General features: G+C 50.1%; 57 protein-coding genes and 1 pseudogene (1 of these 58 running past the window's edge). 9 read left to right on the plus strand and 49 right to left on the minus strand.

What is annotated here, in order from left to right; translation table 11 throughout:
• Positions 1-341 precede the first annotated feature (341 nt).
• Genes tyrS through infC form a run of 10 tightly spaced genes read right to left on the minus strand, consistent with a single transcriptional unit; the run spans position 342 to position 10832 of the window.
• Positions 342-1628 carry a tyrosine--tRNA ligase gene (tyrS, locus tag AC9UFE_RS03095; RefSeq protein ID WP_509545523.1) on the minus strand — a complete coding sequence of 429 codons (1287 nt, stop codon included), beginning with the start codon at positions 1626-1628 and terminating at the stop codon, positions 342-344.
• Complete coding sequence (gene argH, locus AC9UFE_RS03100) at positions 1625-3028, minus strand: argininosuccinate lyase (RefSeq protein ID WP_509545525.1); 1404 nt, start codon at positions 3026-3028, stop codon at positions 1625-1627. Before argH ends, tyrS begins: the two co-directional genes overlap by 4 nt.
• Complete coding sequence (locus AC9UFE_RS03105) at positions 3018-4214, minus strand: argininosuccinate synthase (RefSeq protein ID WP_509545527.1); 1197 nt, start codon at positions 4212-4214, stop codon at positions 3018-3020. The genes argH and AC9UFE_RS03105 overlap by 11 nt, the downstream gene beginning before the upstream one ends.
• Before the next feature lie 54 nt (positions 4215-4268).
• The gene (gene argF, locus AC9UFE_RS03110) at positions 4269-5198 is read right to left on the minus strand and encodes an ornithine carbamoyltransferase (protein ID WP_509545529.1); all 930 of its coding nucleotides are present in this window, start codon (positions 5196-5198) and stop codon (positions 4269-4271) included.
• 44 nt (positions 5199-5242) lie between these two features.
• Positions 5243-7741, minus strand: a complete 2499-nt coding sequence (pheT, locus tag AC9UFE_RS03115; protein WP_509545531.1) for a phenylalanine--tRNA ligase subunit beta — start codon at positions 7739-7741, stop codon at positions 5243-5245.
• The gene (gene pheS, locus AC9UFE_RS03120; protein ID WP_509545533.1) at positions 7741-8781 is read right to left on the minus strand and encodes a phenylalanine--tRNA ligase subunit alpha; all 1041 of its coding nucleotides are present in this window, start codon (positions 8779-8781) and stop codon (positions 7741-7743) included. The genes pheT and pheS overlap by 1 nt, the downstream gene beginning before the upstream one ends.
• Positions 8782-8799: 18 nt before the next feature.
• A complete protein-coding gene (locus AC9UFE_RS03125) occupies positions 8800-9594 on the minus strand; it encodes a TrmH family RNA methyltransferase (protein WP_509545535.1) in 795 nt (264 codons plus the stop codon).
• Positions 9595-9600: 6 nt separating this feature from the next.
• Positions 9601-9984, minus strand: a complete 384-nt coding sequence (gene rplT, locus AC9UFE_RS03130) for a 50S ribosomal protein L20 (protein WP_509526971.1) — start codon at positions 9982-9984, stop codon at positions 9601-9603.
• Between the two features lie 26 nt (positions 9985-10010).
• Positions 10011-10205 carry a 50S ribosomal protein L35 gene (gene rpmI, locus AC9UFE_RS03135; protein ID WP_506558340.1) on the minus strand — a complete coding sequence of 65 codons (195 nt, stop codon included), beginning with the start codon at positions 10203-10205 and terminating at the stop codon, positions 10011-10013.
• The gene (gene infC / locus AC9UFE_RS03140) at positions 10206-10832 is read right to left on the minus strand and encodes a translation initiation factor IF-3 (RefSeq protein WP_509523663.1); all 627 of its coding nucleotides are present in this window, start codon (positions 10830-10832) and stop codon (positions 10206-10208) included.
• A gap of 191 nt (positions 10833-11023) precedes the next feature.
• On the opposite strand from infC, the gene AC9UFE_RS03145 reads away from it, so the two are divergent.
• Positions 11024-11362, plus strand: coding sequence for a DUF1844 domain-containing protein (locus AC9UFE_RS03145; protein ID WP_509526969.1), 339 nt, complete (start codon positions 11024-11026; stop codon positions 11360-11362).
• Here the strand turns inward: AC9UFE_RS03145 and AC9UFE_RS03150 are convergent.
• From AC9UFE_RS03150 to AC9UFE_RS03160, 3 genes are read right to left on the minus strand one after another with little or no spacing between them, the layout of a single operon-like run.
• Positions 11355-12128, minus strand: a complete 774-nt coding sequence (locus AC9UFE_RS03150) for an SseB family protein (protein WP_509545537.1) — start codon at positions 12126-12128, stop codon at positions 11355-11357. The two genes, AC9UFE_RS03145 and AC9UFE_RS03150, sit on opposite strands and share 8 nt — an antisense overlap.
• Positions 12125-12907 carry a HisA/HisF-related TIM barrel protein gene (locus tag AC9UFE_RS03155; protein WP_509545539.1) on the minus strand — a complete coding sequence of 261 codons (783 nt, stop codon included), beginning with the start codon at positions 12905-12907 and terminating at the stop codon, positions 12125-12127. Before AC9UFE_RS03155 ends, AC9UFE_RS03150 begins: the two co-directional genes overlap by 4 nt.
• A 46-nt stretch (positions 12908-12953) precedes the next feature.
• Entirely contained in the window at positions 12954-13274 is a 321-nt protein-coding gene (locus AC9UFE_RS03160; RefSeq protein ID WP_509545541.1) for a LysM peptidoglycan-binding domain-containing protein, read from the minus strand.
• 174 nt (positions 13275-13448) lie between these two features.
• Between AC9UFE_RS03160 and lexA the strand changes: the two genes are divergently transcribed.
• Positions 13449-14120 (plus strand): transcriptional repressor LexA, encoded by a 672-nt coding sequence (lexA, locus tag AC9UFE_RS03165; protein WP_509545543.1) that lies wholly within the window; start codon positions 13449-13451, stop codon positions 14118-14120.
• On the opposite strand, the gene hflX is transcribed toward lexA, so the two are convergent.
• Entirely contained in the window at positions 14106-15572 is a 1467-nt protein-coding gene (gene hflX / locus AC9UFE_RS03170; RefSeq protein WP_509545545.1) for a GTPase HflX, read from the minus strand. The two genes, lexA and hflX, sit on opposite strands and share 15 nt — an antisense overlap.
• 41 nt (positions 15573-15613) lie before the next feature.
• On the opposite strand from hflX, the gene AC9UFE_RS03175 reads away from it, so the two are divergent.
• Positions 15614-16225, plus strand: coding sequence for a class I SAM-dependent methyltransferase (locus AC9UFE_RS03175; protein ID WP_509545547.1), 612 nt, complete (start codon positions 15614-15616; stop codon positions 16223-16225).
• Here the strand turns inward: AC9UFE_RS03175 and dapF are convergent.
• The 13 genes from dapF to thyX all read right to left on the minus strand — a co-directional run bounded on the left by dapF (position 16222) and on the right by thyX (position 28890).
• A complete protein-coding gene (gene dapF / locus AC9UFE_RS03180; protein WP_509545549.1) occupies positions 16222-17103 on the minus strand; it encodes a diaminopimelate epimerase in 882 nt (293 codons plus the stop codon). The genes AC9UFE_RS03175 and dapF overlap by 4 nt on opposite strands.
• A 9-nt stretch (positions 17104-17112) precedes the next feature.
• Positions 17113-18057 (minus strand): tRNA (adenosine(37)-N6)-dimethylallyltransferase MiaA, encoded by a 945-nt coding sequence (miaA, locus tag AC9UFE_RS03185; protein ID WP_509545551.1) that lies wholly within the window; start codon positions 18055-18057, stop codon positions 17113-17115.
• On the minus strand, positions 18057-19526 hold the full coding sequence (miaB, locus tag AC9UFE_RS03190) for a tRNA (N6-isopentenyl adenosine(37)-C2)-methylthiotransferase MiaB (RefSeq protein WP_509545553.1): 1470 nt from the start codon (positions 19524-19526) through the stop codon (positions 18057-18059). Before miaB ends, miaA begins: the two co-directional genes overlap by 1 nt.
• Before the next feature lie 5 nt (positions 19527-19531).
• Positions 19532-20020, minus strand: a complete 489-nt coding sequence (locus AC9UFE_RS03195) for a regulatory protein RecX (RefSeq protein ID WP_509545555.1) — start codon at positions 20018-20020, stop codon at positions 19532-19534.
• A 2-nt stretch (positions 20021-20022) separates the two neighbouring features.
• On the minus strand, positions 20023-21093 hold the full coding sequence (recA, locus tag AC9UFE_RS03200) for a recombinase RecA (protein ID WP_509545557.1): 1071 nt from the start codon (positions 21091-21093) through the stop codon (positions 20023-20025).
• Positions 21094-21241: 148 nt separating this feature from the next.
• The gene (locus AC9UFE_RS03205) at positions 21242-21475 is read right to left on the minus strand and encodes a DUF3046 domain-containing protein (protein WP_509545559.1); all 234 of its coding nucleotides are present in this window, start codon (positions 21473-21475) and stop codon (positions 21242-21244) included.
• Between the two features lie 4 nt (positions 21476-21479).
• The gene (locus AC9UFE_RS03210; protein ID WP_509545561.1) at positions 21480-21845 is read right to left on the minus strand and encodes a helix-turn-helix domain-containing protein; all 366 of its coding nucleotides are present in this window, start codon (positions 21843-21845) and stop codon (positions 21480-21482) included.
• 61 nt (positions 21846-21906) lie between these two features.
• The gene (locus tag AC9UFE_RS03215) at positions 21907-22398 is read right to left on the minus strand and encodes a CinA family protein (protein WP_509545563.1); all 492 of its coding nucleotides are present in this window, start codon (positions 22396-22398) and stop codon (positions 21907-21909) included.
• Positions 22395-22928, minus strand: coding sequence for a CDP-diacylglycerol--glycerol-3-phosphate 3-phosphatidyltransferase (gene pgsA, locus AC9UFE_RS03220; protein ID WP_509545565.1), 534 nt, complete (start codon positions 22926-22928; stop codon positions 22395-22397). Before pgsA ends, AC9UFE_RS03215 begins: the two co-directional genes overlap by 4 nt.
• Positions 22925-25408: an FtsK/SpoIIIE family DNA translocase gene (locus AC9UFE_RS03225; protein ID WP_509545567.1), complete on the minus strand. Its 2484-nt coding sequence runs from the start codon at positions 25406-25408 to the stop codon at positions 22925-22927. Before AC9UFE_RS03225 ends, pgsA begins: the two co-directional genes overlap by 4 nt.
• Positions 25409-25457: 49 nt before the next feature.
• Positions 25458-27089 carry a ribonuclease J gene (locus AC9UFE_RS03230; protein ID WP_509545627.1) on the minus strand — a complete coding sequence of 544 codons (1632 nt, stop codon included), beginning with the start codon at positions 27087-27089 and terminating at the stop codon, positions 25458-25460.
• A gap of 63 nt (positions 27090-27152) precedes the next feature.
• Complete coding sequence (dapA, locus tag AC9UFE_RS03235) at positions 27153-28133, minus strand: 4-hydroxy-tetrahydrodipicolinate synthase (RefSeq protein ID WP_509545569.1); 981 nt, start codon at positions 28131-28133, stop codon at positions 27153-27155.
• A gap of 25 nt (positions 28134-28158) precedes the next feature.
• On the minus strand, positions 28159-28890 hold the full coding sequence (thyX, locus tag AC9UFE_RS03240) for an FAD-dependent thymidylate synthase (RefSeq protein ID WP_509545571.1): 732 nt from the start codon (positions 28888-28890) through the stop codon (positions 28159-28161).
• A 99-nt stretch (positions 28891-28989) separates the two neighbouring features.
• On the opposite strand from thyX, the gene AC9UFE_RS03245 reads away from it, so the two are divergent.
• The gene (locus AC9UFE_RS03245) at positions 28990-29472 is read left to right on the plus strand and encodes a TlpA family protein disulfide reductase (protein WP_509545573.1); all 483 of its coding nucleotides are present in this window, start codon (positions 28990-28992) and stop codon (positions 29470-29472) included.
• Positions 29469-29948 carry a DUF4395 domain-containing protein gene (locus AC9UFE_RS03250; protein ID WP_509545575.1) on the plus strand — a complete coding sequence of 160 codons (480 nt, stop codon included), beginning with the start codon at positions 29469-29471 and terminating at the stop codon, positions 29946-29948. The genes AC9UFE_RS03245 and AC9UFE_RS03250 overlap by 4 nt, the downstream gene beginning before the upstream one ends.
• Here AC9UFE_RS03250 and AC9UFE_RS03255 read toward each other — a convergent pair.
• From AC9UFE_RS03255 to rpsO, 5 genes are all read right to left on the minus strand, one after another.
• Positions 29941-30384: a tetratricopeptide repeat protein gene (locus AC9UFE_RS03255; protein ID WP_509545577.1), complete on the minus strand. Its 444-nt coding sequence runs from the start codon at positions 30382-30384 to the stop codon at positions 29941-29943. The two genes, AC9UFE_RS03250 and AC9UFE_RS03255, sit on opposite strands and share 8 nt — an antisense overlap.
• A gap of 1 nt (position 30385) precedes the next feature.
• The gene (dapB, locus tag AC9UFE_RS03260) at positions 30386-31105 is read right to left on the minus strand and encodes a 4-hydroxy-tetrahydrodipicolinate reductase (protein WP_509545579.1); all 720 of its coding nucleotides are present in this window, start codon (positions 31103-31105) and stop codon (positions 30386-30388) included.
• A gap of 20 nt (positions 31106-31125) precedes the next feature.
• Positions 31126-32463: a M16 family metallopeptidase gene (locus AC9UFE_RS03265; RefSeq protein ID WP_509545581.1), complete on the minus strand. Its 1338-nt coding sequence runs from the start codon at positions 32461-32463 to the stop codon at positions 31126-31128.
• A gap of 12 nt (positions 32464-32475) precedes the next feature.
• A complete protein-coding gene (locus tag AC9UFE_RS03270) occupies positions 32476-34680 on the minus strand; it encodes a polyribonucleotide nucleotidyltransferase (protein WP_509545583.1) in 2205 nt (734 codons plus the stop codon).
• 254 nt (positions 34681-34934) lie between these two features.
• On the minus strand, positions 34935-35204 hold the full coding sequence (rpsO, locus tag AC9UFE_RS03275) for a 30S ribosomal protein S15 (protein ID WP_509545585.1): 270 nt from the start codon (positions 35202-35204) through the stop codon (positions 34935-34937).
• Between the two features lie 179 nt (positions 35205-35383).
• On the opposite strand from rpsO, the gene AC9UFE_RS03280 reads away from it, so the two are divergent.
• Complete coding sequence (locus tag AC9UFE_RS03280; RefSeq protein ID WP_509545587.1) at positions 35384-35767, plus strand: DUF2752 domain-containing protein; 384 nt, start codon at positions 35384-35386, stop codon at positions 35765-35767.
• Between the two features lie 4 nt (positions 35768-35771).
• Here the strand turns inward: AC9UFE_RS03280 and AC9UFE_RS03285 are convergent, their stop codons facing one another.
• From AC9UFE_RS03285 to dxr, 12 genes are all read right to left on the minus strand, one after another.
• Positions 35772-36137, minus strand: a complete 366-nt coding sequence (locus AC9UFE_RS03285; protein ID WP_509545589.1) for a TM2 domain-containing protein — start codon at positions 36135-36137, stop codon at positions 35772-35774.
• 263 nt (positions 36138-36400) lie between these two features.
• Positions 36401-37333, minus strand: coding sequence for a bifunctional riboflavin kinase/FAD synthetase (locus AC9UFE_RS03290; protein ID WP_509545591.1), 933 nt, complete (start codon positions 37331-37333; stop codon positions 36401-36403).
• Position 37334: 1 nt separating this feature from the next.
• Positions 37335-37733, minus strand: coding sequence for a hypothetical protein (locus tag AC9UFE_RS03295; RefSeq protein ID WP_509545593.1), 399 nt, complete (start codon positions 37731-37733; stop codon positions 37335-37337).
• A gap of 24 nt (positions 37734-37757) precedes the next feature.
• Positions 37758-38123 carry a hypothetical protein gene (locus AC9UFE_RS03300; RefSeq protein ID WP_509545595.1) on the minus strand — a complete coding sequence of 122 codons (366 nt, stop codon included), beginning with the start codon at positions 38121-38123 and terminating at the stop codon, positions 37758-37760.
• Positions 38116-39006, minus strand: a complete 891-nt coding sequence (truB, locus tag AC9UFE_RS03305; RefSeq protein WP_509545597.1) for a tRNA pseudouridine(55) synthase TruB — start codon at positions 39004-39006, stop codon at positions 38116-38118. The genes AC9UFE_RS03300 and truB overlap by 8 nt, the downstream gene beginning before the upstream one ends.
• A 2-nt stretch (positions 39007-39008) precedes the next feature.
• Complete coding sequence (rbfA, locus tag AC9UFE_RS03310; protein WP_509545599.1) at positions 39009-39446, minus strand: 30S ribosome-binding factor RbfA; 438 nt, start codon at positions 39444-39446, stop codon at positions 39009-39011.
• Positions 39447-39448: 2 nt separating this feature from the next.
• Positions 39449-42067, minus strand: a complete 2619-nt coding sequence (gene infB, locus AC9UFE_RS03315) for a translation initiation factor IF-2 (protein ID WP_509545601.1) — start codon at positions 42065-42067, stop codon at positions 39449-39451.
• 190 nt (positions 42068-42257) lie between these two features.
• Positions 42258-43235 carry a transcription termination factor NusA gene (nusA, locus tag AC9UFE_RS03320; protein ID WP_509545603.1) on the minus strand — a complete coding sequence of 326 codons (978 nt, stop codon included), beginning with the start codon at positions 43233-43235 and terminating at the stop codon, positions 42258-42260.
• A 21-nt stretch (positions 43236-43256) separates the two neighbouring features.
• Complete coding sequence (locus AC9UFE_RS03325) at positions 43257-45020, minus strand: proline--tRNA ligase (RefSeq protein WP_509545605.1); 1764 nt, start codon at positions 45018-45020, stop codon at positions 43257-43259.
• 24 nt (positions 45021-45044) lie between these two features.
• Complete coding sequence (gene ispG / locus AC9UFE_RS03330) at positions 45045-46202, minus strand: flavodoxin-dependent (E)-4-hydroxy-3-methylbut-2-enyl-diphosphate synthase (RefSeq protein WP_509545607.1); 1158 nt, start codon at positions 46200-46202, stop codon at positions 45045-45047.
• Positions 46203-46271: 69 nt separating this feature from the next.
• Complete coding sequence (locus AC9UFE_RS03335) at positions 46272-47573, minus strand: M50 family metallopeptidase (RefSeq protein ID WP_509545609.1); 1302 nt, start codon at positions 47571-47573, stop codon at positions 46272-46274.
• A 60-nt stretch (positions 47574-47633) separates the two neighbouring features.
• A complete protein-coding gene (dxr, locus tag AC9UFE_RS03340; RefSeq protein ID WP_509545611.1) occupies positions 47634-48725 on the minus strand; it encodes a 1-deoxy-D-xylulose-5-phosphate reductoisomerase in 1092 nt (363 codons plus the stop codon).
• A 56-nt stretch (positions 48726-48781) separates the two neighbouring features.
• On the opposite strand from dxr, the gene gabT reads away from it, so the two are divergent.
• A complete protein-coding gene (gene gabT / locus AC9UFE_RS03345) occupies positions 48782-50107 on the plus strand; it encodes a 4-aminobutyrate--2-oxoglutarate transaminase (protein ID WP_509545613.1) in 1326 nt (441 codons plus the stop codon).
• Between the two features lie 13 nt (positions 50108-50120).
• The gene (locus AC9UFE_RS03350; RefSeq protein WP_509545615.1) at positions 50121-51479 is read left to right on the plus strand and encodes a transaminase; all 1359 of its coding nucleotides are present in this window, start codon (positions 50121-50123) and stop codon (positions 51477-51479) included.
• Here AC9UFE_RS03350 and AC9UFE_RS03355 read toward each other — a convergent pair.
• Genes AC9UFE_RS03355 through AC9UFE_RS03370 form a run of 4 tightly spaced genes read right to left on the minus strand, consistent with a single transcriptional unit; the run spans position 51468 to position 55523 of the window.
• Positions 51468-52274, minus strand: coding sequence for an ABC transporter permease (locus AC9UFE_RS03355; RefSeq protein ID WP_509545617.1), 807 nt, complete (start codon positions 52272-52274; stop codon positions 51468-51470). The two genes, AC9UFE_RS03350 and AC9UFE_RS03355, sit on opposite strands and share 12 nt — an antisense overlap.
• The gene (locus AC9UFE_RS03360) at positions 52271-53179 is read right to left on the minus strand and encodes an ABC transporter permease (RefSeq protein WP_509545619.1); all 909 of its coding nucleotides are present in this window, start codon (positions 53177-53179) and stop codon (positions 52271-52273) included. Before AC9UFE_RS03360 ends, AC9UFE_RS03355 begins: the two co-directional genes overlap by 4 nt.
• 4 nt (positions 53180-53183) lie before the next feature.
• Positions 53184-54314, minus strand: coding sequence for an ABC transporter ATP-binding protein (locus tag AC9UFE_RS03365; RefSeq protein ID WP_509545621.1), 1131 nt, complete (start codon positions 54312-54314; stop codon positions 53184-53186).
• A complete protein-coding gene (locus AC9UFE_RS03370; protein ID WP_509545623.1) occupies positions 54315-55523 on the minus strand; it encodes an ABC transporter substrate-binding protein in 1209 nt (402 codons plus the stop codon). It lies immediately after the preceding gene.
• A 241-nt stretch (positions 55524-55764) separates the two neighbouring features.
• On the opposite strand from AC9UFE_RS03370, the gene ald reads away from it, so the two are divergent.
• A complete protein-coding gene (ald, locus tag AC9UFE_RS03375) occupies positions 55765-56880 on the plus strand; it encodes an alanine dehydrogenase (RefSeq protein ID WP_509545625.1) in 1116 nt (371 codons plus the stop codon).
• 358 nt (positions 56881-57238) lie between these two features.
• Here ald and AC9UFE_RS03380 read toward each other — a convergent pair.
• Positions 57239-57671: pseudogene (locus AC9UFE_RS03380) on the minus strand (FtsK/SpoIIIE domain-containing protein); its annotated part runs 242 nt beyond the window's last position; the annotation flags it as partial.

Raw genomic sequence — 57671 nt, forward strand, 5'->3', positions numbered from 1 at the left:
GAGGTTCTTGGCATCGACATTGTGCACGCTGTTGAGTTCTCAAGGATCGGATGCGCTTGGGAATTTCTAACTAAAGAAATCTCCAGGGCGATATCCAGATTCATCATTTTCCAAAGACGCAAAAACCCAAAAGATTTTTTACTTCTTTTTTAGATGATGGACCTTCAATCTTAGACCCGAAAAAAGGGGACAAAAATCCCCTACTTCGGCTTAGATTGGCTGTACTTGAGCCGGTTTTCTATGCAGAAATCCAAGCTTTGGGCAACCTCACAAGATTACGCTGTTGACGGGCTTTAAGTCAAATCAAATCCGCGAAAATAAAGGGTTTTTGGAATGAATTTCTAGCCCAAAAACACTGCCGCGAGAGTCTTCTTGCCGCGTCTCAAAACAGCGATATTGCCATGCAGCATCTGATCTAATCCCTGGGTTTCGTCGAGCACCTTTTCGTTGTTTAGGTAGACCCCGCCCTCACGGATGGCCCTTCTGGCAGCTGAAACACTGGCTTCTAGCCCACAATCCACCAGCAACTGGGCTATTGAAGACCCCAAAGGAGCGCTAACACTCGGTAATTCTGCAAGAGCCGAGCGAAGGTCGGCCTCTGAGAGGTCAGTAAGAGCGGCCTGGCCAAACAGGGCCTTGGATGCCTCGATGGCTGCCTCGGCAGCCTGTCTGGAATGAACGATCGAGGTGACCTCTAGGGCCAGGGTGCGCTGAGCCTCTCGAAGGTGAGGTTCGCTCTGCACCTTCTGGGACAGCTCATCAATTTCTTGCTTAGTCAAGAAAGTAAACACTTTTAGGCGGTCGATGACGTCAGCATCTTCCACGTTTAGCCAGAACTGGTAAAAAGCGTAGGGGCTCGTCATGGAATCATCCAGCCAAACAGCATTGCCCTCGGACTTTCCAAACTTCTTGCCGTCAGAATTTGTAATCAACGGAGTAGAAAGCAAGTGAACGCTCTCGCCGGTTACTTTGTGAATCAAATCAGATCCTGAGGTTAGATTTCCCCACTGGTCAGAGCCACCTATTTGCATGGTGCAGTTGTTCCGCTGGAAAAGCTGCAAAAAGTCGTAGCCCTGCAGAATCTGATAGCTGAACTCGGTGTAGCTAATGCCGTGTTCGGAATTCAATCGGGCGCTAACTGCTTCCTTGGAAAGCATCTTGCCAACCCTAAAGTGCTTTCCAATCTCACGTAGGAAATCAATTGCGCTAAGAGACTGCGTCCAGTCCATATTGTTTACCAAGGTAGCCGCGGTTGATCCTTCAAAGTCCACAAACCTTGACGCTTGCTTAGAAAGTTTCTCAACCCAGGCGTTCACTGTTTCAACATCGTTTAGAACGCGCTCTGCGGTTGGACGTGGGTCCCCCACCAAACCAGTTGAACCACCAATTAGAACTATTGGTTTGTGACCTGCAAGTTGCAGCCTTCTCATCACAAGAAGCTGGACCAGGTTTCCTAGGTGCAAGCTTGCCGCGGTTGGGTCAAAGCCAATATAGAAAGTCAAGGAACCGGAGTTCAGCTTCTTGGATAGTTCTGCTTCGTCAGTGGACTGCGAGATTAGTCCGCGCCACTTTAGCTCTTCCCAAACACCGGCGAAGGATTTGTCGTTAGCTTGATTTGAAAGAGTCATGAGTTCTTCGCCCAGCTTCTTTTGAGTTCTGTAATTTGCTCTAGAACTCTCGGAAGAGATGTCCCGCCAATACCGGAGCGAGACTTAATCGAACCGGACACCGACAACACTTCTCTCAAGTCCCCTGTTAGATGCCTAGAAATTTTCATTAGATCGCCATCTGGCACCTGGTGTAGCTCAAGATCGTTGGCCTCGCAGTAAGCAACAAGCCTGCCGGTTATATCGTGCGCTTCACGGAAAGGAACCTGCTTTTTGACCAGCCACTCGGCAACATCGGTAGCTAGCGAGAATCCAGATGATGACAAAAACTCCATGCGGTCAAGATCGAACTTCATGGTCGAAACCATTCCAGTAAAAGCAGGAAGCAGCAAAGCTAACGTGTCGATGGAATCAAAAACCGGCTCTTTGTCTTCTTGCAGATCGCGGTTATATGCCAGAGGGAGTGCCTTGAAGGTTGCTAGTAAACCTGTCAGGTTACCTATTAGCCTTCCGGACTTGCCTCGGGTAAGTTCGGCAACATCCGGATTTTTCTTTTGCGGCATGATCGATGAACCTGTGGAGTAAGCATCGTCTATCTTGATGTAACCAAACTCTTCGGTGGCCCAAATAACTATTTCTTCTGCAAAGCGCGACAGGTTAATTGCAATCATCGACAAGATAAATGCAAACTCTGCAACTACATCTCTAGATGCTGTTCCATCAATTGAGTTCTGAGTGGTCCCGGCAAAGCCAAGCTCGGTTGCCACAAGTTGGGGATCTAACCCAAGGCTTGACCCGGCCAAAGCGCCAGCTCCATATGGCGAAAGGTTAGCTCGCGAGCGCCACTGGCGTAGCCTTTCAAGGTCTCTAGTCAGAGGCCAGACGTGAGCCAGTAGGTGATGCGAAAGCAAAACTGGTTGTGCGTGTTGCATGTGAGTTCTTCCAGGTATCGAAGACCCCAGGTGCTCTTCGGCCCTGGCGATTAGCACTGCAATAAGCTCCAGAACCAGCTGCTCGATGACATGTGATTCCGACATTAAATACATCCGGATCAAGGTGGCGATCTGGTCATTTCTTGAGCGTCCAGCGCGCAGCTTTCCGCCAAGTTCTGCTCCAGCGATTTCGATTAGGCCGCGCTCTAGTGCCGAGTGCACATCTTCATCTTGTGCCTTTGGGGTAAAGCTTCCAGACTCAACTCTTTCAAGCAGCTGGTTTAGAACCTTTGCCAAACGCTCTGCCTCATCGTTGTTTAGATACCCTGCCGAAAACAAAGCCTTGGCGTGAGCCTTGGACCCGGCAATGTCGAATCTGGCTAGACGCCAGTCAAAGTGGGTAGATCGTCCAAGGGCCACAGCAGACTCTGCTTGAGAGCCTTGGAACCTTCCGCCCCAAAGCGAACCCGGGGTATTCTCATTTGCCATTTGCTCGCCTCGCTGAAATCTTGCTCGGCAGTGACCACAGGTCAATAAAACCCTTAGCTAGTGACTGATCGAAGCTATCTCCGGTGTCGTAGGTAGCTAAGTTGAAATCATAAAGACTCTGCTCAGAGCGGCGCCCGGTCACTACAGCCCTACCGCCAGCAAGTTTGAGACGAACCTCGCCAGAAACGTAGCGCTGAGTGTGGTCAATAAAGACATCGAGCGAGCGCTTCAGGTCTGAAAACCAGAGACCTTCGTAAACCATGGTGGCCCACTTGTCCTCGATACCCTTCTTGAAGCGATTAACGTCTCGCTCCAGAGTTAGGTTCTCAAGCTCCTCGTGCGCCTGAATCAAAGCAATCGCTGCGGGTGCCTCATAAATTTCTCTCGATTTGATTCCCACCAGGCGATCTTCAACAATGTCGATTCTGCCAATCCCGTGGTGGCCAGCCAATTCATTCATCTTCTTGATCATGTCAATTGGGCTGTATCGAACACCATCAATTTCAACGGGGATTCCCTGATCAAACTTGATGATTACCTCGGTTGGATCTCTTTGGACATCCGGATCCTGGGTGTATGTATAGATATCTGCAATTGGTGCATTCCAAGGGTCTTCCAATAGCCCCGTCTCAACAGCTCGCCCCCAAACGTTCTGATCCACTGAGTAGGGGCTCTTTTTGGATTGCTCGATTGGTAAATTGTGTTTGGCCGCATACTCAATTGCCTTGTCCCTAGTTAGCGCCAAGTCACGGTTTGGGGCAATTGACACAAGATCTGGAGCTAGCGCGGCAACGGATGCCTCAAAGCGAACCTGGTCGTTACCTTTACCAGTGCAACCGTGAGCCACAGTGTCTGCACCAAGCTCGTGAGCTGTTTTGGCAAGATACTTTGCAATTAGAGGGCGGGAGATTGCAGAAACTAGCGGGTAGCGCTTTTGGTAAAGAGCGTTTGCCTTCAATGACGGCATTATGTAATCGCTAGCAAACTCTTCTTGGGCGTTTATAACTACCGACTCGACCGCACCGCAATCAAGAGCCCGCTGGCGGATAACTTCCATGTCTTCGCCGCCTTGACCGACATCGACGGCCATGGCTACTACTTCTTTACCGGTGGCATCTTTGAGCCAACCGATGCCAACCGAGGTGTCCAGGCCGCCGGAATACGCAAGAACTACACGTTCGGCCATTTTGCTCCTACAAAGTCAACGAATTCCCCAAAGGTGAGGAAAGCTAGTTCAATCTTAGGCTTTAGCTCGTTGAGCCAGCCAAACCATGAGCGCCTTTTGGGCGTGCAACCTGTTTTCGGCTTGATCCCAAACAACTGACTGGCTGCCCTCAAGCACCTCGTCGGTAATCTCCAAGCCCCGATAAGCAGGCAGACAATGAAGAACGATGGCTGAAGGTTTTGCTATCGCAAGCAATTCAGCATCTAGCCTGAAACCTTTAAAAGCTTCGATCTTCTCGGCCTTTTGATCTTCTTGGCCCATCGATACCCAAGAGTCTGTTGCCACGACGTCGCTATCAACCAAAGCAAGCCTTGGATCGGTATAGCAATCAACAGATCCACCGGTTTCTTGTGCAATCTCTCGAGCTTTCTCGACTACTTTTGCATTTGGTTGATGCAGCGCAGGACCTGCAATACGCACCTTCATTCCAGCAGTTGCACCGGCGAGTGAATAAGAATGCGCCATGTTGTTCGAGGCATCTCCGATGTAGCAAAGAACTTTTCCTTGTAGAGTTCCGAGTTTTTCTTTGATTGTCATGAGATCTGCAAGTAGCTGACAAGGGTGGAAATTATCACTCAAGCTGTTGATTACTGGCACCTTTGAGCATTGAGCCATCTGCTCTAATCCGCTTTGAGCAAAAGTGCGCCAGACAATCATCGAAACTTGCCGATCAAGAACCCTGGCGGTGTCAGCTACTGACTCTTGCGAAGCCAGTTGACTAACTGCCGAATCAATAATCAGTGGCGCTCCCCCAAGCTCTGTTACGCCAACGGAGAATGAAACACGTGTTCTTGTTGAAGGCTTATCAAAAATTAAGGCAACAGTTTTAGGTCCCGCAAATACTTTTGAACTGAAACGATCTGCCTTTAGTGAGACTGCAAGGTCTAAAATCTCTGCTTGTTCAGAATGAGTTAGGTCATCATCGCGCAGAAAGTGTCTGGTCATAAATTCAATCCTTTACTTTTGCGCAGTGCAATTTGTGGAGCTGGTTAGGCCCTAATTTCAGCCTTGAATCTCTTGCTCGCTAGAGCAACCGCTTTGTCCCTAGCCTCAGACGCCTCCGCCTGCGTGAGAGTTCTATCCATAGCCCTGAATCTAAGTGCAAAGGTGAGGGATTTCAATCCGTCCTGGATGTTGCTTCCGCGATAGTCATCGGTTAGCGAGATCTCTTCAAGCAGCTCTCCGCAACCCTCTCGAACCGTATTCAAAACATCTTGGGCTGGAACATCGACGCTTACTACCAAGGAAAGATCTTGAGTTGCAGCCGGAAATGTACCAATTGGCCTTGCAACAACCGACTCTGGCGCAGCTTCCAAAAGTGCATCTAGGTCAATTTCAAAAACTCCAACAGTTCTTGGAAGATCAGCCATCTTCGTAATCGCAGGAGCAATTTCACCAAAAAGTCCAACAACCTTATTGCCAACCAGCAACTGCGCTGACCTTCCGGGGTGGTATCCAGTTGGCTCGGCTTGCTTTAGATCAAACGTGACGCCGATTGCCTGACCGACTAGTTTCGCAGCGTAAAGCGCATCCTGCACTCCAAAGCGAACTGGCTTTGCACCCGGTTGAGCATCACCTCGGTTTCCCAGGAAAATTCCAGCCAGGTGCCTTGGCTGATTGGGGATGCTAGCGTTTAGCGCGTTGATTTCAGCTTCACTTGGCCTAGAAGAAGTGTCAGGGAAAGAAACTTTTGCCTGCTTTACAGAACTGAAGACCGATCCTTGCTCTACCAGTGCCAGGTCAGTAAATCCTCGAGAGAGGTTTCTTCTTGCGGTTTCCATGAGCCCCGGAATCAAAGAGAGTCTCAGCTGACCTGCTTCTTCTTGAATTGGGTTCGCAAGCGATACCGCCTTCTTGGAGTCAGCGAACCAGCCGTTTTGCTCACCGGATACAAACGGGTAGCTAAGAACTTCGACAAAACCTGCTGTTGCTAGTGCATCTAGCGCCCCGGATCTAAACTGCTGAGCCCTTGATAGCCCTCGTCCTGGAGGGGCAATTGGCAAGCGGCTTGGAATTCTGTCGTAGCCCAAGATACGTGCAATTTCTTCGACTAGATCGGTCTTGTCTAAAAGATCTGGTCGCCAGCTGGGAGGTGTGACTTTCAAGCCCGCGGTGTCCTTAGTGGTTACCGCACCAATTTCTGAAAGCACCTTGTTGATTTCATCTTCGCTGTAGTCCACGCCAACCAATGCAGCCGCAAAACCTCTTGGAAGCAAAATCTCTGGCTGCTTGGTCAAATCAGTAAATGTGGCTCCAAGTTTTCCTGCACTTGCTCCAGCCAGTTGCTCGAGAAGTTGAACTACCCTCGCGGCCGCATACTCTCCCACCTTTGGGTCCACTCCCCGCTCGTAGCGCTTTGATGCTTCAGAGAAAAGCTTGTGCCTTCTAGCAGCGCGGGCAACTGAAACGGCATCAAAGTGCGCCGCTTCAATCAAAATGTTCTTCGTGGAATCTGAAACCTCAGTTGAGAATCCACCCATAACTCCTGCTAAACCAATTGGTCCAGAGTCATCGGTAATCAGGAGATCTTCTTCGTGAAGCTTTCTATTTTGACCATCCAGGGTCTTTAGCGTTTCACCCTTAGTTGCGCGACGAACTAGCAAACCGCCTTTGATCTTGTCTAGGTCATATGCGTGCACCGGTTGACCAAGTTCGAGCATTACATAGTTTGTGATGTCAACCGCAAGTGAGATTGAGCGTATGCCGGCAAGTTTCAGTCTTGAGCGCATCCAAGTCGGGGTTGGCTTGGTGGCGTCCACGCTTGTTGCGGTGCGAAGCACAAAACTCTGCGAGGTCTTTCTGCCTCTAATGGGTGCGGAATCAGTAATCTTCAAGCCAAAGCCGTCGCCCTTGACAAGCGGTGCAAGAGAAATTGGATCTTTGTAAGAACTTCCGGTTGCGTGAGAGTACTCTCTGGCGATTCCACGAATCGAGAGGCAGTAACCGCGATCTGGCAACACGTTTACCTCGGCTGCAGTGTCAGCCAGCTCAAGTAATTCAATTGCATCAGTCCCAACTTCTGGATCAAGGCCAATAGTTGAAAGCCTGAGAATTCCATCATGATCATCGCTAAGACCTAGCTCCCTACCCGAAGCGATCATTCCATCGCTTATGTGCCCATAGGTGCTCCGAGCCGAAATCGCGAAATTGCCTGGCAGCACCGCTCCTGGCAAGCTAACAACCACTTTGTCTCCGGTTTCGAAATTCGAAGCGCCGCAAACAATTCCCCGAACATCCTCGCCGCCATCAGCTGCCTTTTTGCCCTTTGGTGCAACTCGCACCTGACACCAGCGAATTGTTTTGCCGTTTGATTGTGGCTCGTCGACAAACTCAAGAACTTCGCCAACAACGATTGGTCCAGAAAGATCAAAGCTGTGGACGCCTTCTTCTTCTAGTCCAACTTTTACCAAAGCCTCCATGACAGATTCTGCTGTAGCGTCTTTGGGTAAAGAAACGTATTCGGCAATCCAGCTAAGAGGGGCTCTCATCAGAGCACCATGCCAAACTGCTTAGAAAAACGAATGTCGCCTTCAACCATGTCGTGCATGTCGGTAACTTCGTTTCTAAACATTAGGGTCCGTTCGATTCCCATTCCAAAAGCAAAACCTGAATAAACATCTGGATCTATTCCGCTAGCGCGCAATACGTTGGGGTTCACCATTCCACAGCCACCCCACTCAACCCAGCGAGCGCCACCTTTGGCGCCGGGGTGCCAAACATCTAACTCTGCTGAGGGTTCAGTGAATGGAAAAAACGAAGGGCGCAATCTGATTTTTGCTTCGTCACCAAACATGATGCGAGCAAAATGCTCCAGTGTTCCACGAAGATCTGCCATGCTCAAACCCCTGTCGATGGCTAAACCTTCTACCTGGTGAAAAACTGGGGTGTGTGTGGCATCAAGTTCGTCAGTTCTAAATACTCTTCCAGGACACAGCACAAAAATCGGAGGCTCACGATCTAGCATCGAGCGCACCTGAACCGGCGAGGTGTGGGTGCGAAGCACAAGCTTTTGCTCCAGCGGCTCAACAAAGAAGGTGTCCTGCATCGCACGCGCTGGGTGGTCTTCGTCGAAGTTCAAGGCATCGAAGTTGAACCACTCGCTTTCAAGCTCTGGGCCCTCGGCGATCTCCCATCCCATTCCAACGAACACGCTTGAAATCTTCTCTTGCAGCAGGCTGAGAGGGTGTCTGGCTCCAAGGCGAGCTGGGCTTGGCAATGCGGTGACATCTAGGAATTCCCCGGCTAGCTGGAGCTTCTCTTCTTCTACTTCTAGGGTGCTTTCGCGCTTTTCGAAAGCTTCAGCTATTTGCGCCCTGGCAGAGCCAACAAGTTTTCCGGCCTCGGCTTTTTGTTCTGCTGGAAGCTTGCCTAACTTGGCGCTAAGTGAGGAAAGAGTTGAGCTATCGCCCAAAACCGCAGTACGAATCTTCTTGAGATCAGCTATTGAACCAGCAGAAGCTATCTGATCGAGGGCGCTTTTAGTGGCAGATTGAACCTCTGCCGCGGAAATTGCCTCTGAGCTTGCCATAAATAATAAGTGTAGCGATTAGCCATTCTGGGCAAAGGCTGACGCGTATAGGCAAACGCTGGCAGCTGTTGCAAGATTTAGTGACTCAGCGGCTCCATAAATTGGAACCTGGACCAGGGTATCGGCAAGGCTCGCTACCTCTGGTTCTAAGCCCCAAGCTTCATTGCCAAATAGCCAAACAGTTGGCTTGGCCAAGGAAGCTGAATCAATACCCGCAAGTGATGAGCCACTAACGTCAGCCGCTAACACCTGAAGACCAGAGTGCTTTAGTAAAGCAATAGATTGCTCGATGTCTGCTTCAACCACAAACGGGAGATGGAACATGGAACCGGTAGTTGATCTGACAACCTTTGGGTTATAGATATCTACGCTTCCCTTGCTAAACACAACTGCATCTGCTCCAGCGGCATCGGCGGCGCGCAAAACTGTGCCGGCGTTTCCTGGATCGCGAATCTGGGCAAGAAAAGCAATTAGCTTTGGCTTGGCTTCTAAGACATCATCCAATGAAACGTGGAACTGCTGACAAACAGCAACTACTCCTTGCGGGGTGGTGGTGTCACTGAGGGCCTTCAGTGCAGATTCCGAAACAATAGTCAGCGTGACTCTGGACTGCTCTGCGCGCGAAATAAGGTCCGGGTATTTTTCTTTGAATGCCTCAGTCGCAAAAATCTTTTCAATCAACTTAGGTCGTTGAAGAGCTTCTTTTAGGCCCTGCGGCCCCTCAAGAAGAAAGAGCCCGGTTTCTAACCGGGACTCCTTCTTGGTAAGTTTTGCGACCCCTTTTACTTCTGCTGCCGAAGGGTCCTGAATCACTTTGGGCTAGCTAGCCTTTGGTGCTGAGGTGTCTTTTGGAAGTGCTGCTTTTGCAGTTGCTACCAGTGACTTGAAAGTCGCTGGCTCGTTGACCGCAAGGTCAGCCAAAATTCTCCGGTCAACAAGCACACCAGCAAGACCAAGACCTTGGATAAAGCGGTTGTAGGTCATTCCGTTTGCACGAGATGCGGCGTTGATGCGCTGGATCCACAGTCTGCGGAAATCACCCTTGCGTGCTCTGCGGTCGTTGAATGCATAGACCAGCGAGTGCAGCATCTGCTGCTTCGCCATACGGTAAAGCCTGGATCGCTGTCCGCGGTAACCCTTTGCGCGCTCTAGTACAACGCGACGCTTCTTCAGCGAGTTGACTGCGCCTTTTACTCTTGCCATTTTCTAACTCCTAAAAATAAAGTCGGTTACTTGCCGAGCTGCTTCTTGATGGTCTTGAAGTCGGCAGCCGAAACTACCTGGTCAGCGTTCAAGCGACGCTTGCGTCTAGATGACATGTGCTCAAGGTTGTGGCGCATGTTGATCTGCTGCTTCATGAGCTTGCCACTACCGGTAAAGCGAAAACGCTTCTTGGCACCCGAATGGGTCTTCTGCTTTGGCATTTACTTCTCTCCTGTTTCTTTAGCAGCCTCTAGGACTACTTCCTCGGTTGTTACCGCTTTGGCTTCAGCTTTTGCAGCCTTATCCGCAGCTTTCTTGGCGTCTGCCTTAGCTTCCGCTTTGTTTCTAAGTGGACCAATAACCATCACCATGTTTCGGCCGTCAATCGATGGTGTCGATTCAACTGCGCCAAACTCGGTAACTTCTTCAGCCAACTTCTGTAGCAACTTGATGCCCATCTCTGGTCGAGATTGCTCTCTTCCTCGGAAGACCACCATCACCTTCACCTTGTCGCCGGCCTTTAGAAACTTCTCAATCTGAGCTTTCTTAGTGCCGTAATCATGACCGTCAATCTTCAAACCAAATCGAACTGTCTTCAGAACAGTGTTGACCTGGTTCTTGCGAGCTTCGCGAATTTTCTGTGCGGCTTCGTACTTGAACTTGCCAAAATCCATGAGCTTTGCAACCGGAGGGCTGGATTGTGGTGACACCTCAACGAGGTCTAAGTCTGCTTGCTGCGCCATGCGCAGTGCATCCTCAATCTTTACAACGCCAACCTGCTCTCCCAAAGCTCCGACGAGGCGAACCTCAGGAACTCTGATGCGGTCATTGATGCGGGGATCGCTGATATTTACTCCTATACAGATATGACTTAGGCCACACTAAGGAGCATCTTGCCCAAAGGAGCAGAAACAAAAAAGCTTTACCCGGCAACCTGTTTAGCGGAAGACGCGGGTGGGAAACTAATCCACTTCTGACCGAGATCAAAGACCTCGGAGCCATGGGATAGCCTAGCATGAGACGCCCCAAAGGAGAATAGTTGTCTGAATACGACGAAATCGACCAGCAGATCACCGAGATTTCTGACCTGCCGGCTGTCGAGGTCATCGGCCGTTACGCCGTAGATCTTCTCAGCGTGGCTGCGGTCCAATGTGGACTAGCTGCCGATGGTCGAAAAGGCGACCTCGATGAGGCTAGAAAGCTAATAACTGCGGTCGCCGGCTTGATAACCGCAGCCGCTCCTGACCTAGGTGATCACCATGCCAGGCCCCTAAGAGACGCCCTACGCCAAGTCCAACTTGCCTTCAGAGAGGCCTCCGTGATCAAGGACGCACCGGGCCAAGGCCCAGGCGAGAAATTCACTGGACCCGTTAACTAGCCAAAAGTTTTATCGAAACCGAGTCCACAGCCAAGGCAAACGCTTCACTTTCTGCCCAGTACTTACTTACCCTCTCCAATAATTCTCGAACCTCAGCAGGACTTGATCCATTTACTAACTTGAGGGCAACCTGTAGCTCTGCGCCAGCAAGCTTGGCTTCTGGATCAGCAGAGCTGAGCTCAAAATCAATTACCTGAGTTTCGTTAGCAACTGACTCTCCCACGACTGTTCTCACTTCTGGATTTAGCTCAGCCGGTTGCCAATCCAGCGACTGAGCTATTCGAGCAATAGCTGGGCGGCGAATCACAAATTCTGTCTCACTTCCAGGATCAACTACCACTCTGGTGCTTAGCTGCGAAGCAGCCGCAAGGCACACTCTGATGGCGTCAGTTGGAACTGGTCTAGCACTCGGGTTCCAGAGCTGCATTGCTGCAACCGATGTAAAAACCACCAAGGTGTCTTGGTCATCGGGCGACTTCACAGTGACAATCGAGAGCTCTGCAGATTTATCAACTTTGAGCCCATTGGCTCCAATTTCTGATTCACCGAGCTGTGCAAGAAGCGGCACAAGCATTCTCGAAACTCGAAGGGCATCTACCACTGCCGCCTGGCCAAACTCACCAGCACGGAAACCCAGAATAGCTTCTAGAAATTCTCCTGGCGCCGAGCCATCATCGCCGGCAAATCGATTCTCTTCGAGCTCTCTTCCTTCCCATGGCACACCCGCCGAATCCGCAAATCGGTTTGGGTTCATGTCGTGACTCACGAGCTAACAACCTTCAGTGCCTTCTCGAGGCTGAAGAGTCCAACATAAAGCGCCTTGCCTAGGATTGCACCGGCTAAACCCTTGGATCTCAAGGCTATAAGGGCCTCCAGGTCTGCCAACTCGGCAATGCCGCCACTGGCAATTACTGGCTTGCCAGTTTGAAAAAGAACTCTCTCAAGAAGTTCAAGATTGGGGCCATTCAAAGAGCCATCACGTGTGACATCAGTCACCACGTATCTTGCGCAGCCAAAATTCTCTAGCTGCTTCAAGGTTTCTTCGAGTTCGCCAACGTCTTCGCCGCTTCCACGCGCAACCAATCTTGACCCAGCGACATCTATCGAAACAGATATTTTCTTGCCGTAGTTTGAGATGACAGATCCAACCCAAGGCATGTCTAGTAGCGCGGAAGTTGCCAGATTGATTCTGGTTGCGCCAGTTGCGAGCGCAGCGGTAAGCGATTCCCGATCTCGGATTCCGCCAGAGACTTGAACATTGATGTTAGAGCATCGAGAAACCACCTCAGAGATTAGCTTTCTGTTTTCACCCTTGCCATAAGCGGCGTCTAGGTCAACCAGGTGAATCCAGTTTGTTCCTGATGCAATCCAGCCTGAGGCAATTTCTAAAGGAGAACCAAATGACTGGCTGGCACCTTCATCGCCAGGGCGCACGGAGAGGCCATCGGAGATATCTATTGCAGGTAGTAGCTCAAATGAGGAAAGTTCGGGTGCTCCAGTTACACCAATGTCTTGGGGGTTTGAATCGTTTGACTGGCTACTCACCGTTTAACAGTAGCGCGGGGTTAAACTGTCGCGCCAGGCAAAACAATTAAGGAAGCGCGAGCCTGTCCCCTGCAACAAGGTCGGCACTTTGCAAATTGTTTAGCAAGATAATCTCAGTAACCCAGTCCTGCTGGTTTTTACCGTTAGCGTGAGTCTCAGCTAGTTGCCAAAGACTATCCCCTGGCATTACGGAGATGTAGTTGAAGGCGGTGGTTTGGCTCGAGCCTTGATCAACCGCCGCGGCGCTTTGATTGAAGATCAGACCGGCGATCATGATCACTAGAGCGCTAAGTACAAACAGGGTCCTTGCTAGGCGGGCTCTACGCTTTGGGCTCATTGGGTGAATCTGGGCAGTTACTGTACTCATTTGGGTCCCTTTCCTCAGTTCTTCGAACAAGTGTTCGACTTAGAACAAGATTACAAGGAACTACCGACATTTTGTCAAGAATATTGGCAAATTTTCGAAAATATGTTTGATTTTGGGCAAATTTTAGAATACAGTTTCGATAAAGCCCAATGGGGCACCTCCGAAAGGGGCATAATGGACGCCAGCAAGCCTAGCCGCCGCGCCACAACTCTTAGCGCCATGCAGGAACGCATCCTTCAGGCCATCCAAAGATCCAAGACCGAGCGGGGCTATGTCCCGAGCATGCGGGAAATTGGCGATGAAGTCGGATTGTCCTCCCCTTCATCGGTTACCCACCAGCTGAACCAACTAGAACTCGCCGGATACATTAGCCGCGACCCAAAGCGACCAAGGACTATCGATGTACTGATCGAGGTTCCGGGCTACGAAGGCGATGCTGGTTCAGAGCCTGACAACGTCACTCCAATTGGCGATGCCGCAATGGTTCCGATGGTTGGAAGAATTGCCGCTGGTGGCCCAATCACCGCCGAACAAAACATCGAAGAGATCTTCCCGCTTCCACGTCAACTAGTTGGAAAAGGCGACCTCTTTTTACTCAAGGTCGTTGGTGAATCCATGATTGATGCAGCTATCTGCGATGGAGACTGGGTGGTAGTTCGTCAGCAGCAAACTGCTGAGAACGGTGACATAGTCGCAGCCTTGCTAGAGGATGAGGCTACTGTGAAGACCTTCAAGCAGCGCGACGGTCACACCTGGTTGCTACCAAGAAATTCAAGCTTTGAGCCAATCCTTGGTGACCGTGCGGTCATTCTTGGAAAAGTAGTTGCCGTTCTAAGAAGCATCTAGCAAAAAAACATTTAGCTCACTGGCTAGTTGTGGCTTCACGCGAGCCTCAACAAGAGTTCCTGCATCTTGGTGATCTACACTAACAATTCGTGCTTCTGAATGAATTCTAGAAACCAAATCACCTCTTGAATAGGGAATAAGAGCCCTAACCAATATCTCTGGCCGCGGCAACAGTTCCTCAATTTTCTCCAACAGCTGAGCAATGCCTTCACCGGATGCTGCAGACACGAGAATCGCGCCGGGCTCCATTCCGCGAAGAGCTACCTGCTGATCTAAATCCACTAGGTCACACTTGTTGAAAACCAGCAGCTCTTTCACGTTGTCGGCATCGACTTCGGCCAAGACGTTGCGCACAGTCTGAATCTGTCCAGCAGGATCAGGATGAGAGGCGTCTACGACGTGCACTACTAGGTCGCTGTGTGCGATCTCTTCGATAGTTGAGCGAAATGCCTCAACTAGTTGATGCGGCAGGTCCTTTACGAAACCCACAGTATCGGCGAGCGTGTACTCACGGCCGTCAGAAGTTTGGGTCTTTCGAACGGTTGGGTCCAAGGTTGCAAACAAGGCATTCTCAACCAAGACACCCGCCCTGGTTATTCGGTTCAGCAGTGAGGACTTACCGGCATTGGTGTATCCAGCGATAGCCACAGAGGGAATCTCGTTTTTTGACCTGGAAGAGCGCTTAGTCTCCCGGGCCGGGGCCATTTCTTTGATTTGCTTTCTAAGCTTTGCCATGCGCGTGTTGATTCTTCGACGATCTAGCTCAATCTTGGTCTCACCGGGACCACGAGAACCGATACCAACTCCACCACCAACTTGACCACCTGCTTGTCTCGACATCGACTCACCCCAACCGCGAAGCCGAGGAAGCAGGTATTCAAGTTGAGCTAGCTCAACTTGTGCTTTACCTTCTCGAGACTTTGCGTGCTGAGCAAAAATGTCCAAAATGATTGCTGTTCGATCAACGACCTTGACTTTGACAATGTCTTCTAGGGTTCGTCTTTGGCTGGGTGCCAGTTCGGTATCGGCAATAACCGTGTCTGCTTCACAGGCCGCAACAATTGCCTTGAGCTCTTGTGCTTTACCTTTACCGAGATAACTTGCTGGGTCCGGAAATGCCCTTCTTTGAAGAAGCCCGTCTAGAACTTGAGCACCGGCAGTTTCAGCTAAAGCCGCCAGTTCCCGAAGTGAATTTTCGGCTTCTAAAACAGTTCCCCTCCCCCACACTCCAATCAAGACAACTTTCTCAAGGCGTAGCTGGCGATACTCAACATCGCTGATGTCTTGAAGCTCCGTGGATAAACCGCTAACTCGTCGAAGGGCTGAACGCTCCTCAAGATCTAGCTGGTCGCCGTCAAAACCTGCGGTGTCGAAGGTGGCGGGGGTGGGTTTCTTGTCACGACCGAGAATGCGGTCAATCATCGACAATGACTTCTCCGATTCTGATTCCATTCAACTAACACTAGTAATCAGAATTGGGATAAATTGAAGCCATGTCCTCGGATCACTACTTTTCCCAGGAACCTAAAAGCAATTACCAGCCCAAGGAAATTGAGCTCGATGTTGCTGGTGAGGTTTTCAAAGTAAGCACAGCCTCAGGAACCTTTTCTCCGCTTCGCCTTGATGTTGGAACCTCAGTGCTTATCGATCACCTTGAACTGGCTCCAAAAGATGGCGACATTCTGGATCTGGGTTGTGGCTGGGGGCCAATCGCCCTAAACCTTGCAAGGAACAGCCCCAAGGCCAAAGTGTGGGCAGTAGATGTGAACAGCCGCTCTCTCGAGCTAACAGCCGAAAACGCCAAGACCGTAGGTCTTGGCAACATCCAAACCGCCACACCAGATGCGGTTCCAAAAGACATCAAGTTCGCAGGTATTTGGTCGAACCCACCAATTCGAATCGGAAAGAAGGAGCTGCACGAGTTGCTTATGACTTGGCTTCCTCGCTTGGAAAAAGGAGCTTCTGCCTATCTAGTAGTTCAAAAGAACCTGGGCTCGGATTCGCTGCAGAAGTGGCTGACCGAGACTCTAGTTGATGGCTATGAGGTATCGAGACTTACCTCAGTCAAGACTTACAGAATCCTGAAGGTTTTACGAAAGAGCTAGAGGCTAGCGAGATCTAGCTCGCCATCAAAGGTAAGTTCGGCAGGACCACTTATTGATACGTGCTCACCGTCTTCGGTAGCAAACATTCGTACCGCTACCACTCCACCCAAAGCCCGCACCTGCCATTGGTTGGGAGCGGATGCTCCTGCCCAATACCTGGTTGCCAAAGCTGCTGCTGCAATTCCCGTGCCGCAGGACAAGGTTTCACCAACACCGCGCTCGTGCACTCTAAACGAAAAGTATCCAACGCCATCTTTGATCATCGGATCATTTGGAACTACAAACTCGACGTTTGCACCAGTTACAGGGGCTGGCTCAACAACTGGCGCTTCATAGAGCTTGAGTTGCTTTAGCTCTGCATCGCTGGAAAGTGCAACAACAACATGTGGGTTACCAATCTCAATGCCCTGACCAGGCCTTGCAACTTCAATGCCATTAGCTTCTACCGCAAACTCACTCGTGAGCTTCCATCTGCCAAGATCAACTGCAAACCCATTTGACCCTTGAGTTAGGTCCTTCACGCCCGCGCGGGTACCAACAGCAAGCGTTGAGCCGCCTTCGATCTTGGCTAGTCCCCGGTCTAGTAAGTACTTAGCAAAAACCCGAATGCCATTGCCACACATCTCCGCAGCACTGCCGTCGGCGTTGTAATAATCCATGAACCACAAAGCCGCTGGTTCAGCCTCAAGAATCTCTTTACCTTCTGGAAGCTTTGAAGACTCGATGACTCTGATGAATCCGTCGGCACCGATTCCAAAGCGCCGATCGCAGATCTTGGCTATCTGCTTAGAGGTTAGGGAAAGCTCCCCTTCAGAATCCAAAACCAGCACAAAATCGTTACCGGTGCCGTGGCCCTTAGTGAAAGCAATACTTGTCATGCTTCCAGCCTACGGGCGAGAGCCAAAGAGTCCGTGCTTACGAACTAGGGCAATGGCTAAGTTGGTTACCTCTGGGTCTAGAGCATCCAACCAGTTGATTCTGGTGTCGCGCTTGAACCAAGACATTTGCCGTCTGGCATATTTTTGCGTCAACTTGGTGGTTGATTCAATTGCCTGATCTTGGCTTAGCTCGCCATCTAACTGCGCTAGAGCTTGCGCATAACCAATGGCGTAACCTGCTGTTACGGATTCACGAAGTCCCTTGGAAATCAAGACTTCAGTTTCGTTAACCATTCCCGTGTCCCACATCCCACGCACTCGCTCAGCTAACCTGGCGACCAGTAGCTCGCGATCCATCCGCAAGCCAATTTCAAGTACCTCTTGCCAAGATTCAATTTCATCTGGCAAGGCGGCTGCAAAGGGCTCACCGGTAAGTGTCACAATCTCGAGTGCCCTAACGATACGGCGACCATTTTCCGGGTCAATGCGACTGGCAGCACTTGCGTCCAGCTCCGCTAACTTTTGATGCATGGCGGCCGGTCCAACGTCCAATAGCTCTTGTTCGAGTTGAGCACGAAGGTCCTTATCTCGAACTGGGAACTCAAAGCTATTCAGCACCGCTGCAACATATAGCATCGAGCCGCCAACCAGAATCGGGATCGCACCCCTTGATTGAATCTCAAGGATCTTGGCTCGAGCAATCTTTTGGTACTCAGCGGCTGTTGATTCCTGCGTCACATCCAGCACATCTATCAAGTGATGTTCAATTCCACGTCGCTCAGCAAGGGGTAGCTTGGCGGTTCCAATATCCATACCTTTATAGAGTTGCATCGCATCGGCATTTACAATCTCGGAAGCCGAGCCTTCTTCGCGAAGGGCTTCAGCAATGCGAATAGCTAGTTCACTTTTACCAGTGCCGGTTGAACCAACAATGGCAATAAGTTGAGCCGGCATTACTTTCTTTTCAAAGTGGGAAGGCCAATGCTGATGCCTTTTGAGCTGGCAGGGTCAACAGCGCAAGATGCAGCCTCAAGTGCGTCGTAGGCATCGCCTGCACGAGTGGGAACCATGCTGTATCCAGCTATTGGCTGATCGGCCAACAAGAAGTATGGCTTGGCGTCAGTTACCTGAACCGTTACTAGATCCCCAGGTCTTGGTTGAGCCTCTCCTCCTGGAACCTCAAAGTGAACGAGCCTGCTATCTCTTGCCCGACCGCTGAGCCGGTTGTTTTGCGAGTCTTTCCGCCCCTCGTGGTTGCCAACTAAGACCTCAACTGTTTTGCCGATCTGTTTCTTGTTTTCTTGCCAGGCGATGGCATTAACGTGCTCGATCAGTCGCTCGTATCTTTCTTGAGCCACCTCTTTAGAGATCTGATCAGGCATCTCAGCCGCTGGTGTTCCTGGGCGCTTGGAGTATTGATAGGTGTAAGCCATAGTGAAACGAGACTCCGCAGCAATTTCCATAGTGTCTTGAAAGTCCTGCTCAGTTTCGCCCGGGAAGCCAACAATGATGTCGGTTGTGATGGAGGCCTCTGGCATGGCAGCTCTGACTCGGTCCAGAATGCCTAAGTACTTGTCCGTTCGATAGCTACGCTTCATGGCCTTCAATATTGAATTCGAACCAGACTGCAGCGGCATGTGAAGGTGTGGCATGACGTTGTGGGTTTCTGCCATCGCTTCAATTACGTCGTCAGTAAAAGCCGCAGGGTGCGGAGAAATGAATCGAACCCGCTCAAGGCCCTCAATTTCCCCACAAGCCCGAAGCAACTTAGCAAAGGCACCGCGATCCCCAAACTCAACACCGTAGGTGTTTACGTTTTGCCCCAGCAGCATGATCTCGATAACCCCGTCATCGACCATGGCCTTGATCTCGCTAAGGATTTCGCCAGGCCGACGATCCTTTTCCTTACCACGAAGCGCTGGAACAATACAAAATGTGCAGCTGTTATTACAGCCCACCGAAATCGAAACCATGCCCGAGTAAGTTGAATCACGCTTGGTGGGTAGGTCAGAAGGAAAAGTCTCCAGCGCCTCAATGATTTCAACCTGGGCTTCTCTGTTGTGCCTTGCTCGCTCCAGAAGAACGGGTAAGGAGCCCATGTTGTGAGTGCCGAATACTACGTCAACCCAAGGGGCTTTCTTGATGATTAAATCGCGATCTTTTTGGGCTAGGCAGCCGCCAACGGCGATTTGGAAGTTTGGGTCCTCTTCCTTTTTGGCAAGTAAGGTCCCGAGATTTCCGTAGAGCTTGTTGTCCGCGTTCTCTCTAACAGCGCAGGTGTTGAAGATAACAACATCGGATTCGCCAGTTTCACCAGGCAGGTATCCAGCGTCTTCGAGCAGACCAGAGATTCGCTCCGAGTCGTGAGCGTTCATTTGACAGCCGTAGGTTCGAACCTCGTAGCTGCGGGTTTGGGTAAGCATCAGGCTTAAGATTTTACCGCGTGGGACTCCGCTTCCCTAATGGCAGCAAAAACAATGCTTGAGCCAAAACCGCGCCTTTGCAAGAATCCAACTAATCTACGGTTTCTTACATCAGAATCCAGGTGACCAAGCTGCCCATAGCGCTTGATGGCAAGCTCAGTGGCAACAGCTAGCTCGTCCTCGTCGGTAATCTCAGAGGCCACCTGGTTGATCAGCTCTCGGTCGAGCCCCTTGCTTTCAAGCTTGCGCTTGACCATAGACCTTGCCAGGCCCTTGGTTCTGCGGCTGGCATCGGCTAAATCCTGGGCATAGAGCTGATCGTTGATTAGCTCTACTTCGGTGAAGCGTTCAATTAGCGGCTTGGCTATTTCGATCGGAATCTCATTAGCTGCCAAAACCTCTAGAAGTTGCGTTGAGGACTTGGGGCCCTTTTCAAGAAGGCGCAGAACTATGTTCCTGGCCCGCTCTTCTAAGTTATCCACCGAGGAGAGCATGATTAGCCTGCGGACGCAGCCTTCTTAGGGGCCTCCGGGGCTTCTTCTTCTACCGGTAGGTCAGCAACGGCGCGAGGAACACCAACGCCAAGCTTGGCCTTGATCTTCTTCTCGATTTCGTTTGCTACCTCTGCGTTTTCGATCAGGTAGTTTCTGGAGTTTTCCTTACCCTGACCCAGCTGCTCGCCTTCGTAGGTGTACCAAGCGCCAGATTTCTTGACTACCTCATGCTCAACACCGAAGTCCAGCAAGCTTCCCTCACGAGAGATACCGGTTCCGTAAATAATGTCGAACTCGGCTTGCTTGAATGGTGCAGCCATCTTGTTCTTGACAACCTTCACGCGGGTACGGTTTCCAACGGCTTCAGTACCATCTTTTAGAGTTTCGATTCTGCGAATGTCTAGTCGAACCGATGCGTAGAACTTCAAGGCCTTACCACCGGAGGTGGTCTCTGGGCTTCCAAAGAACACACCGATCTTTTCGCGTAGCTGGTTGATAAAGATCATGGTGGTGTTGGTGTTGCTAAGTGCTCCGGTTAGCTTGCGAAGAGCCTGAGACATTAGCCTGGCCTGCAAACCAACGTGGGTGTCACCCATCTCGCCTTCGATTTCTGCGCGTGGCACCAAAGCGGCAACCGAGTCAATAACGATGACGTCGACAGATCCGGAACGAACTAGCATGTCTGCGATCTCAAGAGCCTGCTCACCGGTGTCTGGCTGGCTTACTAGCAGTGCGTCAGTGTCGACCCCGAGCGCCTTGGCATATTCCGGGTCCAAGGCGTGCTCGGCGTCAATGAACGCAGCAATTCCTCCAGCGCGCTGAGCGTTGGCAATAGCGTGTAGGGCAACTGTTGTCTTACCTGAAGACTCTGGCCCGTAAACTTCAACAATTCTTCCTCTTGGCAAACCACCGGTGCCAAGGGCTGCATCCAATGCGATTGAGCCGGTTGGGATGACCTCAACAGGTGCCCGCTCGTCAGAACCGAGTCTCATTACGGAACCCTTACCAAACTGACGTTCGATCTGGGCTAGAGCAGTGTCGAGAGCTTTCTCGCGATCTGATGCTGATGGCATTTGGGTCCTCTTTCGATTTGATGTGGTTCTGAGAATACTTTTTGCTTCCGACATCTCTTGAGTCAAAACACCAATTTGTGTATAACTTTGACCCTCAAACTGCCTTGTAAAGACCCTAGCAGGATTCGAACAAAATTTCGAGTATTTTTTACTCGGCGTGTTGTTTTTTAGATTTTTTGTCCAGGCCCGCCCAGCGCTCTTTTGGCACCTGCTGAACCCGGCAAATGGCTAGCCAGATCTGCTTCGGATCTTCCCCAGAGGCCAGTAGCGAGGCGGCAGTGCGGTCCCCCAGCTCCATTAGGGCTAGGTCTCGGATAAGGACAGCTGATTGGGCTTTGCCGAACTCATCGGCCATTAGCTCTTGAAACTGGCTAAGACGCAAGGGGCTAGATGCGACCGCCGAGCAGATCCTTTTCGAGCTGCTCGTTGAAGTCCTGGACGAAGCCAATTGGGACTATCAAATCAGACACTTCCTTGCCGGCAAGGCTGGTTGCCATGAATTCCTCTGGCAATACGCCTTCAACAAGGGCAATACGGTCAGAAACTTCACGCAAAACAACAGATAGCGGAACCTCTAGGGCTTCGGCAACCGATGCCAAAATCTCGGAAGAAGCCTCTTTTTGGCCTCGTTCTAGCTCGCTTAAGTACCCCAGTGCAACGCTGGCGCGAGATGCGACCTGACGCAGGGTTTGGCCCTTCTGCAGCCTAAAGTCCCGCAGTACATCTCCAATTTCAGTTCTTACTAGTGCCACGCGACCCTCCTTTTGCTTCTCTGGCTAAATCTACCTGTTGGCTCTGACATGGATAACTAGATTATCCCGTAATTTCATCCCACAAGTGTCCCACTCCCAGCAAAACCGCAGAATTCTGGATTTGGGCCCTGTCCCCAGATAGTTGGTGGGCAAAAACCTTGGTCTCCGCGGCCTGAGACACGCAAATGTAGAGCTCCCCCACTGGCTTTTCACCCTGCGGGCTTGGTCCAGCAACACCGGTTGTGGATATTGCAACAATCTGATCCGCATCAATGCCTGTTTTGCTCGCGATCTTCGATCGCAATCCTTCAGCCATTTGGGCTGCAACTTCTGGATCAACCGGTCCTTGGTTTTCCAGCAGCTGATTCGAAACACCAAGCAGTTCATGCTTGAGTCTCGTATCGTAAGCGATTATCCCAGTTAGCAAAACATCCGATGCGCCAGCAACTGCAGCAAACTGTGCGGTTAGTAAACCACCGGTTAGAGACTCGGCAATTACGAGAAACTTTTTATGGCTTCGAAGGTTATCAAGGATCTTTTCTGGCGTGGTCATTTTTTTCTAACGGCCACAAAAAATGAAATGCCAGACACTATGGTTGCTGCAACCGCAAGATAAATTGTGAACTGCTCAAACAAGCTCCATATCGGAAACCAAACTTCAATTGGCGCCAACACAACGCCAATTGCAACACCTTGCAATATGGTCTTAAGCTTGCCAGCCAGGCTTGCTGGAAGCACAACTTTTTTGGCCACCAAAGCGCGATAAGTAGTCACTGCAACTTCGCGCAGAAGAATAACCGCGGTCACCCACCATTCAATTTCACCAAGAATTGAAAGAGCAACCAGAGCTCCACCGATAAGAACCTTGTCGGCAACTGGATCTAAAAACTTTCCAAGATCGGTGACCTTATCGGTTCTGCGGGCAATCATGCCATCGATACCGTCTGTCGAGATGGCTAACACAAACAAGAAAAGAGCGAGAAGTCTCTGCCAAGAAGCCGGTTCAGGAAAAGTCAAAAGCAAGAAGACAAAAATCGGAGCCATCAGGATGCGAAGCATCGTGATGCTATTTGGCAGGTTCAAGGCCTACCCGTTAGCTGCCAAGCGTCTTCGTCGCCTTCGTCGCCATCGTTAGAAACCGTCAAAGTCTGTGGCTTGTCGCCTCGCAGCTGAGCCAGGACGGTGGCTAGCTCCTCGGGCTTGACCAAAACGTCCCTGGCTTTAGATCCTTCGGAAGGGCCAACGATGTTTCTAGATTCCAACAGGTCCATAAGTCTTCCAGCTTTTGCAAAGCCAACCCGAAGCTTTCGCTGCAGCATGGAAGTAGAACCAAATTGTGAGTTCACAATTAATTCTGTCGCCTGTAACAAAACATCTAGGTCGTCACCGATGTCAGAATCAACAACCCTCGCAGTTGCGGTTACCGCCACATCTGCTCGATACTCAGGTTCCATCTGAGCCTTCACGTGAGCAACAACTTGGTGTAGCTCGGCTTCGCCAACCCATGCTCCCTGCACTCGAATTGGCTTGTTAGTTCCCATTGGGGAAAACAGTGCATCTCCTTGACCAACAAGTTTCTCGGCACCGGTTTGATCCAAGATAACCCTCGAGTCAGTGATTGAAGACACCGAGAAAGCAAGGCGCGAAGGCACGTTTGCCTTAATCAAACCGGTTACAACATCAACCGATGGTCGCTGGGTTGCTAAAACTAGATGAATTCCGGAGGCGCGTGCTAGCTGAGTGATTCGAACAATCGAATCTTCGACATCTCGCGGTGCGACGATCATAAGATCCGCAAGCTCGTCAACCACTACCAACAGATACGGGTAGGGCTGCAGTTTTCTTGTTGAGCCTTCTGGAACACTCAGCTCGCCTGCTACTACCGCTCTGTTGAAGTCATCGATGTGCTTGAAGCCAAAAGATGCCAGATCGTCGTAGCGCATGTCCATCTCTTTTACTACCCACTGCAAAGCCTCGGCAGCTTTCTTGGGGTTAGTAATGATCGGAGTAATAAGGTGCGGAACACCCTGATAGGCAGCAAGCTCCACTCGCTTCGGATCAATCAAAACTAGCCTTACCTCGGCAGGCTTTGCTCGCATCAAGATCGAAGTAATCATGGCGTTTACGAAACTGGACTTACCGGCTCCGGTGGCTCCAGCTACCAAAAGGTGTGGCATCTTGGCAAGGTTTGCCACCACATAGCCACCCTCAACATCTTTTCCGATACCGATAGTTAGCGGATGGGCTGACAACTTGGCATTTTGCGAGCGTAAGACATCGCCCAAAGAAACTGTCTCTCGATCGGTGTTTGGAATCTCAATACCAATCGCGCTCTTACCGGGAATCGGTGCCAGAATCCGAACCTCGTTGGAAGCAACAGCATAAGAAATATTGCTCGCCAGTCTTGTTACTGCCTCCACCTTCACGCCAGCTGCCAGCTCCACCTCGTAGCGAGTAACTGTTGGGCCCCTGGAAAAACCAGTCACGGTGGCATCGATATCGAATTCCTGGAATACCGAACTGATGGATGCAACGACCTCGTCTGTAACCTCAGATTTAAGTTTTGGAATAGTCCCTGGACCAAGAAGAGATGGGTCTGGAAGCTTGTATGCGCGTTGGGTCTTTCCAACTGGTGCTACCGGCTCAGAATCCTGTTCTGGATTGTCAAATAAAGCTTCGGGGTCTAAAGGTTCGTCATCGAGCGCATAATCTTCGATATCTTCAGGCTCAGATTCTTCAAGCATGTCCTGAACTAGATCGGTGTCTTCCACGAGGGCAGAGTCGTAGGCGTTGTCGTCTTTTTTGGATCTTCTCCACCAGGGCGCTTTAGTTCCATCAAAAGCGTCGTGAACTTCTAATTCGCCATCGTCCTGGCTCTTTTTCTCTAGTGCTGAGCCAAATAGGTACTCGTAAAGTTCACCAAGACGCTCACCTATCTTGTTAGGGGCAGTTCGGGTCATAATCAAAATCGAACCCAAACCAAACAGCACCAAAACTGGAACTGCACCCCAGATCGAAATAGTCGACAAGAAAGGTATTGCAATTAGCCACCCGAGCAGTCCGCCGGCCTGGCTAAGCACAACTACCCCATCGGTTGGTTGGGGCTGAGCGCTAAATAGGTGGAAAAAACCGGATGTCACCATAAGTAGCAAAAACAATCCAATTCCAATGCGGGAATTATCACGAGTGGTTGATGGGTGCCTGGCCAAATAGACAGCAAAAACGATCATTATCACCGGCAGCACAAACGCCACTGGACCAAACAGCATTCCAAAGGTCCAAGAGTGTAATAGCTGGGCCCAAGACTCCTGGATCAAAAACCAGCTAAAGACAATCCCTAGAACACCCAGTACCGCCATGAAAAATGGCGGTCCGTCTCGACGATCTTCCTTAGCTATCTTCTCGTGTGAAAAAGCTCTGGCTGTGGCCCCAAACCCGTGGGCCAAGGCAAGATAAAACCTCGCAAAACCAGAAACTTCAGGCTTTGCCGACTTAGCCGAGCCAAGAACTTGGGTTTTGGCCGTGGCGCGCTTAGACGCAGGAGTCGATTTTCGAGTTGCCATGACTTTTAAACTACTAGCGGCCTAGCCAAAACCCGCGTAACCTAGGCGGCTAGCCGTGGATAACTACCGGGATGATCATCGGGCGTCTGCGATGAGCTTTGGAAACCCAGCCTCCGACGCTTCGACGAATCACCTGCTGCAACTGATGGGTATCTTTGATTCCCTCTCTTGCAGCCAGTAGCAGAGCCTTTTCAATCTGAGGCTTCACATCATCAAAGACATGATCCTCTTCAGCAAATGCCCGAGCTCTAATCTCTGGACCTGCGGTAATCAAACCGGTTCTTGGGTCGATCACCACAAACACCGAGATAAATCCTTCCTCGGCAAGAATTCGACGATCTTTTAGATCGTCCTCGGTGATGGTTCCCACGGTCTTACCATCAACAAACAGCAATCCACATTCAACTTCGCCCACTACTTTGGCTACCCCGTTGGCTAGATCAATCACGAAGCCATCCTCGGCCAAGATAATGTTCTCTGGCTTTACTCCGGTTTGCTCAGCAAGCTTGGCATTGGCCATTAGGTGTCGATACTCACCGTGAACTGGCATGACGTTCTTGGGTTTCAAGATGTTGTAAACGTAGAGTAACTCGCCAGCGGCAGCGTGACCGGAAACGTGAACCTTGGCATTGCCTTTGTGAATAACATTGGCGCCGAGTTTGGTGAGCCCGTCAATAATTCGGTAAACCGCGTTCTCGTTTCCAGGAATCAAGGAGCTTGCCAATATCACAGTGTCACCTTCGGCGATTTCTATATCGTGCTCCAGATTCACCATGCGAGAAAGTACCGCCATTGGTTCACCTTGGCTACCGGTGGACATGAAAACAACCTGACTTGGGTCAAGACTTAGTGCATCTTTCAATTCAATAACTGCGCCGTCTGGAACATTAAGGTATCCAAGCTCGCTGGCGATGTGCATGTTGCGAACCATTGATCTTCCAACTAGCGCAACTTTGCGGTCGTTATGAACTGCCGCATCGATCACCTGCTGAACTCGGTGAACGTGGGACGAGAAGGATGCAACAATTACCCTTTTCTTAGCCCGACCAATGACATCTTCTAGAACCGGGCCGATGTCTTTTTCCAAAGGAGTGAAGCCAGGAACATCAGCGTTGGTTGAATCACACAAAAACAGATCAAGACCAGCTTCACCGATTCTAGAAAAAGCCCTCAAATCGGTGAGTCTGCCATCAAGTGGAATCTGATCCATCTTGAAATCTCCGGTGTGCAAGATAGTTCCAGCCTGGGATCTAATGACAACCGCAAGTGCGTCAGGAATTGAATGATTTACGGCAACGAATTCGAGTTCGAAATCCCCCATCTTCTCTACGTCTCCTTCGGAGACGGTGTGGGTGAAAAGACTCATTTTGTGCTCTTTGGCCTTGGCTTCAATAAAGGCCAGAGTTAGCGCAGAGCCGATGATTGGAATGTCGCCTTTTAGGCGAAGTAGATATGGGACTCCCCCGATGTGATCTTCGTGGCCGTGGGTCAAAACCAGTCCGATGATGTCATTTAGCCGATCGCGTAGGTATCCAAAGTCAGGCAGAATGACGTCCACTCCTGGCTGATTCTCTTCCGGAAACAAAACACCGCAGTCAACAATGAGTATCTTGCCGTTGATTTCGAATACGGTCATGTTGCGACCAATTTCGCCAATTCCACCGAGTGGAATGATTCTCATTACATCTTTTTGAAGCTTTGCCGGTAACGGCAGGGTCTGAACCACAGGTTCTACTTTCTTGCTTTATCTAGTTGTGCCTGCCACCTTGGGCAATGCACCGCCAGCGGCAGCGTTTCTATCTGGTCTAAAGTTCTCAAAGGAAAGTCCTGGCACGGTGCCAACTTTCTCTATTCCATCTTCGATGCGAGCAGCCTCGTCGTCTTCTGGTCCAACTAATGGCAATCTAACACGGGCTGATGAAATCATGCCTAGGCCGTCCAGGACATACTTAGCTGCAACTGTGCCAGGAACATGCGTCATGATGGCTCGCTGCAATGGTTCGAGTGAGTTGTGGACAGATAGCGCATGGTTGAAATCATTACGGTTGGTGGCATCCACCAATTCGCGATAGGCGGCAGGCGCTAGGTTTGCAGTCACGCCAATCAAACCGGTGGCGCCAATCGACAGATGGGGCAGCACGTTGGAGTCATCACCGGAGAAATACATCAAATCTGTTTCGTTCATCAATCTCGAAGCTTGAGCTAAATCGCCCACTGCGTCTTTGACGGCAATGATGTTTGGATGCTTAGCTGCCCTATGGAATGTTTGCTGAGAAATAGCAACACCGGTTCTACCTGGAATGTCATACAAGATAACAGGCAAATCAGTTGAGTCTGCGATCAGGCGGAAGTGAGTCAAAATACCAGCCTGGGTTGGCTTGTTGTAATAGGGAGTCACAATCATTACGCCATCGGCGCCAGCTTTTTCGCTGGCTTTGTAAAGCTGCATGGCGTGAGCGGTTTCGTTCGAGCCACCACCGGTAATAATCTTTGCTCTTCCGGAGGCTACCGATTTTCCAACCTCAACGAGCTTTATTTTCTCTGGGTCAGTAAGTGTGCTGGTTTCACCGGTTGTTCCAGTTACTACGATTCCATCGGCACCGTTTGAGATCACATAGTCCATGTGCTTTTCAGTGGAAGCCCAGTCGACTTCACCCTCGGGGGTCATAGGCGTCACAAGGGCCACGAGCACTTGCCCGAAGATACCTTGGTTTGTTTTAGCCATGGATAAACCATAGCCCAGAGCTAAGTTACGGTGCTACTCGACCGTTTTGGTTAAAGGTTTCGTAGGTGTAAGGCATTAGCTTGGCCCAGAAATCTTCCATCTTCTCAGCGCACATTTCGATTTCACGCTGTGGGAAAGATGGGAAGTGAGTACCCTCACGCTTGGTACGAAGGCTCAAAAAGTTCATCAGAGCACGAGAGTTCATGGTCACGTACATGCTCGAGTAAATGTTTAGCGGCAGCACGATGCGAGCCACCTCTCTTGCTACTCCTGCTTCCAGCATGCGTTGATAGGACTCGTATGCGCTAATCGAAGCGGTTCTGGACTCTTGCTCCACTAGAGCAATCTGCTCTGCAGATCCTGGCAAGAACTCGTAGTGACCGGTTTTACCTGTTTGAACCAAGTTACGATCTGGTCCTGGAATGTAAAACACTGGAGAAAGCTCTTTGTAGCGACCCGATTCCTCGTTATAGCTAGCGATTCGGTGACGCATGAATTCTCTAAAAACAAAAATTGGCGCTTGAACATAAAAAGTCATGGAGTTGTGCTCAAACGGAGAACCGTGACGATCACGCATTAGATAGTTGATCAGTCCACGGTCTCGAGAGTCAGCCTCAGCGTCTTTATTGGCTGTTGCCGCCTCCAAGGACTGCTCACCCTGAGTTGAAACCCTGGCGGCAAACAGCACATCTTGGTCACTGGCGTTGGATCGGACCAATTCGACCGTGACATCGGATCTAAAAACTACTTCGGACATCTGACCAGCTTATCTAGAACCCAGCCAGGGGTTGGCAAGCCTCCACGTGAGCCCCAAAAAAAATATTCAAAATCGGGCATAATCCAACAGGAAAGCAAGTTGAGAACTACCGGAGTAAAAACCAACTGGATTGAGGAAGCCTTGGATTTTCGAATCACCATCATTGCCGCACTGGTGTTGGTCGCTCTCTCAGCCGGATTCTGGTGGCGAGCTAGAACGGGCCGAGCCAAGCTGGTTCGCTCTGGGGAGCTAGTGGACCTTGGAAAACTGAAGGCAACGCGCTCTGGCAAGCCAGTAACCAGCTTTGGTAAAAAGGCAACCCTGTTGCAGTTTTCCACCGAGGTCTGTTCAATCTGCGTCCAGACCGCAAAGTACTTCAAAGAGCTGGAGTCAAAAAACCCAGATCTAACTCATATAGAAGTTGATCTCACAGACCGCATGGATCTGGCAGCTCACTTCAATGTCATGCAAACTCCTACCACTTTGATTCTGGATCGAACCGGCAAGGTTCAAGCCCGAATCGGTGGAGCACCAAAACTAAACGTCATCCAACAAGAGCTAGAGAAACTGGAGATCAAATGAGCACAACAAATAAGCCGGCCGCGCCTAAGGGTATCGACCCAAGGGGCCCAAGATTCGGTGCCGCAATAACTGCCGTACTTATGGTCCTAGTGATTTACCTGAGTCTTGCCCCAGACACCGTCGACCTTGCTTTGGGAATCATGGTTTTCTCAGTCAGCATGTTTGTTTTTGGTACCGCCCTGGGACCGGCCAAGCACCCGTACTCTTACATCTATAAATATCTAGTAAGACCAGCGCTCAAGCCACCGACAGCGCTTGAGAACGCAACACCGGTGCACTTCGCGCAGTTCGTTGGGCTAATTGTCACCGGAACCGGTTTGGTATTGCAACTATTGGGTGTTAGCTACGCCTTGCCGGTTGCAGCTGCAGCTGCTTTCACAGCAGCGTTTCTAAATGCAGTATTTGCATACTGCCTCGGATGCCAGATGTACCTAGGGCTCAAGCGACTAGGCGTTATTCCTTCAAGAGCTAGCTAGTTCGTCCGAGGGCGATTGCGGTTCGCATCGCCTTTCGGGCTCTAGCCCTATCCCCCGCGGCGTCATAGGCCAGGCCTAGCGCGAACCAGGTTCTCCAGTTAGATTCATCGGTCTCAACCGCTTCGCGATACTTGCCAAAAGTTGCTTCAGCTGATTCTTTGGTGGGACGTCCACTTGGGCGAAGTTCAAACTCAAAGCGAGGCCAGGCATTTTCTTGCTTTAGAACCTCGCCCAGTTTTTCAATCCTCAAACCAAATCTAAGCTCTAGAAAAATACCCCAAGCTGCAACAACCGGAAGAAAGAGCATCAAGGATCCAATAGCTACCGCAACTGGCTCGCTCGAGCTAACAAGTGCCAAAGAGCGCTCTCCGACAAGGGTGAGATAAACGCCCAGCAAGAAGGTCATGACAATTGCCCCAAATTTTGCAGAGGTCAAGCTAGTTCTCTTCCATTAGTGACAGCATGCCAACGCTGAGCCCAGAAAGCTTCATGGCCTTATGTATTGAAAGCAAGATGCCCTTGGCATAGACCTCGTGAGAGGTGACCTCGTGACGAACATGGAGAAATTCATCGGGAGCAGTAAGCGTTACTTCCTGCTCAGCATGCTTATCAGGAAGCCTCACACTTTTGATTGGAATTCCGTTGAACAAAGGGTCCTTCACCGCTCCGGTTTGCTCAGAAGCAGGAACCCCTTTTCTCGCCTCTGAAATTGCAAGAGAGGTATAAAGGGCAGTTCCGGAAGGGGCGTCAACTTTTGTGATGTTGTGAGTCTCGATTATTTCAATTCCGTCGAAATACTTGGAGGCATCGGCTGCAAACTTGGTGGCAAGAACCGAACCAATAGAGAAATTCGGAACAATCGCAATCACAGCTGATGTGCCGGCCATTTTGTTTCTTACGCGATCAATCTTTTCTTTGCTCCAGCCGCTGGTTCCAACCAACAACCTCAGGTTGTTATCAATTGCGAAATCAACCACTCGCTCTGAAACTTCGGGGTTCGTAAAGTCAATAACTAGGTCTGCACCAACTGACTCATTCAATGAGTTACCGGAACCAAGAGCGCTATGGAGAGTAAGTGTGTGGTCTTTTTCGATCAAGCCAAGTGTGAGTTGGCCCATTCGACCCGAGGCGCCTATCAGGCTTACGCTTGTGCTCACAGCTTCAAACTTACCTTGAGCTAACTTACAAATTGATCAAACATGGCTTGATCAACATCGCCTACTGCCACCAAGGACCTTGGACGAGAAACCAAATCTGCCGCCAACGCCTGAACGTCTTCTAGGCTGACTTGCTCAAATCGAGCAAGTGATTCATCTAGGTCCATAAACTCCCCAGAGACAATTTCCGCGGTAGCTAGGCGGGACATTCTTGCCTGGTTAGTTTCAAACTTGAGGGCCAAGCTGCCCGAGATGTTTCCCTGAGCCAACTCAAGTTCTGCATTGGTTATTCCTTTGGTTGCGACCTTCTCGAGCTCTTCTAGCATCAAAGAAGTTACTTCAATAGCTTTAGCTGCTGAGCAACCCGCGTACAAACCAAAGGTTGCAGCATCCGAGTAGCTCTGGTTGAAAGAGTAAACCGAGTAAGCAAGGCCACGCTTTTCTCGGATCTCTTGAAATAGCCTCGAGCTCATTCCGCCACCTAAAACAGTGTTCAGTATTCCCATAGCGTGACGCCTAGGGTCATCTACTGACAAACCTTCGGAGCCAACCAGGATATTAACTTGCGAGATTGGTCGGTTGATTACCTTCACTTTCATGCCTCGTGAAATCTTTGCTGGGTGAAGCAATCGTCTTGCAACCGGCTCGGCAGCAATCGATAGATCCCAGCCCGCGGCAATTAGTCCTTGCTCAACTAGCTTGACAAGTTCTTGGTGGTCAACACTTCCGGCTGCCGCTACTACTAGGTCCTGAGGGCGATAGTTTTGCTGGTAGTGCTCCCAGACGGCGTCGCGAGTGACTGCTGAAATTGTCTCTTGTGTTCCGCCTATTGGTCTACCGAGCGGGTGATCTCCCAAAACCGCGTTAGAAAACTCCTCGTGCACCACATCGTGTGGATCGTCATCGTTCATGGCGAGCTCTTCCAGAATTACTGGGCGCTCGTTTTCAAATTCTGTTGGATCAATAAGGCTTGAGGTGAGCATGTCGGCAATTACGTCAACCGCTATAGGCAGCGCCTTGTCCTGAACTCTGGCGTAATAGGAAGTGTGCTCTTTGCCGGTGGAAGCATTCGATGAGCCCCCAACTGAGTCAAAAGCCACAGCAATATCTAGCGCGGTTCTTTTCTTGGTCCCCTTGAACAACAGGTGCTCAAGAAAATGCGTACTGCCAAAGTGGTTATTTGTTTCGTCCCTGGAACCGACAGCTACCGAAAAGGAAACCGATACGCTCTGGGCACCCGGGACTTGCTCCGTTAAGACGCGAACACCGCTTGGGAGGACACTTCTGCGAACAGAGGTGCCACCCGAAGCGGTGAACGATAAATCAGATTGTCCTAGTGGGAACAATACTTCAGTCATGTATCCCTGGAGTTACTTGTCTTCGGTCTCGACTGGAGAAAGCGATAGCTTTCCACGGTCATCAATCTTGGAGATTTCAACCTGGATGCGCTGGCCTACCTCGAGAACGTCTTCGACGTTCTCAACACGCTTGCCACCAGCCATCTTCTTGAGCTCTGAGATGTGTAGTAGTCCATCACGGCCTGGAACCAAAGAAATAAAGGCTCCGAAGGTTGCCAGCTTCACAACAGTTCCTAGGAATCGCTCTCCGATTTCTGGAACGTGTGGGTTAGCAATCGCGTTGATGGCAGCCTTAGCAGCTTCTGCAGAAGGTCCGTCAACGGCACCGATGTAAACAGTTCCGTCGTCTTCAATAGAAATGTCAGCTCCGGTGTCATCCTGGATCTGGTTGATCATCTTGCCCTTCGGGCCGATAACTTCACCAATCTTGTCCAGAGGAATCTTCACCGCAATAACTCGTGGCGCAGTTGGCGCCATTTCGTCTGGGGTGCTGATTGCCTGGTTCATGACATCTAGAATCTTCAGTCTGGCTTCTTTGGCCTGCAGTAGCGCTCCGTCTAGAACTGTTGCTGGAATTCCATCCAACTTGGTATCTAGCTGAATCGCAGTGATGAACTCACTGGTACCTGCAACCTTGAAGTCCATATCTCCCAATGCATCTTCTGCACCAAGGATGTCTGTCAAAGCCGCGTAGCGGGTCTTGCCATCGATCTGATCGGAGATAAGACCCATCGCGATACCTGCAACCGCTGCGCGAAGTGGAACACCCGCGTTAAGCATTGCAAGAGTAGATGCACACACAGAACCCATCGAGGTCGATCCGTTAGAACCAAGTGCCTCAGATACCTGACGAATTGCGTATGGGAATTCGTCTCTAGCTGGTAGCACTGGAACTAGGGCACGCTCTGCGAGCGCACCGTGACCAATCTCACGTCGCTTCGGGCTTCCAACTCTTCCGGTTTCACCGGTTGAGTAAGGAGGGAAGTTGTAGTTGTGCATGTAGCGCTTGGTCTTCACAGGTGACAGTGAGTCAATCTGCTGCTCCATCTTCAACATGTTCAAGGTGGTAACTCCAAGAATCTGAGTCTCTCCACGCTGGAAGATTGCAGATCCGTGAACCCTAGGAATTACGGCAACTTCTGCATCTAGCTTTCTGATGTCGCGAAGTCCTCGTCCGTCAATACGGATTCCTTCTTCCAAAACGCGCGTTCTCATAACCTTCTTGGTTACAGACTTGTAAGCGGCGCTAAACATAGCCATGTCTTCTTCAGAAACTGAAGCGGCAAGCTTTTCTTTCACAGACGCCTTGTAAGCGTCGTCTTGATCCTGACGAGACTGCTTGTCAGCAACCTGGTAGATCTTAGCTAGCTCTGCTTCGGTTTCTTTCTCAACCAGGGCATAGAACGCATCGGTGTAAGGCAAGAACACTGGGTACTCTGCACTCTCACGAGAAGCTACCTTGGCAAGTTCTTGCTGAGCCTTGATTAGCTGCATGATGAATGGCTTAGAAGCAAGGAGACCTTCGGAGACAACTTCCTCGCTTGGAGCAGTTGCACCTTCAGATTTGATCAGGTTCCAAGCGTTTTCTGACGCTTCAGCTTCAACCATCATGATTGCTATATCTTCTTTACCGTCTTCAATAATCTGACGACCAGCGACCACCATGTTGAATACAGCACGGTCTAGCTGAGAGTGTTTCGGGAAGGCAACCCACTGGCCATCGATAAGTGCTACTCGCACTCCACCGATAGGACCAGAAAATGGCAATCCAGCAATCTGGGTCGACATAGAAGCTGCGTTGATAGCGATTACGTCGTAAAGCTCGTCTGGCTCGATGGACATTACTGTCACAACGACCTGAATTTCGTTTCTTAGACCATCAACAAACGATGGGCGAAGTGGACGGTCGATTAGTCGACATGCCAAAATAGCCTCGGTTGATGGGCGTCCCTCGCGACGGAAAAATGAGCCAGGGATTCGTCCCGCGGCATACATTCTTTCCTCAACGTCGATGGTTAGTGGGAAGAAGTCGAACTGATCCTTTGGCTGCTTGCTTGCGCTAGTTGCCGAAAAGAGCATTGTTTCGCCGTCTAGGTAGACAGCTGCTGAACCTTGCGCCTGTTGCGCCAGTCTTCCAGCCTCAAAGCGAATGGTTCGCTTTCCGTACTTGCCGTTGTCAATTACTGCTTCGGCTGATTTAATTTCTGGACCTTCCATGGTCCCTCCTCTTTGTTCTTGTAATGCGCACTAATTTCACCCAACTGTTGGGTAAATGCGCATAGCGAGAATGAGGCGAGAGATTTTTTGCTTTTCAAGACTTGAAAAGCGTGCCTGATCGTCAGTAGAAAAACTTGGGATTTCCCAAGATCCACCACCGAGGACCAGCAAACCTATCCTCATCGCTCCCTATGAGCCTAACAGGGCAGGGCAAAATTGCCTAGGAATCTAGGTCAATAACAGTGTTTTGCTAGTTAGCGGCGGATGCCAAGGCGCTCAATAAGAGCACGGTAGCGACCGATTTCAACCTTCTGCAAGTATCCAAGGAGTCTTCGACGCTGACCTACAAGAAGTAGCAGTCCACGACGAGAGTGATGGTCGTGCTTGTGCTCTTTTAGGTGCTCGGTTAGATCCTTGATGCGCTGGGTTAGAACAGCAATTTGAACTTCAGGAGAACCGGTGTCACCTGGGTGAGTTGCATACTGCTGAATAATGTCGTTTTTTACTTTTGCATCTAGTGACATGGTGTCTTCCTTCTATTCGCTGCGCGGCGCAAAAAACAATTTCGTTATTTGCTCTATCTATCCGCGGCCGATACACGGCAACCCCACAATCCTAGTCCACGAATCGGGGCCAATACCAGCCCAAAGAACCTGCCGGTGTTGCCGGGTCGCTCATTTACGTTTGTGCTAAAGTCCTGAAGATGGAGCGATCAATCAAGCGACAGCTGACCGCTGTTGGCGTTAGTGGGGTGCTGGCCATTGGTGTTCTGGCGACTCTTCCGCAGGCTTACTGGCCCAAGTGCCCTATCTACTGGACCACTGGCATACACTGCCCAGGATGTGGGGGGCTAAGAGCGACAAGTGCTCTTCTTGATGGAAACTTTGTCGCTGCGCTAAATCAAAATATTTTTGTTTTTTTGGCTCCGCTGCTTGTAGGTGTGGGCTTCCTGGTCCAAAGAGCCAAGAAGCCACACCTTACAAAGACTTTCATTGCCGTTGTAGCTGTTGTTGCCCTGGTCTACACCATCTTGAGAAACCTTCCAGGTTCTTGGATGGCTCCTGATCCTTTGGCAACAGATTTTTAGCTATTTAGTAGTAGTAGAATCCAGAGCCCATCAAAGCCACAAAGAAAACAAGGTAAATAATGGTAAAGAAGATTCCAAGACCATAGAGTAATCCAACTACTAACCAAGCAGTTTTCTTACCCTCTTCGTATCCTGACTGTCCGCGACCCTCGGCGTCTTTCATCTGGCCGGTGAGAACCAAAATCAAGTCAACTAGTGCCCAAATACCGCAACCGCCACAAGTAAGTAACTTAGCGACTCCTAGGCCGGTGTGACCTAAGTAGAATCGGTCTACCCCAAATGAGCCTAGAAAGTAGCTCAGAAGCCAAGTGGTGGTAAAGCTGCGTACCGGAGGAATTGGTGCGGTGTAACCCTGATTGTTATATGACATTTAAGTCATCCCCTATTCTTGTTCGTTTTTCCCATGTACCTAAATGGGAGGTTGTCAAAACCATACACCATAGCTATTTGTCTCGGGGAACCCAGGGTGCCGTGTCAATTCTCAGCTAAACCTGGCTTTACAGAGGGCTTTTGCAATTGAGGCAAGCGATCAAGAAAGTCCTAAAAGTGATAGTGCAGAGAAGATTACGTTCTATGGGAACGCTAGCTCATCAAAGATGTGACGTGAGCAGCATCGATAGAAGTACGGCACTGCTATTCCAGCCCCAACTGCTTCCTTACTACGTGTAAATCTAGATTGATTTGGGCAACAAGCGATTCAACGCCATCAAATTTCTCAACAGGTCGAACAAAGTCAATAAACTCCAACGTCACGACCTTGTCATAAAGATCAAGCTCGGTTAGGTCTAGAACGTGCGACTCCACAAGCCTCGGCACGGCTTGAAAGGTTTCGTTAATGCCAACCGAGTGAGCTGCTGGATACCTAGTACCTTCGGACACCAACCATCCGGAATAGACGCCGTCTAATGGAAGGTAACCCTCTGCCTCGCGGGATAAGTTAGCCGTTGGAAAGCCAATTTTTCTGCCAATTTTCAAGCCATGCTCAACAACACCAACAGCTACGTGCACTCTTCCAAGTAACTTCGCAACGAGTGCAACGTCACCTTGATCCAACAGGTTTCTTACCCTGGTAGTCGATACAGTCTCGCCGTCAATCTCAATTGGCTTAACTTCTGAAACACTGAAGCCATACTTTTGCCCTAGCTCTCGAAGGGTTTGGGCATCCCCTGAACCCTGATTTCCAAATCTAAAGCCCTCTCCAACCATGACCACCTGCGCGTGCAGTGTTTCCACCAAGATTTCTTTCACAAACTGTTCCGGAGTCTTGCTAGCAAGCTCCTGATTGAATTCCAACTCAACTAAGACTTCTGCTCCAAAGGATCCAATGAGTGAGTGCTTCTGAGTCTTGCCGATTATTGGTAACTTTGCCCGATCTGGCCTCAATAGATGATCTGGGTGTCGATCAAAGGTAACCACGGTTGGCACAAGTGATTCTTTGTTGGCAGTGGCAATCAAATTCGAAAACAATGACTGATGCCCTAGATGCAAGCAGTCAAACTTGCCGATGGTTACGGCAGTTTTGCCAACGTCAGTTGGGACATCCGAAAGAACAGTAAAAGTTTGCAAACTAGTTGCCTCGTTTTGCTTTGCGAATCCAAATCAAACCTAGAACCGGCAGCACTAGAGGTAGGTAGCCGTAACCTGAACCAAATCCTGACCAGACGCTGTCGGCATTGAAAAGCTCTGGGTAAACAAATGAAAGTGTCCCAACTGCCAAGACTCCAACTAGCTCAAAAACAACTGAGAAGATAGCCACCTTGTGCCAGGTCTTTCCTGCCCGAGCAAGGGAAACAGTTGCAAGGATATAAACCAGAGCGCTAAGTAGTGAAAGTGAATAAGCCAGTGGCGCTTCTTCAAATTTAGTTATGACCTGAAAGCTCGCCCGCGCGGTAGAAGAGACTGCAAAGACTGCGTAAACCAAAATCAGCAGTCTGCCTACGCCAAGCGATCTTGATGGATTTGTCAATCTAGAGGCCTTAGTCTTTCTTTCTTAGTAACTGCCGGTCCAGATTTGGTGCATGCGAACCAACATCACGGCAACAGTCAAAGAAGCAACACCCAAAATCATCGTGGACCAGCGGTTTCTTTCCACCAGGCCCCAGAAACCTGCACCGATCGGAACCATGATTGCAACCAACAGGTACGCGAAGTACTCGACGGTATCAAGAGCCGCAGTTGCTCCCCCGGTTACTACAAAGATCGAAACAATCAGCTGGCCGATAAGCCCAAGTAATACAACCGCTAGTGAGCCGATGCTCCAAAGGCTCGGAAGTTTCTTCATGGCACCAAGCGTGACGGAAAAGATTCCTGCCGCCACGGCAAACCAGAGCTGCGCTAGATAGAACCACTCAATCAATTTTTTCTCCTTGGAAGACCACAACTGATTTTAAGTCAGATTTCACGCTCTCCAGGACAGCAACTAGTTTCCCCGAAACCGAAAGGCCTGCAGCGAGCCCCACAACCTCTTGTTTGCCTGGGATTCGCTTGCCGTGGATCAAGTCAGTAACCTCTGAATCTGCCAGCTCAATAACTGGAAACAGTTGTTTAGCGGCCGTCGCTAGTTCAGTTAGCCGAAGCTTATCCATTTCATCGATTGAGTTAGCCGACGCTACGTCAAAGTGCCCGACCCTGGTTCGCCTAAGAGCGGTGATGTGACCTCCAACACCCAGGCCGTTTCCTAGATCTCTAGCAAGTGCCCGGATGTATGTCCCCGAAGAGCACTCCACTCGAACTTCCACATCCAAGAATCCAGACACTCTAGCTACAGAAAGAATTTCGAAACTGTAGATTTTTACCTCACGAGCCTTTAGCTCAACCTGCTGACCTGCTCGAACCAAGTCATAAGCTCGCTTGCCATCGACTTTCTTGGCGCTCACCGATGACGGAGTTTGCATGATGACCCCGGTTAGTTTGGAAATCTCGCGAGAGATATCCACATCGCTAATGTTGGCAATTTCATCTGAGCTGGCTTCCTTGATGACTTCCGATTCGGAATCGTCAGAGACAGTTTGCTGGCCAAGGCGAATGGTGGCCTCATAGGTTTTGTCGGCACCAACCAAAAAAGTAAGTAGCTTGGTTCCAGACTCAATCCCCAGAACCAATAGCCCAGTGGCCAATGGATCTAGGGTTCCTGCGTGGCCGACCTTCTTGGTCCCAACAGCCTTGCGCACTTTGGCAACAACATCATGGCTGGTCCAGTTAGTTGGTTTATCAATCAAAACCAAACCAGGAGTTGCCAAGATTAGTCCTCGTCTTCGTGGATCTTCGGTTCCTTATAAGGATTGAGCTCGCCTGCATATTTTGCCGAAGCTGCAATCTTGGCAACCTGAGCATCTCTTGCTCTGGCTTCAGCAAGTAAATCGTTTAGGTGAGCTGCATTTTCAGGAAGTTCGTCAGCGATAAATTCGAGCGTTGGTGTGAGACGGATGGAAAGGTTGTGCCCAACGTCTCCGCGGATACGACCGGTGTTTCGTTTGATGATTTCGTTTGATCTGGCACGGTCTTCATCGGATCCATAGACGGTGTAAAAGATTTGCGCGTGCTGTAAATCTGGAGTCACTTTCACTTCGGTGATTGTGACAAAACCCAAATCCGGGTCTTTCACAGCCTTCTCCAGAGCCTCGGACACCAAAACCTTGATGCGTTCGGCGAGCTTGCGGGCGCGAGCTACATCGACCATTTCTAGACCCTAGGCTTCTCGCGCATCTCGAAGGTTTCAATGATGTCCTCGAGTTGCAAGTCGTTGAATCCAGCAAGGCCAATTCCACACTCGAAGTCAGTCTTGACTTCAGTCGCATCATCCTTGAATCTCTTGAGGGAATCAACCTTGACGTTGTCGATGATGACCTCGCCGCCACGAAGCACCCTGGCCAAAGAGTTTCTCTTGATCGAACCGGATCTAACAATCGAACCAGCGATCGTTCCGACTTTGGAAGACTTGAAGAGCTCGCGAACTTCAGCTGTTCCAAGCTGGAATTCTTCGTATTCGGGCTTGAGCATGCCCTTGAGGGACTTCTCAATGTCTTCTAGTGCTGCGTAGATAACAGAGTAGAAACGAATGTCAACACCCTCACGGTCGGCTCTTTCCTTCGCCTTGTTATCTGGGCGAACGTTGAATCCGATGATGATTGCGTTATCAACTGTTGCTAGGTTCACGTCAGACTCGGTCACGGCACCAACACCACGGTGAATGATTCGAAGTTGAACAGAATCGTCGATCTCGATCTTGAGCAGCGAGTCTTCCAGCGCTTCAACAGCACCGGATACGTCTCCCTTGATAACCAAGTTGAGAGATTCGACCTTGCCATCTTCGAGCGCCTTGCTGAAGTCTTCTAGGCTGACGCGCTTTCTAGTCTTGGCTAGCAGGGCATTTCTATCTGCTGCCTCACGCTTTTCAGCAATTTGTCTAGCCTGACGCTCATCTTCTGTAACTACGAAGGTGTCGCCGGCGCGAGGAACACTTTGTAGACCAAGAACCTGAACCGGTCTAGAAGGCGTTGCTTGCTCGACTGGTTCTCCGTCTTCGTTGAACATCGCACGCACACGACCGTGCGCACTTCCCGCAACAATGGAGTCACCAACGCTCAAAGTTCCAGACTGAATCAATACTGTTGCAACTGCTCCACGACCCTTATCCAAATTGGCTTCAATAGCAACACCGCGAGCATCTTTATTTGGATTCGCGCGCATATCAAGGGCTGCGTCAGCAGTAAGAAGAACTGCATCTAGCAACTCTGTGATTCCTTGCTTCTTCAAAGCAGAAACTGGAACGAACATGACGTCGCCGCCGTACTCTTCAGCAACCAAGTTGAACTCGGTTAGCTGCTGCTTCACCTTGTCTGGGTTAGCACCTTCTTTATCAATCTTGTTTACCGCCACCACAATTGGCACCCCTGCGGACTGGGCGTGGTTTAGTGCCTCAATGGTCTGAGGCATAACGCCATCGTCTGCTGCAACGACCAAGATGGCAATGTCAGTTACCTGAGCACCACGAGCACGCATAGCCGTGAAAGCCTCGTGACCTGGGGTGTCAATAAAGGTAATTGCGCGATCGATACCCTCGTGGGTGGTGTGCACCTGGTAGGCACCGATGTGCTGAGTAATTCCCCCGGCCTCACCTGCTTGAACGTTGGCGTTACGAATAGAGTCCAGTAGGGCCGTCTTTCCGTGGTCAACGTGACCCATAACAGTAACTACCGGTGGGCGACTAACAAGATCTGCTTCTTCATCGTCGTAGTCAGCTGAGACATCCAGACCAAAGCCTTCGAATAGCTCACGCTCTTCATCTTCTGGAGAAACAACTTCAATCTTGAAACCAAGTTCCTCACCAAGAATCTGGAAGGTTTCCTCATCCAATGAGGCGGTAGCTGTTGCCATCTGACCCAGTGCAAATAGCACCGTGATCAGCTGACCGGCATTGGCATCTATCTTGTCGGCAAAATCCTGAATCGAAGCTCCGCGGCGCAATCTGATTACTGTTGTGCCATCTCCTCTTGGAACAACTGCTCCACCAAGACTTGGAACACTTCTTTGTTCGAATTCTTCTCTCTTGGCGCGCTTTGATTTTCTGGCCTTAGATTGACCCCTTGCGCCACCTTTACCAAAAGCTCCTGCTGTACCGCCGCCAACTCCGCGACCTCTTCCGCCAGCTGAGGGACGACCCGGGAAACCACCAGGGGCACCTGCGCCACCCATTCCAGGTTTCGCAGCTCCAAATCCAGGGCGTGCACCACCTGCACCACCAGGTCTTGATCCACCTGGTCTAAATTCGCCACCTTCTGGTCTAGAACCTGGGCGAGCAGAACCTGGTCTTGGTGTGCCAGGTCTTGCCATGCCCTGAGACGCATTGAATGGATTGTTTCCAGGTCTTGCCATTGGACGAGGGATACCCATTCCCTGACTAGATGCAAAAGGATTGTTTCCAGGTCTTGGAATACCTGGAGTAGTTGGAGAAACTTTTGGCTCTTTCGGAGCATCTGTAATTGAGCTTGGGGCAAGACGAGAGGTCTTTGGCTTTACTTCTTTTACTGGCTCATCGGTTACAACAGGCTCATCGGTTACAACAGGCTCTTCAGAAACTGGGGCATCAGCTTTTGCTTTGGGAGCGGCTTTTGGCTTGGCAACTTTTTTCTCTTTGGGCTTAGCGTCAGGAAACGCAGCGCGCAGTTTCTTTGCAACAGGAGGTGCGATTGTTGAAGATCCAGATTTGACGTATTCGCCAAGCTCTTCTAATTTGGCCAAAGCCACCTTGGTGTCAATGCCAAGTTCTTTAGCTACGTCGTAAACACGTGGTAGCGCCACTTACTTCTCCTGTCTGGGCCTTCCCAAACAGGGCAGGCCATTAAAGCTGTTGGATACTCATTTCGAGCTACTCATTTATTTGCCAACATCTTTTCTACCTGTTCTAGTTTTTGAATCAGAAATTCGACCTATTAGGGCCAAAACTCCGATTGATTCTTTCCCTATTCTAGCCCCAAAGGGCTAAAGCGCTCTAGTCGTCTTCGAGAATACTGTCGGGTTGGATGTCAATCTTGGCCCCGGTCAACTTGGCAGCCAAGCGGGCATTCTGACCCTCTTTACCGATCGCAAGCGAGAGCTGGAAATCAGGCACCAAAACCCTAACCTGGCGCTCTTCAGCATTGATCATATAAGCACTCGATGCCTTGGCTGGGGACAGAGCCTGGGTGACAAACTCCGTCAAATCCTCGGAATAGTCCACGATGTCGATCTTTTCGTCGTTTAGCTCAGACTGGACGGCTCTTACCCTTTGGCCAAGTTCTCCAATGCAGGCTCCCTTGGCGTTTATGGCAGGGTCCTTGGCTCGAACAGCAATCTTGGTGCGATGTCCAGCTTCCCTGGCAACCGAAACAATCTCAACAACACCTTCAGCAATTTCTGGAACCTCTAGCGCAAAAAGCTTTCTCACCAAACCGGGATGAGTTCTAGAAACAGTAACCTGCGGACCCTTGGTTCCCTTGGAAACGTTGGTTACGTAAACGCGAATTCTCTTCCCGTGGGCGTAATCTTCACCAGGAACTTGCTCTTCTGGGGGCATGATGGCCTCAATTGAGCCAAGGTCAACATAGACCATGTATTGGCGCTGACCTTGCTGGATTGTTCCAGCAACAATGTCTCCGTCTTTACCCTTGAACTCACCAAAGACACCTTCATCGTTGATTTCACGAAGCCTGGAAGCAATTACCTGCTTCGCAGCCCCAGCGGCAATTCGACCAAAGTTTTCAGGAGTGGCTTCAGTTTCCCCGGTTTGGTTTCCTTCTTCATCGAGCACGGCGGTGAAGATAAGGACGTGGCCGGTTTTTTGATCCAGTTGGGCGCGAGCTTTCTCGGTGGCACCGATGTTGCGATGGTAGGCGGCAAGCACGGCGGCCTCAATTATCTCAACGAGCTCCTTGAAAGGAATCTCGTTCTCGCGCTCAATGTTTTTTAGAACACTTAGGTCGATGTCCACTTGCAACACCTCCAAAAGTTCTTATTTGACTGCAGACAAAACAGAGTCTAGCTTGATAGCCGCTCTTTCCCCAGTCCTTCTATTCCACAGCTCTACTTCGCCAGTTTCAAGACCCTTACCGACAATCACCACGGTTGGAATTCCGATCAACTCAGCATCCGAGAATTTCACTCCGGGAGACACCTTGGCTCGATCATCCAACAAAACTGTCTTTCCAGTGCTTTCGATTTCAGCAGCAAGTTTCTCCGCCGCCAGATAAACCGCATCGTCCTTTCCGGCTGCAACCACGTGCACATCGGCAGGGGTCACGGATTTTGGCCAGATTAGGCCTTTGTCGTCGTTATTGGCTTCAGCCAATACTGCGACCAAGCGGGTCACGCCAATTCCGTAGGAGCCCATCGTTACAGTAACGAGTTTGCCGTTTTCATCCAATACTTTGAGATCAAGAGCTTCGGCATACTTTCGACCGAGCTGGAAAACATGACCAATTTCGATTCCTCGTGCAAGTTCAAGAGCACCAGAGCCATCAGGGGCCAGGTCTCCTGCGCGAACCTCCGCGATGTCGGCAACTCCATCAGCCGTAAAGTCACGGCCCATAACCAAACCAAAAACGTGCTTCTCGTTTTCGTTAGCGCCGGTAACCCACGAGCTTCCGGTAACGACCCTTGGGTCAACCAGGTACTTGATTCCGGAAGGAGCTTTTGCACCAAGGAACTGAGTGCCAGCTTTTGTTGGACCTATGTATCCCTTGACGAGCATCTTGTATTTCCCAAAATCTTCATCACTTGCCTGAGCAACCTGATCAGTTCCAAAGAATGCTTCAGCACGTTTTTGGTCAACTTCACGATCTCCAGGAATGCCAACAATCACAATTTCGGTTTTTCCTTCTGCCGAGGTGACGGCTAGAACAACATTCTTCAAAGTGTCCGCTGCACTCCAGCTTGAGCCATCATGCTTTTTCACCTTGGAGTTAGCTAACTCCACGAGAGTCTTAATGGTTGGAGTGTTCGGTGAATCGTGAACTTCTGCCGAAGGTGCATTACTAAAATCGATTTCCGCAGGTGCGACGCTTTGGACCGCTTCTACGTTTGCAGCGTATCCGCCAACTGATCTAACAAAAGTATCTTCACCAATTGGTGAAGGTGATAAGAATTCTTCCGATTTTGATCCGCCCATGGCACCAGCATCGGCTTTTACGATTACGTAGTCAACACCTAGCCTGGTAAAGATGCGCTCGTAAGCTGCGCGCTGAGCTTGGTAAGCAATTTCTAAACCTTCATCGTTTACGTCGAAGCTATAAGCGTCTTTCATGACAAACTCGCGACCACGCAACAATCCAGCTCTGGGTCTTGCCTCATCGCGATACTTGTTTTGTATTTGATACAAAGAAAGTGGCAGATCTTTATAGCTCGAGTAAAGATCCTTCACCAACAGGGTGAAAACTTCCTCGTGAGTTGGGGCTAACAGATAATCAGCTTTTTTGCGGTCTTGAAGCCTGAATAGGTTATCGCCGTATTCGCTCCAGCGACCGGTTACTTCATATGGCTCTCTTGGCAAAAGAGCTGGAAAAAAGACTTCTTGCGAACCGGCTGCAGCCATTTCTTCGCGGATGATTTTTTCTATCTTGGCCTTGACCATAAGACCTAGCGGAAGCCAGGTATAGATCCCCGGTGCTGCGCGTCTAATGTATCCCGCCCGAAGAAGCAGCCTGTGACCTTGAACGTCAGCGTCAGATGGGTCTTCACGCAGCGTACGAAGGAACAGTTGGCTTAGACGGATAGGCATGGGCTCAATGTTACCGCCACGAGGCTACTTGTCTTTGACTAAAACCTGCGGTGAGCCAACAAGTGTTGGATCCATCTCAGCTGCCAAGCGGTTAGCTTCCTCAATCAAGGTCGCAACAATTTCTGATTCAGGCACAGTCTTGATGACTTCACCCTTAACAAATATCTGGCCTTTTCCATTTCCCGATGCCACGCCAAGATCTGCCTCGCGAGCTTCGCCTGGACCATTCACCACACAACCCATAACTGCAACTCGAAGAGGAACGGTGAGTTTTTCAAGTCCGGCTGTTACGTCGTTAGCAAGTTTGTAAACATCAACTTGAGCGCGACCACAGCTTGGGCAGCTAACAATCTCTAGCTTGCGCGGACGAAGATTTAGTGATTCCAGAATCTGCGAACCAACTTTGATTTCTTCTGCGGGTGGAGCAGAAAGTGAAACCCTGATGGTGTCGCCGATACCCTTGGAAAGCAATGCACCAAAAGCAACCGAGGACTTAATGGTTCCCTGGAATGAAGGCCCCGCCTCAGTAACTCCAAGGTGAAGTGGCCAGTCGCCTCGTTCTGCGAGTAATTCGTAAGCGCGAACCATTACAACAGGATCATTGTGCTTCACAGAAATCTTGAAGTCGTGAAAATCATGCTCTTCAAACAAGCTTGCTTCCCAAACGGCAGACTCAACCAGAGCTTCCGGGGTTGCCTTGCCATACTTTTCCAAGAGTCTTGGATCTAGCGAACCAGCGTTAACACCAATGCGAATTGAAACTCCCGCATCCTTGGCGGCTTTAGCAATTGGACCAATCTGGTTATCAAACTGTCTTATGTTTCCAGGGTTTACTCGAACGGCACCGCAACCTGCGTCAATTGCCTGGAAGACATACTTTGACTGAAAGTGAATATCTGCAATCACGGGAATCTGTGATTTTTTGGCAATAATGTGCAAAACATCAGCGTCATCTTGTGATGGGCAAGCAACTCGCACAATGTCACAACCAGAAGCAGTCAGCTCTGCGATCTGCTGCAAGGTGCCATTGATGTCAGTAGTTGGAGTGGTGGTCATTGACTGCACTGAGATCGGAGCCTCACTACCAACTTGCACTTTGCCAACCATAATTTGTCTGGTTTTCCGCCTTGGAGTCAGTACAGGCGGCGGAGGCTTTGGTAGCCCTAGGTTTACAGCTGGCACATTGCTCCTCGAATGAAGTTCTCTTGCCCTTTAAGCATACGCAGGCAAACTGATTTTATTGAAATTGCTCTAGCCGAAAAGGGATATTGGGTTGATTAGGTCAGCGGTAATCAATAAAAGCGATACCGCAATAAGCGCAATAAACACAACCCAGGTAAGTGGCATCAATAAAGCAGTGTCCGCAGGGCCTGGATCTTTCTTTCCCAACACTTTGTAGACGCCACGCTTTATGCTCTCGTAAACACCCCCGGCTACGTGACCACCGTCTAAGGGAAGAAGAGGCAGCATGTTGAAAACAAAAAGTGCAAAATTCAATGAGCCAAGAATCGAAATACCAGTTGCGAGCTTGTCAGAAAACTCAGCTTGGTCCGAAGCAGCCACTTCACCGGCGATGGCACCAATACCAACAATCGAAATCGGTCCATTTGGATCGCGCTCACCGTAGCCAAGGGTTGAAGCTGTAACCTCAAAAACTTTTTGCGGAAGTTGCAAAATCAACTGACCGATTTGCAACATCATCTGCCCGGAGGCCTCTAAGGATGTGCCAATTGAAACTGGAACTCTCTCGGATGCGAGAAAAACGCCAAGAAATGGTTGTGGTGCAGTCACGACTTCACCGTTGCTATCAAGAATCGGGTTGCCGAGGTTATCAAACTGCGGCCTCTGTTGGATAACTGCGCTAACTGTTAGCGCAACTATTTCACCTGATCTTTTGACTTCCAGCTCAACAGTTGGGGTTTCGGAAAGTATCTGCCTGATCTGCACCCAATCTTCCGCTGGCTTGCCTGCAACAGAAACAATTTCATCGCCTGCCATCAATCCAGCTATGTGAGCTGGTGTTTGCTTTGAAACGGGGCAATTGGTTTGCGTCGAATCTAGACAAACCGAAACGGCATCAATCTTCAGAGAAGATTGAAAGACGCCAAAACCCGACAAAGAAATCACCGTCAACACAACACCAAGCACGAGGTTCATGAAGGGCCCACCGAGCATGATGATCATGCGCTTACCAACAGGGAGTTGGTAGAACTTGCGGTTTTTGTCCTTGGGTGTTTCTTCTTCAGAATGGGCAAGTCTTGCCTGGGCAATCATGTCCGGGAAAAAGCCAGTCTTGGTTTCTGGTTTCTTTGCCGGCGGATACATCCCTAACATTGCGATGTAACCGCCCAATGGGATGGCCTTCACTCCATACTCGGTTTCGCCTTTTTTCCTAGAAAACAGAGTTGGCCCGAAACCAATCATGTACTTGGTTACCTTTACGCCAAAGGCCTTGGCGGGAATCAGATGGCCGAGCTCGTGCAATCCGATAGAAACTGCAAGGCCGAAGATTATGAAAACAATTCCAGCCAGGTACCAAAGGGTTTCGCTCACAAAACCAATCTACTTCACGCTACCGACTAAGCCAGCTTGGCCATTTACATTCTGGGGAAACTAGCAGGCCTTAGCAATCTGAGCATCGGTTCGATCCCTCGCCCACTTCTCCGCTGCCAACACACTCTCCAGACTCAACTGCAAATCCGGTTCGTGGGCCTCCACTGCTCTTTCTATCAGATCTGTTATTTGATCAAAAGTAATCAACCCAGCATGAAATGCCGCCACGGCCTGTTCGTTACTCGCGTTGTACACAGCCGGGTAGCTTTTACCAAGTTTTCCGACCTGTCTTGCCAATCTCACCGCGCTAAAAACACTTTCATCGAGCGGATCAAATTGCCAGCTGTGAGATTTACTCCAGTCAACGGCTTCGGAAACTTCGGCTACACGCTCAGGCCAACTAAGCCCCAAAGCAATTGGAAGCTTCATATCTGGTGGCGATGCCTGGGCAATAACTGAACCATCAATAAATTCCACCATCGAGTGAATAACGGATTGTGGGTGGACAGTAACCTCGATGCGCTCAAAAGGTATGTCAAACAACAAATGAGCTTCGATAATCTCCAACCCCTTGTTCACCATCGAAGCTGAGTTAGTAGTTACCACCTGACCCATAACCCAGGTTGGGTGAGCGAGAGCTTGTGCGGGAGTTACAGCGTGCAGCTGATTTTTGGTAAAACCTCTAAATGGTCCACCGGAGGCGGTAAGAATTAGTTTCTTAACTTCCGATGAAGACCCCGAACGAAGGCACTGGGCAATTGCCGAGTGTTCAGAATCAACCGGAACAATCTGATCGGGGGAAGCCAACTCTTTGACTAACTGCCCACCAACAATTAACGATTCCTTATTGGCTAAGGCAAGAGTTTTTCCTGTTCGAAGGGCAGCAAGAGTTGGAGCTAAACCTATTGAGCCTGTTATGCCGTTTAGGACAACATCAGCGCTAGTTTCTGAAACCAGCTTTGTGGCAGCATCTGCACCCAGCACTGCCTGGGATGAAGCGAGCCCAAAATGTTCCCGTTGCGCTTCTAAGTCCTTAGAGTTGGAACCCGCGGCTAGTCCAACTACTTTGAATTTGTCAGGGTTTTTGTTGATTACCTCGATGGCTTGGGTCCCGATTGACCCGGTAGATCCAAGGATTATGACGTGGCGCATTTATCAATAATGGCATGCTAGGGCTATCAATTGGGCAGGCGTAGAATTGGAGCACCATGGAAATCACCCAAGAACTCAAATTAGTCACCGCTATTCCAGGGCCAAAGTCCCTGCAATTCCACAAAATGAAGCAACAAGAAGTTAGCCACGGCGTTGGCACCATGTTGCCGGTATACATCGAAAGAGCTCACGGAGCCGTTTTGGTTGACGTTGATGGCAATCAACTAATTGACCTTGGAAGTGGAATCGGTGTTGTCACCATTGGTCACACTAACCAACAAGTAGTTGATGCTGTTATGGAGCAGGTCCAGAAGCTGACACACTCTCTTTTCACCGTAACCCCTTACATTCCTTACCTTCAGGTCTGCGAAATCTTGAACCGCAGAACTCCTGGAAAGTTCGAAAAGCGCTCAGCACTATTCAACTCTGGAGCCGAAGCCGTTGAAAACGCTGTAAAGATTGCTCGCAAATACACTGGTCGAGGCGAGATTGCCGTATTCGACCACGGCTACCATGGCCGAACGAATCTAACTATGGCCATGAACTTCAAAGCACACCCTTATAACAACGGATTCGGTCCTTTTGCCCCTGGTGTGCACCATGTTCCGATGTCTTACCCGTTCCGTGACCCAGCCGGCATGACTGGAGAAGAAGCTGCTCGTCGAGCAATTACATATATGGAAAAGCGTGTTGGCGCAGAAAGTCTCGCTGCTGTGATCATCGAACCGGTCCAGGGTGAAGGTGGATTTATTGTTCCAGCTCCAGGCTTTTTGAAAACCATCGCCGACTGGGCAGCCAAAAATGGAATTGTCATGGTCGCCGATGAGGTCCAATCCGGTATCGCAAGAACCGGAAAATGGTTTGCGAGCGAATGGGAAGAAGGTTTCGAGCCTGATCTAGTGATCATCGCTAAAGGTATTGCTGGCGGTATGCCAATTTCGGCCGTTACTGGAAGAGCCGAAATCATGGACGCATCTCACCCTGGGGGCCTTGGTGGCACCTATGGAGGTAACCCAGTTGCTGCGGCAGCAGCAGTTGCAGTTTTGAACCAATTGGAAGCTGGAGGGGTTCTTGAGCAGGCCGAGCGCATCGAAAAAATTCTTACTTCTCGACTAAAGAAAATGAAGTCCGAGTATCCAGTAATTGGTGATGTCCGCGGTCGTGGAGCAATGCAGGCAATCGAATTTATCGAGCCTGGAACTATGAATCCAAACGCCAAAGCTGTGGAAACAGTTTCTAAATACGCTCACAGCCACGGAGTGGTGATTCTGAGCGCGGGAACCCATGGAAACGTGATCAGGTTCCTACCTCCGCTAGCTATTTCGGATGCCCTGCTGAATCAAGCACTGGACATCGTCGAAGCTGGCATCGCCTCCCTTTAATTAGGCAATACCAATGACCTCCTTTGCCGATCCCCGACGCCTAGAGCAGCTCTTTGCCAAAGAGCTAGAGCTGTTTGTGAACACCCATCCAGAATCCAAGAAGCTTCACGAAAAAGCTGCCGGGCCCATGATGAATGGTGTTCCCATGTCTTGGATGAAAAAGTGGCCAGGCTCATATCCGGTTTATGTGGCTAGCGCCAAAGGTGCTCACTTTAGCGATGTAGATGGCAATGACTACGTGGACTTTTGCCTAGGTGACACCGGAGCAATGGTTGGTCACTCCCCTGACGCGTCTGTTGCTGCAATAAAGAAGCAGCTCGATAAGGGCATCACCTTTATGCTGCCTACCGATGATGCCGCAATTGCCGCACAAACACTGGCCGATCGTTTTGGAATGGAGAAGTGGCAATTCACACTTACCGCAACCGACGCTAATCGTCACATCATCCGCTACGCCAGACACATCACTGGCCGTAAAAAGATTCTGATTCATGACTACTGCTACCACGGCACCGTTGATGAAACTTTTGCGAACCTCGACGAGCAAGGTCTAACCGTTAGCCGCGCCAACAACATCGGCGCTCCGGTTGAGCTGAGTGAAACCACCTGGGTCGTACCTTTCAATGACCTGCCTGCAGCAGAAACAGCTTTTGCCTCTGGAGAAATTGCGGCTGCCTTGATTGAACCCGCAATGACAAACATTGGAATTGTGCTTCCAGAGCCTGGCTACCTAGAAGGTCTAAGAGAACTTGCGACCAAGTACGACGTGATCTTGATTCATGATGAGACCCACACTCTTTCTGAAGGCATCGGCGGAATGACCAGAAGGCGCGGTGTGCGTCCAGATGCCGTTGTACTTGGAAAAACCATCGGCGCGGGTATACCAGCTGGAACCTTCGGTATGAGTGCAGAACTTGCCGAGAGAATCGCAGACAGCTTGCACCTTGAGCACATCGATGTCGGCGGTGTTGGAGGAACCCTGGCAGGAAATGCGCTGTCGATGGCTGCCATTCGCGCAACACTTACCGAAGTACTTACCGAAGAAGCGTTCCAAAGCATGGAGCAGCTTTGCACCATTTGGACCAACGATGTTCAAGAAATAATCGATGAGTTCAATATTCCTTGGCAGGTAAGCCAGCTTGGCTGCCGAGCAGAATACAGCTTTAGGTCAACCGCCCCAAGAACCGGTAAAGAGGCAGCCGATGCTGATGATTTCGAGCTGCAGCAGTACCTGCACTTGCATGCCATAAACAGAGGCGTGCTAATGACACCGTTTCACAACATGGCGCTTATTTCGCCTGCGACGACGCTGGAAGATGTTAAGCGTCACACCGATCACTTTAGCGACGCGGCAAAAGCCCTATTTGGCTAGTTTTGCAATTCTCTTGCGCTTTAGCGCGCCACCGAGCTGGAACACCAGCACCAGGGCAATTGCAAAGATAAACACCGCAGATCCAATCACATTTGCCTCCGGCGGAATTCCTCGCAACGCAGCTGCGTAAACGTACTTCGGGAAAGTAATCTCGGAGCCGGAGTTGAAAGCTGTCACGATGTAGTCATCAAAGCTAAGCGCCAGAGACAGCAGTGCTGCTGCCATGATTCCAGGAAGTAGCAGCGGGAAAGTGATCTTCATAAACACCTGAGCAGGCGGTGCATAAAGATCTCTGCCGGCCTCTTCAAGCTTTGGATCTAAGGTTGCAATTCTGGCCTTCACTGTAACTACTACGAAACTAATAGTGAAAAGAATGTGCCCAATTATTACTGTTCCAATGCCACGTGGGATACCGACGTTGAAAAACTGTGCCGCAAGACCTGCGCCCATAACTACCTCGGGGGTAGCAAGTGGCAAGAACAAAAGCAAGTTAGTAGCTGATCGGAACTTGAATTCGTACCTGGTAACCGCAATTGCAAGCATGGTTCCCAAGATTGTGGAAACAATGGTTGCGGTAACTGCAATCAGAACGGAGTTGCCAAATGCCTCACACACAGCTTCGTTGTTACAGACGCCAGTCCAGTTATCAAAAGTGAAGCCCTGCCAGCCGGGGGTGTTCTTGAATGGGTCGTTGAAAGAAAATACGAAGGTGTAACCGATTGGGAACATAAGGAAGATAAATGCCAACGAGATATAGGTAGGTAGTAGGTACTTTCCCAAGCTGAACTTGTTCACAGTAGGTCCTCCGTTCCCGTTCGCCTAATGTAAACCGAGACCATAACAACAATCGCAGCCATCAAAAGCACCGATAGCGCCGATGCGCTCGGGAAGTCCAAAAAGCCAATGTAGTTGGATTCAATGACGTTTCCAAGCATCGAGGTGCTAGGGCTTCCTAGGAAGTTACCGCTGGCCGTGACGTAGTCACCTGCAATAGGGATAAAAGTCAAAAGAGTCCCTGAGGTGATTCCAGGAATGGACAGCGGGAAAGTCACCTTCCAGAAAGTGCTGGCCGGCTTTGCGTAAAGATCACTACCTGCCTCAAGTAAGGCTGTGTCGAGACGCTCAAGGTTTGTGTAAAGCGGCAGAGTCATAAAAGGAATGAAGTTGTAAGTAAGACCAAAGATAACTACAAAGGATGAGCCCAAAAGGAATTCGTTTTCTGCCATTAGGCCAAGATCTCTTAGAACGGTGGAGATCCAAGAGTTCTGACTAAATACTTGCTTCCAAGCAAAGGTGCGAAGCAAAAAGCTAATAAAGAAGGGGGCTATAACCAAGGTTAGAAGCAGTGCCTGCAACACAGGCTTGTTTCTGGCTTTTACCCCAATGAAGTAGGCAATCGGATAGCTGATTACCAGCGCCAATAAAGTCGCCAGCGTCGCATAAACAAAAGATCTAATGATGTTTTCAAAATACAAGGTGGATACGAATGCGTAGTTTCCAAATTCCAAACCAGGTTGGTATTGGCCGATTCCACCACCTGGAACCGGTGCCTGAAGTGATGTAGTTATCAAAGAGGCAAATGGTGTGATGAAAAACAGGCCTAGGTAAAAAAGCCCAGGTAGCAAAAGAAGAAGCAGTATTTTTGAGTTTGGCTTTTTCCCTGCGGTCTTTACTTTCTTGACCAATACCTGGGCTGTCATATTGCTAGTTACCTTTGGGCTTCACTTCAGGAAGATCAGCAAGCCCAAAGCTGTGCTCAACCTTCCAGCTAACCCAAACCATGGCACCAAGCTCAGTAACTGGAGACTTACCAATGTTTTGAGCAAACACGGTTATCTCACCCAGGTTAGGAATATCGATTAGGTACTGGTTACTAACGCCGGTAAACCTGATGTCAATAATTTCTCCCGGGCCAACAATGTTGAGTCCAGCATTAGCAGCTGGCTCTGCGTCTTCGTGGAAGATGGCCTTCTCGGGTCTAACACCGATTGCAATTGTTCCCTTGGTCTTCTCGGCGCGGTTTGTTGGAACCTTAATTTGTCTTCCTGCAACACTGATGCTTACCGAGTCGCCTGAGCTTTCAACTACGTCACCAACAAAGATGTTGGACTGACCCAAGAACTTGGACACAAACAATGTCTTTGGTCTTTCGTAAAGTGCCTCAGGTGCGCCCATCTGCTCGATCCGGCCCTTGTTCATAACCGCCACGGTGTCAGCCATGTCCATGGCTTCTTCTTGGTCGTGGGTCACATGCAAGAAAGTAAGGCCAACTTCCATCTGAATAGCTTTTAGCTCGACTTGCATTTGACGTCTTAGCTTTAGATCCAGTGCACCAAGAGGCTCATCCAACAACAGAAGTGATGGACGGTTGACTAAGGCTCTAGCGAGCGCAACTCGCTGCTGCTGTCCCCCAGAAAGCTGGGTGGGTCTGCGGTCCCCGAGGTGCTCTAGCTCAACTAACTTGAGAGCATCGGTTGCTTTTGGAAGTGGGTCACTAACTTTTCTCTGACGAAGACCAAAAGCCACGTTTTCCAAAACGGACATATGTGGAAACAGTGCATAGTTTTGGAACACGGTGTTTACCGGGCGCTCGTGGGGCTTCATGCTGGAAACATCTTGATTACCGATCAAGATTTTGCCCTTGGTTGGCGAATCAAGACCTGCTACCAAGCGCAGCGTTGTGGTCTTTCCGCAACCGGAAGGTCCGAGCAGTGCGAAGAACTCACCAGCAGGGATCTTTAGGTCAAGATCTTCGATAGCAACGAAGCCAGGAAATTCTTTCCTGATACCAACTAGCTCTAGGTCTGCACCTCTAGCAACGAACTCGACGGCCAACTAAGCGCCCAGCTGAACTCTGCCCCAAGCGGTTGCGAATGACTGCTCTTCCTGAGCTGTCAATGCACGGAATGCATGAGTGGAAGCTAGGAATGCCTCGTCCGGGAAAATTAGCTTGTTTTCAGCCAACTCAGGATCAATTTCAATTGCAGCCTCGTATGCTCCAACCACTGGTGTGATGTAGTTCACCCATGCTGCAAGCTCTGCAGCGTTTACTGGGTCGTAGTAGTAGTTGATAAGGGCTTCAGCGTTCTTCTTGTGAGTAGCTCCCAATGGAACAGTGAACATGTCAGCGGAGATTGTTCCACCAGACTCAGGCAAGAAGAATCCGAACTTTTCGAAACCAGCACTGAAGTTCATCTGTACTACGTCACCAGACCAAACGATACCCGCCACGTACTCGTCGTTAGCGAAGCCGTCCATGTACTCGTTACCGGCGAAGGCCCTAATCTTGCCATCAGCGTAAAGAGCGGCTAGATCGTCAATGATTCCATTGAAAGCGTCTTCGGTGAGTGATGAAGCATCAGCAATGTCGATGTTCTTGGACTGAGCAATAACACCAATGGTGTCTCTCATCTCGGAAATTAGAACAACACGTCCGTTTAGCGCAGGCGCCCAAAGGTCCTCAACAGTCTTTGGTGCATCCTTACCGGTCAGCTCCTTGTAAAGCTCCTTGTTGTAAGCGATACCTCCCAAGATGCCCTGGTAAGGAACTGTGAAGTCACGGTTTGGGTCATAAGCTGCACCCAAGTAAGCAGGAGCGATGTTTGACTTGTTTGGAATGTTTGCAGCGTCAAGTTTCTGGACTTGTCCATCAGTTACCAAACGAGCCGCTAGCCAGTCCGTTGGGCAAATAAGGTCCGCTCCAACATCCTTACCTGCGATGAGTTCGTTTCGGTTGATTCCGTACCATTCTTCGTTGTCGTTGTATTCCTCTAGGTATTCAACCTTGATACCTGTTTGTTCCTGGAAGCGATCAAGAGTTGGCCGAGATAGTTCATCTTCTGACAAGTCCATATATCCTGGCCAGTTATTCCAAACCAAAACATTCTCTGAATCTGATGCATCAGAAGCACAGCCAGCCAGACCAATAGCCGCGCCGACGCCAACTGCTCCCGCTATTGCGGTTCTTCGCGTAACCCTCGTTCGAGATATTCTTACAAGCTGGGCAAGCATCGGGTCTTGTGGGAGAGAGTTTGGATCTTTCATTATTGGCTACTCCTAGAAATAAAGGCGAACAAGGAAAGAGCTGGGTTGTCCCAGACCCTTGGACTTTATCCTGCCACAAAATATTCCTCCAAAAGCCAAAAAACCGCCATTTTGAAGGTAGATTTTTTGGCGTGTTGTGGGCCAATGGGGACCAAAATTGCCCCTGACGCAACTTGTCACGAGCAGGTATTCTTCTAAAGGCGCCCATCGGGGTTTGCCATCTAGCAATCAGGAGAGCCAAATGAAGATCTCAATTCCTAAAGAGGTCAAGAACAACGAGTATCGTGTGGCAATTACTCCAGCTGGAGTGCACGAGCTTGTCTCTGCCGGCCACCAGGTCACCGTCCAGGCTGGCGCTGGTCTTGGTTCTGCCATTTCAGATCAGGAGTACCAATCCGCCGGAGCCAAAATTGCCGCTTCCGCAAGCGAGACTTGGGCCGCTGGAGACCTAGTTCTAAAAGTAAAAGAGCCTATTGAGTCGGAGTATCCGATGCTGCGCGAAGGCCTTACCCTTTTTACCTTTCTCCACCTCGCCGCAGATTTACCTCTAACTGAAGAGCTGATCAATAAGAAGGTAACCGGAATTGCCTACGAGACAGTTCAACTTCTTTCTCGCCAGCTACCTCTACTTGCACCGATGTCCGAAGTTGCCGGTCGCCTAGCACCGCTTGTTGGAGCTAGCACTTTGCTTCGCCAAAACGGGGGTAACGGAATGCTACTTGGTGGAGTTCCTGGAACCCGTCCTGCGAAGGTTGTCGTTTTGGGTGGCGGTGTTGCCGGAACCAGCGCGGTGGCAGTGGCAGTTGGAATGGGTGCCGAGGTAACAGTTTTGGACACCAACCTAAATCGCTTGCGTGAACTTGATGCCCTTTACGCCGGAAGACTAAAAACAATCGCTAGCAACACTTTTGAAATTGAGCGTGCGGTTTTAGACGCTGACCTAGTTATTGGATCAGTTTTGATTCCAGGAGCCAAGGCGCCAAAACTTGTGACCAATGCGCTGGTCAAGAAAATGAAGCCAGGTGCTGTGCTAGTTGATATTGCAATCGACCAGGGTGGTTGCTTCGAAGATTCCAAGCCCACTACTCACGCAGAACCCACGTTTAAAGTCCACGACACTGTTTTTTACTGTGTAGCAAACATGCCTGGAGCAGTGCCACACACCTCTACCTATGCTTTGACGAATGCAACCTTGCCATACGTGAAAGCAATTGCGAATCAGGGCTGGAAGCAGGCTCTTGCGGCAGACCCAGCCCTGGCTCTTGGTTTGAATACATTTGACGGAGCGCTTGTGAGCGAGCCGGTTGCAGTTGCTCACTCGATGAAGGCGACAGAGCTGTCAAAGGCTCTGGCCTAACCCCTAAGGGAAAGCTAAAGCTCTCAGCCTGATTGGTGCCGCAATAGATAATTGCACTCGCCCAACCCGCAACAGTTAGTGGTTTGTGTTTTCCTGGGTTGATTCCAAGCTGAACCATATCGATCGGATCGGAAGAGTGCATAACTACCCTGGCCCGCAGGTTTGTAAGCATCGCACGCGATACCCCACTAAGTGATTGGGTTGCCGCCACCAGGTGTATCCCTAGGGACCTGCCACGTGCTGCAATATCTTCAATGGTTGCAAGAGCCTTTGGGCCGCTTGCTAAAGCAGCAACAAACTCATCCACCACAGCTACCAACCTTGGTAGCAAATTGCCGGTAGCGACATACTGTTCGATACTCGAGCACTTGGCAGTGGCAAATAACCGCTCCCTGTTTGCTAGCTCGCTAGCTAGCAGCGCATAAAGTTCCAGCTGACTTTCCTGATCTAAATCGGTGGCCATACCAACCGCGTCTGCAGCAAACTCTTCAAGTGCTGCGCCGCCTTTGTAGTCAAAGAGTGCAAGTTTGAAATCCTGCGTTGCACGAAGCGAGGTAATCAATAGCCTTAGAAATTCCGACTTACCAGATCCGGTGGGGCCGACAATTATTAGATGCGGGCCATCGGAAACCAAGTCCAGAGTCAGTTCCCTGTTTTCCCTAACCCCAATCCAGCTCGATAGTTCGCCAGTTGCCCTAATTACGCGAAAGCGCTCTTGCCGGATTCGATCAAGAGCCTGGGCAAAGTAATCTCCTGCTGATGCGCGCGAAATCTCAGCAATGAGTAACTGA

It is taken from the genome of Rhodoluna sp. (assembly GCF_044239955.1).
Taxonomy (GTDB): Bacteria; Actinomycetota; Actinomycetes; order Actinomycetales; family Microbacteriaceae; genus Rhodoluna.

What these genes read in the sequence shown, in the direction of transcription:
- tyrS (WP_509545523.1), bottom strand. Translation starts at nt 1,628, where the DNA reads ATGACTCTTTCAAATCAAGCTAACGACAAATCCTTCGCCGGTGTTTGG.
- argH (WP_509545525.1), bottom strand. Translation starts at nt 3,028, where the DNA reads ATGGCAAATGAGAATACCCCGGGTTCGCTTTGGGGCGGAAGGTTCCAA.
- AC9UFE_RS03105 (WP_509545527.1), bottom strand. Translation starts at nt 4,214, where the DNA reads ATGGCCGAACGTGTAGTTCTTGCGTATTCCGGCGGCCTGGACACCTCG.
- argF (WP_509545529.1), bottom strand. Translation starts at nt 5,198, where the DNA reads ATGACCAGACACTTTCTGCGCGATGATGACCTAACTCATTCTGAACAA.
- pheT (WP_509545531.1), bottom strand. Translation starts at nt 7,741, where the DNA reads ATGAGAGCCCCTCTTAGCTGGATTGCCGAATACGTTTCTTTACCCAAA.
- pheS (WP_509545533.1), bottom strand. Translation starts at nt 8,781, where the DNA reads ATGGCAAGCTCAGAGGCAATTTCCGCGGCAGAGGTTCAATCTGCCACT.
- rplT (WP_509526971.1), bottom strand. Translation starts at nt 9,984, where the DNA reads ATGGCAAGAGTAAAAGGCGCAGTCAACTCGCTGAAGAAGCGTCGCGTT.
- rpmI (WP_506558340.1), bottom strand. Translation starts at nt 10,205, where the DNA reads ATGCCAAAGCAGAAGACCCATTCGGGTGCCAAGAAGCGTTTTCGCTTT.
- AC9UFE_RS03160 (WP_509545541.1), bottom strand. Translation starts at nt 13,274, where the DNA reads ATGAGTACAGTAACTGCCCAGATTCACCCAATGAGCCCAAAGCGTAGA.
- lexA (WP_509545543.1), top strand. Translation starts at nt 13,449, where the DNA reads ATGGACGCCAGCAAGCCTAGCCGCCGCGCCACAACTCTTAGCGCCATG.
- hflX (WP_509545545.1), bottom strand. Translation starts at nt 15,572, where the DNA reads ATGGAATCAGAATCGGAGAAGTCATTGTCGATGATTGACCGCATTCTC.
- AC9UFE_RS03175 (WP_509545547.1), top strand. Translation starts at nt 15,614, where the DNA reads ATGTCCTCGGATCACTACTTTTCCCAGGAACCTAAAAGCAATTACCAG.
- dapF (WP_509545549.1), bottom strand. Translation starts at nt 17,103, where the DNA reads ATGACAAGTATTGCTTTCACTAAGGGCCACGGCACCGGTAACGATTTT.
- miaA (WP_509545551.1), bottom strand. Translation starts at nt 18,057, where the DNA reads ATGCCGGCTCAACTTATTGCCATTGTTGGTTCAACCGGCACTGGTAAA.
- miaB (WP_509545553.1), bottom strand. Translation starts at nt 19,526, where the DNA reads ATGCTTACCCAAACCCGCAGCTACGAGGTTCGAACCTACGGCTGTCAA.
- AC9UFE_RS03195 (WP_509545555.1), bottom strand. Translation starts at nt 20,020, where the DNA reads ATGCTCTCCTCGGTGGATAACTTAGAAGAGCGGGCCAGGAACATAGTT.
- recA (WP_509545557.1), bottom strand. Translation starts at nt 21,093, where the DNA reads ATGCCATCAGCATCAGATCGCGAGAAAGCTCTCGACACTGCTCTAGCC.
- AC9UFE_RS03215 (WP_509545563.1), bottom strand. Translation starts at nt 22,398, where the DNA reads ATGACCACGCCAGAAAAGATCCTTGATAACCTTCGAAGCCATAAAAAG.
- AC9UFE_RS03225 (WP_509545567.1), bottom strand. Translation starts at nt 25,408, where the DNA reads ATGGCAACTCGAAAATCGACTCCTGCGTCTAAGCGCGCCACGGCCAAA.
- AC9UFE_RS03230 (WP_509545627.1), bottom strand. Translation starts at nt 27,089, where the DNA reads ATGAGAATCATTCCACTCGGTGGAATTGGCGAAATTGGTCGCAACATG.
- dapA (WP_509545569.1), bottom strand. Translation starts at nt 28,133, where the DNA reads ATGGCTAAAACAAACCAAGGTATCTTCGGGCAAGTGCTCGTGGCCCTT.
- thyX (WP_509545571.1), bottom strand. Translation starts at nt 28,890, where the DNA reads ATGTCCGAAGTAGTTTTTAGATCCGATGTCACGGTCGAATTGGTCCGA.
- AC9UFE_RS03250 (WP_509545575.1), top strand. Translation starts at nt 29,469, where the DNA reads ATGAGCACAACAAATAAGCCGGCCGCGCCTAAGGGTATCGACCCAAGG.
- AC9UFE_RS03265 (WP_509545581.1), bottom strand. Translation starts at nt 32,463, where the DNA reads ATGACTGAAGTATTGTTCCCACTAGGACAATCTGATTTATCGTTCACC.
- AC9UFE_RS03270 (WP_509545583.1), bottom strand. Translation starts at nt 34,680, where the DNA reads ATGGAAGGTCCAGAAATTAAATCAGCCGAAGCAGTAATTGACAACGGC.
- rpsO (WP_509545585.1), bottom strand. Translation starts at nt 35,204, where the DNA reads ATGTCACTAGATGCAAAAGTAAAAAACGACATTATTCAGCAGTATGCA.
- AC9UFE_RS03280 (WP_509545587.1), top strand. Translation starts at nt 35,384, where the DNA reads ATGGAGCGATCAATCAAGCGACAGCTGACCGCTGTTGGCGTTAGTGGG.
- AC9UFE_RS03285 (WP_509545589.1), bottom strand. Translation starts at nt 36,137, where the DNA reads ATGTCATATAACAATCAGGGTTACACCGCACCAATTCCTCCGGTACGC.
- rbfA (WP_509545599.1), bottom strand. Translation starts at nt 39,446, where the DNA reads ATGGTCGATGTAGCTCGCGCCCGCAAGCTCGCCGAACGCATCAAGGTT.
- AC9UFE_RS03325 (WP_509545605.1), bottom strand. Translation starts at nt 45,020, where the DNA reads ATGCCTATCCGTCTAAGCCAACTGTTCCTTCGTACGCTGCGTGAAGAC.
- dxr (WP_509545611.1), bottom strand. Translation starts at nt 48,725, where the DNA reads ATGCGCCACGTCATAATCCTTGGATCTACCGGGTCAATCGGGACCCAA.
- gabT (WP_509545613.1), top strand. Translation starts at nt 48,782, where the DNA reads ATGGAAATCACCCAAGAACTCAAATTAGTCACCGCTATTCCAGGGCCA.
- AC9UFE_RS03350 (WP_509545615.1), top strand. Translation starts at nt 50,121, where the DNA reads ATGACCTCCTTTGCCGATCCCCGACGCCTAGAGCAGCTCTTTGCCAAA.
- AC9UFE_RS03360 (WP_509545619.1), bottom strand. Translation starts at nt 53,179, where the DNA reads ATGACAGCCCAGGTATTGGTCAAGAAAGTAAAGACCGCAGGGAAAAAG.
- AC9UFE_RS03370 (WP_509545623.1), bottom strand. Translation starts at nt 55,523, where the DNA reads ATGAAAGATCCAAACTCTCTCCCACAAGACCCGATGCTTGCCCAGCTT.
- ald (WP_509545625.1), top strand. Translation starts at nt 55,765, where the DNA reads ATGAAGATCTCAATTCCTAAAGAGGTCAAGAACAACGAGTATCGTGTG.